Raw genomic sequence first — 43523 nt, 5'->3', positions numbered from 1 at the left:
ATGGCCAGACCCGCGAGAACACTCTTGAACTTGGGCATTGAGATTCCCCCCTAAAGGTTCGATTGCCCTGATGCCACACCCCGCCACCACCCGCCCGCCCGACAAAGAGAACAACGCCGGGACCACGGATCCGATGAAGGATGCCACGGACCCTCCGGAAAACAACTCCGGCATCCGCACTCCTGCATATAACCGGGCGAAACACCCACAAACCGGCATTGTCTTCTTTTGCCCTATACCAGGAGAAGTCACAAGCATCCCCACCCCCGCCACAACCCCCGCACAACACGATGAGGGCCCCCTGGCCAGATGCCAGTGGAGCCCTCAATAAAGGTTGCCGTGAAGACGAGAGAAAGGCGCCCGTGGAGAACGGGCATTCATCCCCCCGCAACCATCACGAGATCACGTCAGCTCGTGGTCTGACGCTGGTCCCTGTGGTGGTGGTTACGGTTGTAGTTGTAGTTGTGGACCTTGACCTTGAGACGCAGCTTGGGGTGGTGGTGACGGCGCCAGCCGCAGCGGTTCCAGCGGTTGTAGCGGTAGCAGCTGCTCCCGGTCACAACGGACGTCCCCGCACTGATCTGCGTGGCAGCACTGGCGCCGGCGGCGGTGGTGGCGGCACCCGCGACCAATGCACCACCGGTCAACGCCGTACTGATGGCGAGGCCCGCGATAACACTCTTGAGCTTGGGCATTGCGTTTTCCCCCTAAAGGTTTCGATTGCCCCGTACTCGACTTTTCCGGATTTCCCGGAAGGAAGTCCTGGAAGACCATCAAACAAGCCATCCGGTAAATATCATTTCCTGAGCCAGAGACAGACAAACGAAGATCGCCCTACTTTGCTATGGATTAACGGTCCTATTGCTTGGCTTACATAGTTATAAATTGAAATAGCACGAATTGCCCTATATGTCCGATTTGGGAGGGTATCGGCGGGTTGCCGGGCGCAGAGCAGCGTTGATTCTTCGAGAGGCAGGGGGCCTTGCGGGAAATCCCGGGAGAATTCGCCGGAATGGCCCGGCGGTGGTGGCGGCGGCGCGTCGACCGGAGTCGGAATTGTCGCGGCCATGACTGATCGCGTCCTGGCCGACTACGCGGGCCCGGGTCGCGTCGATCGCCCGCACCCGCCATCCGTGGAGGCGGGTGAACGGGCAGGGTCGCGCGTGGCGGCCCCGACCGAGGGGGACGGAGGCAGGCCGCAGCCCCGTCTCAGCGGTCTCGGCGCCTGGGGGCCAGGCTCACATGACGGCCCTTGGGGCCCGTACGCGCCGCGTCAGGCGGACTTGCGGGTCTTCCGCTTGGCGGCGGGCTTCTCTTCGTCCTTGGCGGCGTCCTTGGAGTCCTTCGACTTCGCCGCGGCCGCCTTCTTGGGTTTGGCCGCGCCGCCGCCCTCGCGTTCGCGCTTGGCCGCCTCCACGCTGGCCCGCAGCGCCGCCATGAGGTCCACCGCCGGGCCCGCTTCCTCTTCCTCGCGGGCCGGGATGACCTCCTTGCCCGCCACCTTCGCCTCGATCACCTGCTGCAGCGCCTCGCGGTAGGTGTCGTGGTATTCGCTCGCGTCGAAGTCCGCCTCCATCGTGGTGATGAGGGACTCGGCCATCTTGAGCTCTTGGGCGCGTACTTCGATGTCCTCCTCGAGGAAGCCGAAGTCGGGGGTGCGGATCTCGTCCGGCCAGAGCATCGTCTCCAGGACGAACACGCCGTCCCTGACCCGCAGCGTGGCGAGCGACTCGCGCTGCCGCAGTGCCACCTTGACCACCGCCACCTGCCCCGAGCTCTCCAGGGCGTTGCGCAGCAGCACGTACGACTTCGCCCCCTGGGCGTCGGGCTCCAGATAGTACGACTTGGCGAAGTAGATGGGGTCGATCTGCTCCGCCGGGGTGAACTGCAGGACGTCGATCCTGCGCGACGTCGTCAGCGGCAGATCCTCGAAGTCCTCGTCGGTGAGCACCACGATCTCACCCGTCGCCAGTTCGTAACCCTTGGCGATGTCGGAGTAGGGGACCTCTTCGCCGTCCAGCGTGCACACGCGCTTGTAGCGGATCCTGCCGCCGTCCTCGCGGTGGACCTGGTGGAACGTGACGTCCTTCTGCTCGGTCGCGGAGTAGAGCTTGACCGGAATCGTGACCAGCCCAAAGGAGATCGCACCCTTCCAGATGCTGCGCATGGCGACTCCTCAGCTCTCAACGGCGCACCAATGGGCACATACCCGTCATGGGGCAACCAATGCCATACCCAATCGAACCAATGCTGGCCGTACCTGGGGAACTACCCTCCGATCGCGACCTGTACGGCCTCGAGGTCAAGTGGGACGGCATCCGCGCCCTCATCCATCTCGGCGCGCATCCGGACGGCGGGCCGAGGGTGACGGGGAGGCACGGGGTCGAGTACACGCGGCGTTATCCGGAAATTTCAGGGTTCGGGGTGAAGAACGCGGTCATCGACGGCGAGGTCGTGGCGCTCGATCCCCACGGCCGGCCCAGCTTCGTACGACTACAGCGCAGGATGCACCTGACCGACCCCGAGCCGGTCATGCTCGAGCTGTACCCGGTCACGTACATACCGTTCGACCTGCTCTACCTCGACGGCCTGCCGCTGTTCGACCTCTCCTACCGCGACCGCCGGGCCCTGCTCGACGAGCTGGACATCGGCGCGCCCCCGTACTTCCCCGGCGAGTCCAACCTGCTCTCCGCCACCCACCAGCAGGGCCTCGAAGGCGTCGTCGCCAAGCGGCTCGACTCCCCCTACCGGGCGGGCACGCGTTCGCCCTGGTGGATCAAGGTGAAGAACCTGACCACGCGGGAGGTCGTCATCGGCGGCTGGAAACCGGGCAAGGGACGCCGGTCCGGCGGAGTCGGATCGCTGATCATGGGGGTGTTCACGGACACGGGGCTGACGTACGTCGGGCACGTCGGCACGGGGTTCACCGACGCCGTGCTCGACGACCTGCTCCAGGCGCTGCGGCCGCTGGAGATCCCGCGCAGCCCGTTCAGCAACGACGTCCCCTGGCGGAATCGGTGGGTTAGGCCTGATCTGGTCGGGGAGGTGGCCTACACGATGTGGACCGACGAAGAGCGGCTGCGGCACCCCGTGTGGCGCGGGCTGCGGCCCGACAAGACCCCCGCGGAGGTGACGCGATGAAGGTGCCGGTCAAGGTGGGCGGGCGCGACCTGACGCTCAGCAACCTCGACAAGGTCCTCTATCCGGACTTCGGCTTCACCAAGGCCGAGATCATCGACTACTACAGCCGCGTCGCCCCCGTCCTCCTCCCCCACCTCGCCGGCCGCCCCCTGACCGTCAAGCGCTACCCGAACGGCGTCAACGGCCCCTTCTTCTTCGAGAAGAACGCCCCCGACCACACCCCCGGCTGGGTCAGGCTGGCCACCCTGCCCGCCCCGGGCAGCACCAAGAACCGCGAGACCATCGACTTCGCCATCGTCGAGGACCTGCCCACGCTCGTCTACTACGCCAACCTCGCCGCGCTCGAACTGCACGTGCCCCAGTGGCGGGTGGACGACGACGGCGAGCCGCTGCCGCCCGACACGCTGGTGTTCGACCTCGACCCGGGGCCGCCGGCGACGATCGTCGAGTGCTGCCGGGTGGCGCTCATGCTGCGCGAGGTGCTGGCCGGCGAGGGCCTCACCGCGCGCCCGAAGACGAGCGGCAACAAGGGCATGCAGTTGTACGCCGACTGGGACTGCCGGGAGGAGCCCTCCACGTACGCCAAGAGGCTCGCCCAGCTCCTGGAGAAGGAGCACCGCGACCAGGTCGTCAGCGTGATGGCGAAGAAGGCGCGGCCGGGCAAGGTCTTCATCGACTGGAGCCAGAACAATCCGGCCAAGACCACCGTGGCGCCCTATTCGCTGCGGGCCAGGGAGCGGCCGACCGTGTCGGCGCCGCTGCTCTGGAAGGAGGTCGAGGGCTGCGAACGACCTGATGAGCTGGTGTTCACTGCGCCCGACGTGCTGGCCAGAGTGGAGAAACACGGCGACCTTTTCGGCCGGGCGTAGGCTGGATCCCGTCCACACCGAGAGGGGGACCGAAGATGTCGGAGATGGACACACGCGGGGAAGAGGGCGCTGTGGACGAGGCTGAGCTCTCGGCCGAAACGCCCGAGGCCGACGCCGTCGAGCAGCACGCGGAGGTGCGTCAGCGCGGGGGCGGGCTGCGGCCCGAGCTGCCGCTGGAGGTCGACCCCGGCGACGCGGCCGAGCAGGAGCTGGACGCGCGCGAGGACGGCGACTACGTCCGCCGCGAGCTGCCGCTCGAGGTCGATCCGGCCGACGCGGCCGAGCAGGACCGCGTGGTCGAGCTGGACGACGACGACTATCGCTGAGGCGGTGCTGCCCGCACGTAGGATGTCCGCACTGCCCGCTGAGAGACCTATGGAGACCCGCGTGACAGCAACCCCGGATGCCAAACCCCGGGGCACCAGGCTGCCCCGACTCGCCCGCCGCCGTCAGCTACTGAGCGCCGCGCAGGAAGTGTTCGTGGAGAACGGCTATCACGCGGCCGCCATGGACGAGATCGCGGACCGGGCCGGGGTCAGCAAGCCGGTGCTCTACCAGCACTTCCCGGGCAAGCTCGAGCTCTACCTCGCGCTGCTCGACCTGCACGTCGACGACATGGTCAACCGGTGCAGAGAGGCGCTGGCCTCCACCCACGAGAACAAACTGCGCGTGCAGGCGACCTTCAGCGCGTTCTTCGACTTCGTCTCCTCGCAGGGCGAGGCGTTCCGGCTGGTGTTCGAGTCCGACCTGCGCAACGTGGCGCCCGTGCGGCAGCGGGTGGAGCGCTCGCTCCAGGTGTGCGCGGAAATGGTCAGCGAGCTCATCCAGGAGGACACCGGCTGCACCAGTGACGAGGCGCACCTGCTCGGCGTCGGCCTGGTGGGCATGGCCGAGGTCAGCGCCCGCTACTGGGTCACCACGCACGGCTCGATCCCGAAGGACGCGGCCGAGCAGCTCATGGCGCGACTGGCCTGGCGCGGCATCAGCGGTTTTCCGCGTACGGCATAACCCGTTCGCTGGGCGCGATCATTCGCGTTTTCCCGGGTCCGAGCGGCCACGATGGTATGGAGCCAGCCCGTCGACTAGGGAGCCACCATGGAAGTCAAGATCGGCGTACGCTCCGTACACCGCGAACTCGTTGTCGAGACCGACCTGACGGCCGAGCAGGTCGAAGAAGAGATCAGAAACGCCCTGTCGGTGGATCGCGGCGGCGTTTTCGCCATCACCGATGTCAAGGGCAGGCGGATCGTGGTGCCGGTGGCCTCGCTCGGCTTCGTCGAGATCGGCGAGGATGAGTCCAGGCCGGTCGGATTCGGCGGCACACTCTAAGGATTCGAAGCGGGAGGGTACGGCTCGGGCGCCGTACCCTTCACGAACGCACGCTTCGCCGGGGAGTTCGCCGCGTGAACGACCCGGGACCGCGCAGGTCCCTCGGGGTGAGCGGCATGGTTGGGGAACAGGCGAGCGGCGGGCAGGTCGCAACGGTCTCCACCCTTGCCCCACCAGCCCGGAGCCGCCGGGCCCGCGCCTCGGTCGCTTGGGCCGGCCATCCACGACGTCCCCTGCCAGGTCGTCCACTCCGCCTCACCGGCCGTCCACGACATCGGTCAGGTCAGTCGTCGACGGCGTCCGCCGGGCCGGTCGTCGACGGCGTCCGTCAGGCCGGTCATCCACCAGACCGGCCGAACCGGTCGTCGACGGCGTCCGTCGGACTTGTCGTCCGCTACGGCCGCAGGGCGGGGCGTTCAGGGCGGCGGGGAGGGCGGTATGGCGGCGGCACGAAGAGGCGCGCTTATCTCGTCGGTGTGTGTGTGGCGTCAGCGCGACGCCGGGGCCGCCCTTGGCAGCGGCGGCCGACCGGCGTGGCTCAGGACGGCGGCGTGACTCGTGATGTCGCCGTGGCGTGCGGTGTCGCCGTGGCGTGCGGTGTCGCCGTGGTTTCTGTTGTCGCCGTGGCTTGTTGGTGTCGCCATGGCTTTTGTGGTCGCCATGACGCGTGTCGTCGCCGTGGCTTGTGTTGTGGGTGTGGCTGGTGTTGTCGGGGTGGGTGGTCCGCTGAATCCGGCGCAGGACTTTGCGTGCCCGCCCTCATGCCGCGCGGACACCGGTGGGACGTCGTCGGGGTTCAGCCCAGGGTAGGTGGCTTGCCGATCTGACAACCGCGGGGCCGCCGGTGCCGAGGGGCGCATTCCCGCCCCGGCTCGGCGGTCGGACAGTCCGCGCTCTCCCTCCGCAACACTGCGCGTGGAGTCCAGCGATTCGGCCTACATCTCGTCAAGGAACTGCCGTAGCGGCGCGAGGCCCTCATGTCCGAACGGTACAACCCTTTCGTGCCCGCGCGCCCCCCGATGTACGGACCCACCCGCATCACCGCAGGTCAAAGACGGTCAGATGCCCATCGCGGCCATGCGCTTGTTGTGCGCCTCGGTCAGCTTCGCGAAGAGCCGGGAAATGTCGGTCTGGCCCTCCCCTACCGACTCCACCAGCAGCAGCGCCAGCTCCGGCCGCGCCGAGGCCACCTGCTGCCCCTGGCTGAGCGCCTCCCCGACCAGTCGCCGCGCCCACAGCGCCAGCCGCCCGCCCGCCGCCGGATCCGCCTCGATGCCGGCCCTGACGCGCTCCACCGCGAACTGCGAACGTCCTTCGTCCACCAGGACCTCGTCGACCAGCTCGGTGATCGACGGATCGAGGTGCCTGGTCGCCTCCCGGTAGAAGTCGAGCGCGATGCCGTCTCCCACATAGGTCTTGATCAGCGCCTGCAGCCAGTCGGCCGGCCTGGTCTGCGCGTGCCAGGCGTCCAGCGCGGCCACGAACGGCGACATGGCCTCGTCGGGATCGGCCCCCAGCTCGCCCAGGCGGTCGCGCAGGAGACGGAAGTGGGCGTACTCCGTCACGGCCAGCTCGCTCAGCGCCGCCCGATCGGCCAAGGAGGGCGCCAGCGTGGTGGCGTCCTCGGTCATCCGTGCGTACGCGCTAAGCTCGGCATAGGCCAGCACACCGAGCAGGTCGACGACTCCAGGAGACTGCTTCATGGAAGGCAGCGTACTTCGGAGAATCTTCGGGAACATACGCAAGCTCGGTCAGCGTTGTGGTATCGAGTACACTGCTCTGTGAAAGTGCGACCGCACTGTGTTAATTCGGGGGAATCCCCCGATTACCCCCCGATTCCCCGGGTGCGCGGTCGCTGATGACGCGAGAGGGCTGGCTCTACCGCGAGGACCCACAAACGAGGGCGTTTTCCCGCCCGTCGGTCCCGGCAGGCCCGCCTTCATTTGAGACTGAGGCAGGCCACGCTGACGACTTTCCGAGACCTCGGAGTCACACCAGAGATCGCCGATGCCCTCGAGACCGAGGGCATCGTGACACCGTTCCCCATCCAAGAGATGGCGCTCCCGCTCGCCCTGAGCGGCCAGGACCTGATCGGCCAGGCGCGCACGGGCACGGGCAAGACCTACGCGTTCGGCATCGCCATGCTGCAGAGCATCGGCAAGCCGCGCAAAAACCGCAAGAAGCCCCGCGGGCTGGTCGTCGTACCGACCCGTGAGCTGGCCACGCAGGTCAGCGAAGACCTCGTGACCGCCGCCGGCAAGCTCGGATCCCGAGTCTTGACCGTCTACGGCGGCCGGGCCTACGAGCCTCAGATCGAGGCGCTCAAGGCCGGGGTCGACGTCATCGTCGGCACCCCCGGCCGTCTGCTCGACCTGGTCAAGCAGAAGCATCTCGACCTGAGCCAGGTCACCAGCCTCGTGCTCGACGAGGCGGACCGGATGCTCGACCTGGGCTTCCTGCCCGACATCGAGCGGATCTTCAAGCTGATCCCCGAAGAGCGGCAGACCATGCTGTTCTCGGCGACCATGCCTGGCGAGATCGTCGCGCTGTCGCGCAAATACCTCAACCGTCCGACGCACGTACGCGCCGAGCACGAGAACGGCGAGGGTGAGACCACCCCGCAGGTGCGTCAGCTCGTGTGGCGTGCCCACCGGATGGACAAGATCGAGATCGTCGCCCGGCTGCTGCAGGCCGACGGCCGCGGGCTCACCATGGTCTTCTGTGAGACCAAGCGGGCCTGTGACATGGTCTCCGAACAGCTCGACACGCGTGGATTCGCGGTCGCGGCCGTCCACGGCGACCTCGGCCAGGGCCAGCGCGAGCAGGCGCTGCGCGCGTTCCGCAACGGCAAGATCGACGTGCTGGTCGCCACCGACGTGGCGGCTCGCGGCATCGACATCGACGACGTCACCCACGTGGTCAACTACGACTGCCCCACCGACGACAAGACCTACGTGCACCGCATCGGCCGTACCGGCCGAGCCGGGCGCACGGGAATCGCGGTCACGTTCGTGGAGTGGGAGGAGCTGACCCGCTGGAAGATGATCAACCAAATGCTCGGGCTCGACTTCGCCGAGCCCGAGGAGACCTACTCCACTTCGCCGCACGTCTACTCCGAGCTCAACATCCCCGAGGGCACCAAGGGCGTCCTGCCGCACACGAACCGCTCGCGTGCGGGGCTGTCCGCAGAGCGTATCGAGGATCTCGGAGAGACCGGCAGGGTTCGCGGGCGCGGCGTACGCCGCCGTGAGGAGCGCGAGGAGCGCCCTGCCCGCGCGCCGCGCCAGCGCCGCCGCACCCGCGGCGGGAGGGAGCTGGCGGAGACCGGACCCGTTGAGACGCCGGAGGTCGAGCTCGTGGATGCCAAGGCAGAGGAGACTCCCGCGATCTTCACGCCTGACGAGATCGCGGCGGCCGCCGAGCCGAAGCGCACCCGTACGCGTAGGGGGGCGGCTTCGTCTGCCATCGAGCAGGCGCTCGCCGGTGCTCCTGAGGCGCCGGTGAAGAGCACCGACTCCGGTGGCGCCGCCATCGAGGAGGAACCGGCGAAGAGCATCCGCTCCCGCCGGGCCGCCGTGGACGAGGTCGAGGAGGCGCCGGTCAAGCGCGCGCGTACGCGTCGCGTCACCGCCGCCACCACCGCCGCCACCACGGCCGCTCCCATTGAGGCCGCTCCCACCACCGTCGCCGAGCAGGAGGTCGCCGTGCCCGCGTCCGTCATGCAGTCCGAGCCCGTTTTCGAGCCCGAGCCGAGTTTCCTGGCGACGCCGCCCGCGCCGGTGCGCAAGGAGCCGGAGCGGATCATTCCGCCGAGCCCGTTCGCGGTGATCTTCCAGTCGCCGGACCTGGCGACGGACGACGACGACATCGCGCCGTCGGCCGCGACCGAGCGCAAGCAGCAGCGCCGCCAGCCCCGTGGCGGCGGCAGCGGCGGCGGCAACCGCCGCCGCACCGGCTGAGCAACACACGAAAGGCGCGCACCCAAGCCGGGTGCGCGCCTTTCGCGCGTCCGGGGCACCGGGCGTCCGAACAAACCGTGCCGGGCCCGAGGCGCGCCCGGCGCGAAACGCGGGCGGGGTGGAGTGCGGGCGGGGTGGAGTGTGTACGAGTGTGGAGTGGGTGGGGTGTCAGGGGAGGATGCGGCGCATGGTGGGGCGGGTGGGTGTGCGGCGGGCCGTCTCTTCGAAACCCGCCTCCTCGAACAGCGACCGCCACCCGCGGAACAGCTCGGCGGCGGGCAACGGCTCGTCCGTGTCCTTCGGGTAGCCCTCGACGACCCTGGCCCCCTGCCCCGCCGCGTACGACACCGCGCCGGCCAGCAGTGCCGCGGGGACGCCCCGCCCCCGTCCGGCGCGCGTCACGTAGAAGCACGTCACCGACCACACCCCGGCCTCCCCGGGATCGGCGGGTTTGGTGACGGGCGAGCGGACGAGCCGTGGCTGCTCCTCACGCGGCGCCACGGCGCACCACCCCACCGCGGCCCCCTCCAGGTACGCCAGCACGCCAGGCGCCCGCTCAGGGCTCTCCACGAGGGTCTGGAGGCCGTCCTCGCGCCCCGCGGCGCCCATCGCGCCGAATTCCGCCCCCGTGACCCGGAACCACATGCACCAGCATCCCGAATAGGCCCCGTTGGGCCCGAAGACCGTCCGGACGTCATTCCACGACGTCGCGGGCCGGATCTCGAGATCGCGCATACGTCACAACTCCTCAGAACTCGCACCAGCGTAATGGCCATGCCGGTGTCGAGCCGCTGACCTCTGGGTATTGTTGCCCCACGTGAGTACGCCGCGTTTCCTCGACCTGCCTCCTGGCGTCGCACCACAGAAGATCGAAACGTCACAGGGCACGTTCGCGGCCCTGGAGGCGCTGCCGGTCAGCGGTGTGGTTGAGCGCTGGCCCGCGCTCCTGGTCCCCGGCCTGACCGGGAGCAAGGAGGACTTCATCGCTGTGCTGATGACCCTGGCCCAGTCGGGCCGCCGGGTCGTGGCCATCGACCTGCGCGGCCAGTACGAGACGCCGGGCCCCGACGACCCCGACGCCTACACCTGCGCCGCCCTCGGCGCCGACGTCGATCTGCTCGCCCAGGCCATCGGCGGCGCGGGCGACCCCGTCCACCTGGTCGGCCACTCGTTCGGCGGGCTGGTGTCCAGGGAGGCGGCCATCGACGGGCGCACGAGGTTCGCCTCGTTCACGCTGATGAGCTCGGGCCCGGGGGCCATCGAGGGCAGGCGCGCCCGCAACGGCAGGAAGATCATGGACGAGATCCCCGCGCTGGGGCTCGAGCACGTGTGGCACAGCAGGTTCGAGCCTGACGCGCTGGCGGCCGACGTGTCCGACGAGATCCTCGAGTTCCTGCACAAGCGTCTGCTCAGCAACTCGCCGACCGGCCTGTCCCGCATGGCCGAGCAGGTGCTGACCATGCACGACCGCACCGACGAGCTGCGCCAGATCGAGGTGCCGACGCTGGTGCTGTACGGCGAGCACGACGACGGCTGGCCGCCCGAGGCCCAGTCGGAGATGGCGGCCAGGCTCGGCGCCGAGTGCGTGGTCGTGCCGGGCGCCGTGCACTCCCCCGCCGTCGAGGCCCCGGAGACGACGGCGGCCGCCCTCGTACGGTTCTGGAACGCGGCGGAAAAACATTACTTGGACACCCGGTCCAATACCATGTAATTCTGTACTTACTATGACGGGCATCGAAGACATCGTCGTCCAGCCCCCGCAGAGCGCGACCTGGCAGGTGCACCTCGACCGGTCGATGTGGGTGGGCGGCGTACGCGGTCTCATGCTGCAGGCGCTGCACCCCCTGGCCATGCGCGGCGTCTGGCAGAACTCCAACTTCCAGGAGGACCCGTTCGGGCGGCTGCGCCGGACGGCGGACTTCGTGGGCCGGGTGACGTTCGGCAGCCCCGAGGAGGCCGACGAGATCGGCAGGCGGGTCAGGGGCATCCACAAGGCGCTGCGCGTCCACGATCCCGACACCGGCCGCACCCATCGGGTGGACGACCCCGAGCTGCTGCTGTGGGTGCACTGCGCGGAGGTGTCGTCGTACCTGGAGGTGGCCAGGCGCGGCGGGCTCGGGCTCACCGAGCGCCAGGCCGACCGCTACCTCCGCGAGCAGCGCAAGAGCGCCACCTACGTCGGCCTGCACCTCGACGACGTGCCGGGGTCGTGCGCGGAGATGGACGCCTACTTCAAGCGCGCGCGGCCCGGCCTGCGTGTGACGCCCGAGGCGGCCTCGACCGTGCGATTCCTGCTGTGGCCGCGGCTGCCCCGGGAGTTGCGGATGCTGTCCCCCGGCAAGCCCGCCTATTTCCCCTTCGGCGCGCTGTGCTACTACACGCTGCCGGGCTGGGCCAGGCGCATGTACGGCGCGCTGCCCGAAGTCCCCGGAGCGGTGGTGACCGCGGCGCTGAAGGCGGCCAGGCTGGCCCTGAACTCGCTGCCCGAACCGGTGCACGACCACGCGTTCATGCCGGCCACGAGGCGGATGCTGCACGCGTCCAGAGATCGGCTGGGCGCGCTGGGCTACGACGTGCGCAAGGGGCTCAAGGGCCTGACCGATCCCCGCCGCTGGCCGGCCCTCTGACGGGCAGCAGCAGGGCCCCCACCAGCACCACCGCCGACACCCCGGCCATCGTCCAGCCGCCGCCGGACAGGCCGGCCCGGTCGAACAGCGCTCCGAGCAGGGCGGAGGCGGTGGCGGCGCCGACGTACCTGGACGCCTGGAAGATCCCGACGGCCGCCCCCGTGTCGCGCCGGTCGGCGTGGACGAAGACCAGCGAGTTCAGCGCGAACTGGCCGAGCGCCGCGGCCACCCCCAGCAGCGCCGAGGCCACCAGCACCGGCGCCACGGAAGCCGCCGTCAACATCACGCAGGAACCCCCGAACAGCAGTGCCGCGCCCGACACCAGGACCGTGCGCATCCCCATGCGGGCGGCCAGCGCGACCGCGACGGGCGTCATGACGATGCCCAGCCCCGCCAGCGGCAGCACGAGCAGCCCCGCGACGTGCGCGGGCATGCCGACCGTGCTCTGCGCCCACAGCGGCACCGCGAAGAAGGCGAGGTAGAAGGCGACGTTGGTGAGCGCGAACTGGCCGCAGGTGGCCAGCAGCCCGGGGCTGAGCCGGGGCAGCCGCGCCCCGCGGGCCCCGTCCACGCGCACCTTGGGCAGCCACCGCAGCGCCACGGCGAGCGCGACCGCCGCGAGCGGCACGTTGACCAGGAAGATCGCCCGCCATCCCCACACCGAGATCAGGAACCCGCCCAGCACGGGACCGGCGGCGGCGCTGCCGGTGAGCACCATCGAGATCGTCGCGATCACGCGGGGCGGCGGCCGGCCGTCGCCGCCGGGCATGACGGCCTGGATGATCGCCATCCCGGCCGGCATCGTCGCGCAACTCCCGAACGCCTGCAACAGCCGCACGACCACCAGCGCCGGATACGTCGGCGCCAGCGCGGCCAGCACGCCGGTGACCGCCATCGTCACCAGCCCGCCGCAGAACACCAGCCGGGGCCCGAACCTGTCGGCCAGCGTGCCCATCAGCGGCGGCGCCACGATCCCGGTCAGGTAGAACCCGGCGGCCAGCCAGGTGACCGCCGCGATCCCGACGTCGAACTCGGCCTCGATGTGGGCCAGCGCGACGGCGATCATGGACGAGTTCAGTGGGTTGAACAGCGAACCCAGCGCCACCGCCGCCGGTAATCGGCCCACGCGTGTCACATATCGTCCATAACCATTACTCGGCCAAACCGTCCCAAGGCTGACGCTCGGGCCCCGCCGCCTGGCCCTGCGGGCAGTGGCGGCGGAAGTCGCACCACGAGCAGATCGGCCCGACGGTGGGCGCGAACAGCTCGTCGATCTCGGCGGGCACGTCGGCGGGCCGGTCGCCGGTGCCCCGGCGGGTGCCGCGCGGCGCGGCCACGAGCTCCTTGTAGCGCTCGTCGGCCTCCCCCGCCTCCGTGGCGACCTCCTCGGCGCGGCGCAGGTGCCGGGCGAGGGACTCGTCGGTGTGCCGCCACTCGACGATCTCGCCGGTGGGCAGGTGGTGCAGCTCGACCGTACGGCAGGGCGTGCGCATCATCGTGGAGGCGGCGATGGCGTACACGGCCAGGGCGAGCGAGGAGCGGGCGTCGTCCTGGGTGAGCGGGCGGCGGCCGGTCTTGTAGTCGACCACGACCAGCTCGTCACCGCGCCGGTCGAGCCGGTCGATGCGGCCGGACAGGGCGACGACCTTGGTGCGGGTGGCGACCGTGCGCTCGACGCCGACCGGATCGTCCGACGGATCTAAAGTCGCGACATATCCGGAAACGAGGTCGCGGGCGCGACCCAGCCAGCGCGTCGACTGCTCGGCGTCCTTGAACCCCTCGGTGATCCACCCGTTCGTGACCAGGATGGAGGCCGTCAGCGGAGTCCTGCGTTCGTACGGCTCCCGCCACCAGCCGGCCAGCGCGTTGTGCACGCTCGCCCCGACGCTGTTGTGCGCCCACGCGGGGCCCTTGGCAGGCTGCGGCCGGTCGAGGTAGGAGAACCGGTAGCGGCGACGGCAGTCGAGCCAGGCGTTCAACCGCGACGGCGTGCACGAATAGAGCCGCCGCGGCATCCCCTCCAGCGGAAGCTGGTCCGCGTTCACCGGTTTAGTCGTCGCCCGGGTTGAGCTTGATCCCCGAGATCCGCGTGCCGTCGGTCAGCGGGCCCTCGTCGGCGTCGCCGCCTTCGGTGTCGATCCGGGTGAGCGAACCGGACACCCAGTCGTCGAAGTGCGGCTCCAGGTCGCCGACCGTGACCTCGTCACCGTGGGCGGCCAGCACCCGCGTGTCGCCGGGCAGCGTGAACAGCCGCCCGCCGATCGAGGTGAGCTGGTCGGCCAGGGCGGGGTATTCGCCGCCCAGCTTGCCGGGGCCGTCGGCCTGCAGGGCCTTACCGGTGAACACGGCCCCGAGCGCCTCGCAATAGAGCGACACACCGCCGGGCGAGACACCGGGCGTCTCCATGACATCGAGCTGGACGTCGGCGACACCGAAGATGCCGTCGTCCTCCATGTCGATGTCGGGCCAGGTCTCGCGCCAGGTCTCGCGCCACAGGGGCTTGTCCTTGGGATGCAGGGCGACCACGGCCTCGTCTCGGCTGGCCACCTCGATGGCGGCCCCGACGTGGTCGGGCAGGCCCGCCGTGCAGATGACGGCCAGCACCTCCCGCTCGCCGACCTGCTCCAGGATCTTCTCGGCGTCACGCGCCGGGTCGATGACGATCACTTCGTCGTCGTCACCGACGATCCAGGTGTTGTTCTCGACCTTGTGCTCGGTGCCGTCGATGTCGACGACGCCCTCGGTCACCACTCGCTCGATACGCGCTGTCACGCCTCCGAACTCTAGCCCGTCTGCATGACAGCGCGAATCGCGTTCGCGCGTCCTAATCCTCGAGTCTGGGAGAGAACGCCCCGAAAGGCACATCCAGCTCGTGATCACGGACGTCGAGCAGCGACAGCTCGGCCAGCGCGATCATGCAGCCGGCGTCGGCCGGCCAGGCGATGGCCCACAGCCAGTTGCCCATCGCCTCGCCCGCATAAACGGCCCGGTCGTCCTCGCCGTCGACGCACCACAGCGCGGTGGGATGGCCGAGCACGGAGATCTTGGCGTTGGGCGGGCCCGAGTCGAACCCCTCGCCGGGATCGGGGCCGTCGAGCCCCGAGAACGCCGCGCCGAGCCCGATGCCCGGCTCCTCCGCGATGACCAGCAGGTCGGCCGGCCCTTCCATCAGCGACGGGCCGGTCAGCGCGACCACGCTCGCGCGGGCGCCGGTGCGCTGGTCGCCCACCTCGGCGAAGCCGGTCACCAGCCAGCCGACCGGCAACGGCCAGGGCAGCCACACGGGCACGACGGAACTCTTGCGCATCGCCTCGAGCGCGGTGCTGGTCGGCGGCCACGGAGGCTGGTACGGCAGGACATCTCCGTGCGTGCCGCATCGATACGCACTCGACCAGGCGCTCGGCCCGTGAAGCGGGCCGAAACACCGAGGGCAGGTTGGAGCCGCTCTCACAACTACCCACGGTGCTTTCTCCGGCACGGCCACGTCAAGACCGCTCCTCGTTATCCGGTCGTAATCTTGGTCATGTGCGCGTAAATTGTGTCGGCGCGATCATTTTCGACGCCTCTGACCGACTTCTGCTCATCAAACGCGGCCGCCCGCCCGGCGTGGGTCTGTGGTCCATCCCCGGTGGCCGGCTGGAGCCCGGGGAGACGGACGCCGACGGGGTGCGCCGCGAGGTGCTGGAGGAGACGGGGCTGCGGGTGGAGGTGGGCGCTCTGGCCGGCACGGTGGACCGCCCGGGGCCCGGCGGGAGCACGTACGTGATCCGCGACTACCTGGCCACCGCGTCCGAGGGCACGCCGGTGGCCGGTGACGACGCCGCCGACGTGCGCTGGTGCCCCATCGACGACCTGGTACGCCTCCCGCTGACGGAGGGCCTGCTGGAGTCCCTGACGGAGTGGGGCGTGCTGCCCGCGCGCTGACCGCCTCCCTCCCTACCTGCCTCCCTACCTGCCTCCCTACCTGTTCGACGTCAGGCTGGAGGTCCACAGGATCAGGTGGTCGGCGCTGTACGTCGTGGACCGCCCGAGCGCCACGACCTCCGACCCCTCCACGGCCACCGCCGACAGCCACTGCGTCCCCTGCCCGGCCAGGCGGTCCTTGGTCAGCGCCATGCGGTTCCACGCCAGCCCGTCCTGCGAGGTCCAGGCCGCGCTGTCGCCCTCGCCGGGCACGCCGTGCCAGCCGACGGCCACCAGCCCCTCCTTCGCCGCCGCCAGGTCGTACACCGCCGCCGCCTCGTCCGCCGGCAGCCAGGCCGTCTGCCAGGTCTGGCCGTCGTCGTCGGAGACCGCCGCGAACGCGTGCCGGGCGCCGCCGGTCAAGGCCGTGCCCATGGCGACCAGCTTGTCCTGATAAATCGTTATCCGTCGTAGGCCGGCCGACGTGGCGTCCGGCGGGACCACCCGCTTGCGCGCACTCCAGTTCACGCCGTCCTCCGAGAACCACACCACGCTGCTCTCCTGGTCGGCGCCGCCCGAGCCGCCCACCGCCACGTACCCGTCCGGCACGGCCACCGCGTCGTGGATCCGCACCCCGGAGCCGCCCTGCGGCAGCTTCTCCGACCGGGTGAACTTCCGCATGTCGGGCGTGAACCACATGGCGGCGCCGACCGAGCCCGCCGGGTCCCTGGACTCGCCCGCCACCACGTACCCCTCCTTGCCCGCCGTCACCACGTGCGTCTCCAGCGAGGGGTCGTCGGCGTCGCGGGCCAGGTCGCCGGTGATGTTCACCCGCTTCCAGCTCTCGCCGTCGTCGGAGGTGACGAGGAGGGGGTCGGTGACGCCGACGCCCGTCTCGGTGACGCCGACGGCCAGCCAGCCGCGGGAGCCGTGGGCCACGTCCTCGAGCGACTGCCTTCCGGCGCCGCCCAGGCTCATGGACTTCCAGCTCTGCCAGTTCTTGATCGTCCAGAGGCCGGCGTCGCCCGAGGCCGAGCCGACGGCGACGTACCGGCCGCCGAAGCTGCTCAGCGCGTTCGTCTCGCGGGCGATCCTGCTCAGGCCCTCGACCCGGCCGAGCTGCACGCGCGATGCGGCGCCGCGCGGGGGCGCGGACATGAGCACGAGCTGGTTGTCGACGTCGGAGGCCGCCTGGTCGCCGCCGGCGAACAGGGTGCCGCCGTCGGAGATCGTGAACCCGCGCAGCGTCGCCCCCGGCAGGTCGCCGAGGTCGGCCCGCTTGTTCCAGCCCTCCCCGTCGGTGGTGGTCAGCACCGAGTAGCGGCCGAGGCCGGCCTGGGTGATCGCCGCCACCCCCGTCGGGTACGAGATCAGCGACTCCACGCCGACGCTGGCACCGCTGAGCCCGCCGATCGAGCCGCACTGCGCCCACTGCGCCCCCGTCGGGGAGCAGTAGACGCGTACGTCGCCCTCGATCGTGCGCTTGCGCGTGGGCACCAGCACGAACCGCTTGGGCAGCACGGCCAGCGTGCCCGCCCGCGGGTCGGCCTCGGGGAGCTGGAAGCCGGTCGCCTGCCAGTTTCGGCCGCCGTCGGCCGAACGGAGCACCCGCGATCCCTCGCCGTCCGCGGGGACCCCGATGGCCACGACCGTGTCGCCCTTGGCGACCACGGCCCTGAACTCCCGTACTTCCAGCCCCCTGGTCTCGACGCGCTCCCAGCTCCTGCCGTCGCCGGAGCGCCAGGCCGCCGGTCCGGAACCGCCGTCCTCCCCTGCCGTACGGCCGACGGCGACGAATCCGGAGGCCGTCCGCGCGATGTCCTGAATGGTGTCGCCGGCCCTGAACGCGGCCAGTCCCGACTCCTCGACGGCCGTCCAGGTGAACCCGTCGGTGCTGGTCCACAGGCCGCGCTCGGAGCCCCCGTCGCCGCCGCTGGCCAGCCAGCGGCCCTTGCCGCCGACCACGCGCCGCACCGTGGGCGTGGAGGCGCCGTTCACCTGGCCGAGCTGCCACTTCTTGCCTCCGTCAGGGGAGAACAGGAAGAGCGGGCGAGGGGTCGGGCTCGTGGTGTCGCTGCCGACCGCCACGACGGAGCGGCCCACCGAGGTCATGTCGTTGAGCTTCTGGTTGGTGCCGTCGCCCGCGGCGGGGACGGTGAACAGGTCGTCGCCCGAACGGCCGGTGCCGGCCGCGAGGCGCAGGCCCGTGGCCTCGTTGTCGTTCCACTGCCACACCAGCACGCCGGTGGCCACCAGCACGGCGGCGGCCACGGTCAGGACGACGGGGACGGCCCTGCTGCCCCGGTGCACGGGGCTGGACCTGCGGACGGCGGCGGGCGCCGGGCCCCTGTGGTGCCGGCCGCTCGCGCCCTGGGGGCGGGCCGTGCCGGTGGCGACCAGGAGATCGGGCCTGGTGGGCCGCCCGGCCGGGGGCCGCCCGACGCGCCGCTCCTCGCCCTCGTCCTGCGTGCCGGGCTCCTCCGGACTCGGGGGAGGCGGCTCCTCGTCCCGCGCCGCGGCGCGTTCCTCGACGGGGTAGACCAGGCGGTACGGGGGCGTGCGGGTGTCCCGCGCGGGCGCGCTCTCCTCGGGCGCCGGCTCGCGCTCGGACTCCCGCTCCCGCTCCCGCTCGGGCTCCAGCTCCCGCTCGAACTCCCGCTCCCGCTCGGACTCCGGCTCGCGCTCCCTTTCGGCTTCGGTCACGACGGTGTCGGCGTCAGCGCCGATGTCGGCGTCCGTGTGAGCGGCCGGCGCGGCCTCCGTCCCAGGCCGGAACTCGGGACTTCCTGGGGCCTCGGTCTCGGGCCGGGCTCCTGGGGTTTGCGTCTCGGAGGAAGGCTCGGGCCTCTGTGCGCCGGGGTGGAGGACACCGCCGGCGACCAGCTTGTCGGGGCGGTTGACGATGCGGCGGGGCCGGCGGCGAGGCTCGATCTCGGGCTCGGCCGTGGGCGAGCTGTACGGCCTGCGCCCCTTGGGCAGCTCCTGCGGCTCGTCGTCCGCGAGCGGAGCGGCGAACGGCGGCATGCCCCAGGGAGAGGTCAGAGGTAGCCCTCGTGCCCGGTCGTCGGTGGGACCGGGCGGTGAATGGCTGATCCTGGGCTCTGCGGAAGATTGTGGTTCCGACGTGCCCTCAGGATGCGGGTCGTCGTCACCCGGCGGTCGCCGTAGCGGTTCGCTGGGGCCGGAGGCCACGCGCCGTACCTCCTAGTCGAACTAGACGTACAGGTGGATCTCGGTCACAGTGACGGACCGTTCCAGAAAGGTGGTCCACGTTTATGTGCTTGTTTCGGGCTCCATACGCTTTCCGGGTGAAGTATCACACGCGCCTCGTACCCGCCGGACGGAAATGATCACCTCCGGGAAACCCTCGCCATCCCCACAGCATCCAGACCAGCATGCTTGGGCCGGAATAGCGAGACCTCTCTAGCGAGATTCCCGGCACCTCGTGCCGGTTTTATGCAGAAATGTTGCTGATTGACCGCTTTTTAGCTAGATACATCACACCAAACGCATACACACCGAGCTGCACCACGGTTCCCGCCAACGCCTGCCACGGCACCGCCACCTTGGCCTGGTCGAGCGAATCCTCCAGGGTCCCGGCGGCGGCGCTGACCCCGAAGGCCACCAGGTTGTTCATGACGTGCAGCCCGATCGCCGCCTCCAGCCCGCCCGTACGCACCGTCAGCCACGCCATGACGGCCCCGAACGTGAACACGTCCACCAGCCCCGCCCACGAGTAGCCGTGCAATGACGCGAACAGCGCGGAGCCGATGAGGATGCTCCAGATCGGATTGCGCACGTGCGCGCCGACGGCCTGAACGAACCAGCCGCGGAAGACGTACTCCTCGGCCGCCGCCTGGAACGGCACCAGCAGCACGATCACGATGAGCAGCGGCAGGAAGGTCCCCCACCCGATCCAGCCGAACATGTCGGCGTCCAGGCCCGACACGGTCAGGGCCGCCCACTGCGTGCCCTGCCCGAGCACCAGCGCGAGCACGGCCACCCCGGTGCAGCCCGCCATCCACGACCAGCGCAGCCGCCCGGCGACCGACGAGAGCGTCCCCGGCCGGCGCCGCTGGACGAGCGCCGTCGTGCCGTACACGAGCAGGAGCACGGGCGCGATGGACAGCAGCGTCATGGCCAGCCCCAGAGGGGTGCCCTCGGGCAGGAACGTCACGGGATCCAGCGGCGGATCGATGCCCAGGATCCACGCCAGCGCCATGAAGGCGAAGACGACCACGATGCCGATGGCGAAGAACCCGCCGGCGATGACGAGCGTCCCGACGATCGCCCGCCACGGCCGGGCGACGGCGTTTCTCGCGAGATGGTCGTAACGGGCGCCCTGAGGCGCCGGCAGGAACCAGGGCGGCCGCTGCGGCGGGTACGGATACCCGGCAGCCTGCGTGCCGTACGGATATGGTGTCCCTGGATTCTCCTGCATGGCTCCATTCTGTCCGCTTGATGAGCATTAGTTCACAGACGGTCCACCCATTTAGGCGGATGCTCTGTGGCGTAGGCATTTCGACCCTGGGAGCAGTCCATGTCAAGGCTGGGACCTGTCATCACCCTCGCGGCGGGTGCAGTGCTCGCCGTGGGGCTGGGTGTCGCCAGCATCACCGCGGCACCCGCGGCCGAGAACACGGCCGCCAACACCGCCGCCGAAGCCCCTTCCGTCGAGGAGACGAGCGCCGCCCCGGCGCCCTCGCCAACGAAGACGGAGCCGAAGAAGACCGCCAAGGCCGACTACGGCGGCCGGGTCAAGGGCAACGGCGCGCTCATCGCCATCTCGATCAGGAACGGCAAGGCCGTCGGCTACTTCTGTGACGGGCGTAGCGAGGCCTGGTTCAAGGGCAACGAATCAGACGGCACGCTCAACCTCAAGGGAGTGGCCAACGCCGCGTCCAAGGTCACGGCCGACCTGGGCGGCGGCCAGGCCGAGGGCTGGGTCTCGGTCGGCGGCAAGCGCTGGAACTTCGTCGCGCCCACGGTGGTCAAGCCGTCGGGCCTCTACCGTGCCACGGCGATCGTCAGAGGCGCCAAGTTCCGGGCCGGCTGGATCGTGATCAAGAACCCGAACGGCGGTTACCAGCAGGTCGGCACCGCCTTCGCCGGAGAGGAGCAGCTCAACATCCCGCAGCTCGACAGCGAGCAGCCCACCGCCCCGCTGAGTGTCGACGACACCACCATCTACCCGAAGGACGTCGACGGCTTCATCGAGGAGATGCAATGACCGCCATCCACCAGCGGCCCTCCCGAAGCCTGACCCCGTTACTGGTCCCGCTGCTGATCGGCGGCCTCGTGGTGCTCGCGCTCGGGGTCTACGGGCGGCTGCACACGCCGACCGGGTTCGCGGTCGGCGTGGCCGGCTTCTCGGCGGCGCTGCCGATGAAGGTGTGGCTGACGACGGGCTCGTTCGTGCTGGCGATCGTGCAGGTGGTCTCGGCCCTGTCGATGTGGGGCAGGCTCGGGATCACCATCCCGCCCGCCGTGCACCGGTGGTCGGGACGGCTGGCGTTCCTGCTCACGATCCCGGTCGCCTTCCACTGCCTGTACGCCCTGGGCCTGCAGTACGACGTGCCCCGGGTGCTGGCCCACTCGCTGCTCGGCTGCTTCTTCTACGGTGTGTTCACCATGAAGCTGCTCGCGCTGCCCAAACAGAACACCCCCGGCTGGACGCTGCCGGTGCTCGGCGGGCTGACCTTCACGGCGCTCATCGGCCTCTGGCTGACGTCGTCGTTCTGGTTCTTCACCGCCATCGGATTCAAGGTGTGAAGCTCTTCGTCCGTGTCAGCCCGGCCGCCCGCCCCTTGGCGGCCACGACGAGCGCCATCTTCCTGGAGGCCTCGTCGATCATCTCGTCACCGAGCATGACCGCGCCGCGCTTCTCGACCGAGGTGTAGTACTCGTACGCCTCCAAGATCAGCTCGGCGTGGTCATAATCCTCCTGGGCCGGCGAGAACACCTCGTTGGCCGCGTCCACCTGGGAGGGATGCAGCACCCACTTGCCGTCGTACCCGAGCGCCGCCGCCCGTCGCGCCACCCGCCTGAACCCCTCGACGTCCTTGATCTGCAGGTAGGGACCGTCGATGACCTGGAGGTCGTGCATCCTGGCCGCCATGAGCAGCCGCATGAGGATGTAGTGGTAAGCGTCGCCCTCGACGTAGCCGGGCGGCTGCTCTCCGACGACGAGCGTGCGCATGTTGATCGAGGCCATGAAGTCCGCCGGGCCGAACACGAGCGTCTCCAGGCGCGGGGACGACCCGGCGATGGCGTCGGCGTTCACCAGGCCCCTGGCGTTCTCGATCTGGGCCTCGATGCCGATGCGGCCGACCTCGTACCCCATGGTCTTCTCGATCTGGGTGAGCAGGGTGTCGAGCCAGACGACCTCGGTGGAATCCTGCACCTTGGGCAGCATCACGCAGTCGAGGAACTCCCCCGCCCCCTCGACGACCTCGATCACGTCCCGGTACGTCCACTGCGTGGTCAGATCGTTGACCCGGACCACCCGCGTCTTGCCCGACCAGTCGCCCGCGCGCAGCGCGGTGACGATGTTCGCCCGCGCGTCCTGTTTGGCCAGCGGCGCGACGGAGTCCTCCAGGTCGAGGAAGACCTCGTCGACGGGCAGGCTCTGGGCCTTCTCCAGGAACCGGGGGTTGCTGCCGGGCACGGCGAGCACAGAACGACGTGAGCGCATGCGGACACTTTAGATATTCCGGTCGGACGCCGCTCGCCTCGATGCGGGCGATGAGGCCGGCGGCGCCGCACGACCCCGGCGGCGGGGCGGGCAGGAGGACCGGCATGTCCGCACAACGGGATCGGCCCGGCGTACAGTCTGATCTGTGACCGACAGAACCGCGGCCATCCAGGAGGGCGCCAAGAAGTCGGGCGTCCTCTGGCTCACCCTCGACCGCCCCCGCCTGGCCTGGCACGCCTGGCACGACGGCGCGATCTACCTCGTCACCGGTGGCGAGGAGCAGCGCCTTCCCGGCCTCGACGCGCTCGATCGCGTCCGCGTGACGCTGCGCAGCAAGGACAACGGCGCCAAGCTGGTGGACTTCGACGCGGCGGTCTCGGTGGTCGACCAGGCCGCGTCGGCGGACGCCGTGGCGGCGCTGGCGAAGGAGCGGCTCAACGCCCGCGACAGCGAGCACCTCACCGAGCGCTGGGCCCGCGAGTCCACCGTCCTGCGTCTCACCCCCGAGCCGTGACCGCCTCCGCGTCGGCCTCCGGCTCAGGCCTCCGCCCCGGCGCAGGCTCCGGCACGGGGTCCAGCAGGGGGTCAGGCTTCGGCACGGCCTCCGGCTGAGCGCCGCCGGTGGCCGTCTGGGCGAGCAGCGCGCCGGAGAGCACGAGCAGGCCGCCGACGATCTGGAACACGCCGAGCGTCTCACCGACCAGGGCCCAGGCCACCACCGCGCCGCCGATGACCTCCAGCGACGCCACCGTGGCGCCCACCGCGGCCGACAGCCGCCGCACGGCGTTGACGCCCAGGATGTACGCGATCACGGTGGCGACCAGCACCATCCACAGGTACGCGGCCAGCACCGGCAACGTCTGCCCGCCCTCGGGCGTGGCGGAGAGCGTGAAGGCGGCCCAGGGGATGTCCCACGGCCGGGCGAACGGGATCAGCACGACGGCCGCCCCCGTCATGCCCCAGGCGATCAGGCCGAGCGGGTCCACGTCGTCGCCGAAGCTATCGTTCATCAGGAAATATCCGGCGCAGCATGCTCCGGCCAGCAGCCCGAGCAGCAGCCCCAGCGCGTCCAGCCGCAGCCCCTGCCACGCCTCGACGACGATCGCGAGGCCCGCGACGGCGACGACCGCGCCGATGTAGGCGGCCCGCGCGAGCCGTACCTTGCGGACGAACCGCACCCAGGCCACCACCATCACCGGCGCCATGAACTCCAGCAGCAACGCGATCCCCACCGGCAGCCGCGTGATCGCCACGAAGTAGAGCGCCTGCACCCCGGCCACCGCCATGACGGCGTACAGCCCGAAGAAGGGCAGCCTGGACCTGGGGATCCGCAGCGCCCGCGGCTTCAGCACGGCCAGCACGGCGACGAGCAGCAGCCCGGCGCCCGCCATGCGCGTCCAGACCGCCTCGATCGGCGCCAGCCCGGCCGCGATGAGGTATTTGGCCATCGGCCCCGAGAACGCGAAACACCACGAGGACACGAACGCGAGCACGAGTCCCGCATACCTCACCGCACACCACCTGCCGAGTAATTACCGTTAAGCGCGGTTGATACTGACATGTCGGGCGTCTCGGGCGCAATGGGGTGACACTGTTAGCCTGACCACGTGAAGATCTTCGTGGCCCGGCTACCGGGGACCCCGGTCTTCGACCCCGCGGGCGACCAGATCGGCCGTGTCAGGGACGTCGTGGTCGGGCTGCGCCTCAACCGGCCGCCCGTCGTCCATGGCCTGGTGGTGGAGATCCAGCCGCGCCGCCGGGTGTTCCTGCCCATCACCCGCGTACGCGGCATCGAGGCCGGCTCCGTGGTCTTCACCGGGCGGCTCAACATGCGCAGGTTCGAGCAGCGCGCCACCGAGACCCTGGTCATCGGCGAGATCCTCGACCTGTCCGTACGCCTCGGCGACCAGCCCATGACCGTCTACGACGTGGGCATGGAGGAGACCAGGCCGTCCACCTGGGAGATCACCAAGGTCGCCGTCTACAAGGGCAGGCGGCGCGAGCCCCGCACCGTCGACTGGGGCGAGGTCTCCGGGTTCGACACGCTGCAGAAGGACCAGGGCGCCGCCGGGCTGATCGCCGCGTTCGAGTCGATGCGGGCCGCCGACATGGCCAGCGCGCTGCACGAGCTGCCGAGCAAGCGGCGCATCGAGATCGCCCGCGCCCTCAACGACGACCGGCTGGCCGACGTGCTGGAGGAGCTGCCGCCCGACGACCAGATCGGCATCCTGGGCACGCTGGAGCCGGAGCGGGCCGCCGACGTCCTGGAGGAGATGGGCCCCGACGACGCCGCCGACCTGCTGCACGACCTGCCGGAGGAGCAGGCGGCCACGCTGCTGGCGCTGATGGAGCCCGGGGAGGCGGCGCCGGTGCGGCGGCTGCTGACCTACCCGGAAGACAGCGCGGGCGGCGTGATGACCAGCGAGCCGGTGATCCTGCCGCCCAGCGCCACGGTCGCCGAGGCGCTGGCCCACATCAGGCAACACGACCTGACGCCCGCCTTGGCCGCCCAGGTCTACGTGTCCAGGCCGCCGACCGAGACGCCGACGGGCACGTACCTGGGGGTGGCGCACTTCCAGCGGCTGCTGCGGGAGCCGCCCTCGACACTGCTCGGCGGCGTGATAGACCCCTCGATCGACGCGATCAGGCCGGAGTTCACGCTGCGCGAGGTCACCTACTACCTGGCCCACTACAACCTGCTCGCCGCCCCGGTCACGGACGAGCTCGGCCGGCTCGTCGGCGCGGTGACGGTGGACGACGTGCTCGACCACCTGCTGCCCGAGGACTGGCGGGAGAGAGCGGACGACCGTGACCACTGAACGACTCGACCAGCCGCGCGCCCTGCGCCGATCGCTGCGCCCGCACTACGACCCGGAGGCGTTCGGCCGCCTCTCCGAGCAGATCGCCCGGTTCCTCGGCACCGCCCGGTTCATCGTCTACATGAGCGTGTTCGTGGCGGTCTGGGTGATCTGGAACGTGGTGGCGCCCGAGCATCTCAAGTTCGACCCCTACCCGTTCATCTTCCTCACGCTGATGCTGTCGCTGCAGGCCAGCTACGCCGCGCCGCTGATCCTGCTGGCCCAGAACCGGCAGGACGACCGCGACCGCGTCCAGTACGAGCAGGACCGCGAGAGCGCCGAGCGCAACCAGGCCGAGATCGAATATCTGACCCGCGAGATCGCCGGGCTCCGCCTGGCGCTGAACGACGTGGCCACCCGCGACTACCTGCGCTCCGAGCTGGGCAAACTGCTCGACGAGCTCAAGGATCGCCGGTGAGGTCGAGCTTGGCGAGCATCGCCCGGATCTGACCGATCTCGCCGGCGCCCAGCAGGTCGAGGAACTGCGCCCTGATGCCGCGCAGATAGGTCGGCGTGGCCTCGGCCAGCCTCGCCGCGCCGGGCTCCGTCAGCACCGCGAACAGCCCGCGGGCGTCGTCGGCGCACGCCTCCCGCGCGACCAGCCCGTCACGCTGCAGCCGGTCGATGAGCCTGGTCAGGCCGCTGCGGGAGAGCAGGACCCGGTCCGCCAGGTCGTTCATCCGCAGCCGCCGCCCGGGACTCTCCGCCAGTTGCATGAGCACCTCGTACGAGGCCAGCGCCAGATCATGTGTGACGAGCAGCTCCGCCTCCAGGTGGCGGGTGATGCGCACCTGGGCACGCTGCAACATACGCCAGACCGTCAGCTCCTCGGCGGTCAGGCCCTCGTCGCGCAGGAGAGTCACGGAGTAACCTTAGGACGTTGTTGCACAGACATCTAACAGCACGGATTAACTCAGCGAGGCCTTCGGTTCATACGATGGAGGGGCATCCTCACTGGCGTCCAGCGCCTGTCACACATATACCGACAAAGGAGGGACGGCACTCCCTCGTGCCGAGACTTCGATGACTGCACCCACCCAGGAACAGGTGACGGCGGCTCTGTCCACCGTCATCGACCCCGAGATCCGTCGGCCCATCACCGATCTCGACATGGTCAAGAGCATCGAGATCGCTCCCGACGGGGCGGTGCGCGTAGGCGTCTTCCTCACCGTGGCCGGATGTCCGATGAAGGACACCATCACCCGCGACGTGAAGAACGCCGTCTCCAAGATCGAGGGTGTGACGGACGTCGGCATCGAACTCGACGTGATGAGCACCGAGCAGCGCAAGGTCCTGCAGACCAAGCTGCGGGGCAATCGCGGCCCCGAGAAGGAGATCCCGTTCAACCAGCCGGGCTCGCTGACCCGCGTGTTCGCGGTGGCCAGCGGCAAGGGCGGCGTCGGCAAGTCCTCGGTGACGGTCAACCTGGCCGCCGCGATGGCCGCCAGCGGCCTCAAGGTCGGCATCGTCGACGCCGACATCTACGGCCACAGCATTCCGCGCATGCTGGGCGCCGCCGAGCGGCCCACCAAGGTCGAAGACATGATCATGCCGCCGGTGGCCCACGACATCAAGGTCATCTCGGTCGGGATGTTCAAGCCCGAAGGCAACACGCCGGTGGTCTGGCGCGGCCCGATGCTCGACCGGGCGCTCCACCAGTTCCTGGCCGACGTCTACTGGGGCGACCTCGACGTCCTCCTGCTCGACCTGCCGCCCGGCACCGGCGACATCGCGATCTCGGTGGCGCAGCGCCTGCCGTCGGCGGAGCTCCTCGTCGTGACGACCCCGCAGATGGCGGCGGCGGAGGTGGCCGAACGAGCCGGCTCGATCGCGGCCCAGACGCACCAGCAGATCGCGGGGGTCATCGAGAACATGGCGTGGCTGCCGTGCCCGCACTGCGACGAGCGCATCCCGGTCTTCGGCGAGGGCGGCGGCCAGACGGTCGCCGACGCCCTGACCCGTACGCTGGGGGCCCGGGTGCCGCTGCTCGGGCAGGTGCCGATCGACATGCGACTGCGCGAGGGCGGCGACGAGGGCAAACCCCTGGTCCTGACCGAGCCGGACGCCCCGGCGGCGGCCGAACTCCGCAACATCGCGGCAGGCCTGAGCCGCCGCTCCTCCAGCCTGAAGGGCCTCCAACTCGGCCTCGCCCCCCGCCGCTAACCGGCTCCCTTACGGTCTCTTCAACCAGCCCATCTTCACGGCTCCACGCCGATGGGCGCCTCTTCAACCAACCCATCCCTTACGGCTCCGCGTCGGTGGGCGCCACCCACCGACGCGGCTGTCCGCCCTTCCAGGGAAACGCTCCCCCGCCTCCCCGGCGAACCACCGTTACGACCGGGCCGGGCCGTCTGGGTGGTGAATCGTGGGCCGAAGCCGCCCCCATGCATGGTCGTCGAGCGCCAAGGCAGGGACCTGGTCGTGTCCCGAGCACCCGGTGACGGTTACCCAGCCGGGCCCCGGCGATGGAACTGGCAAGACCGGCGACACGGCCAGCCCGCCCAGAGAAGCCCGGCGGCACGCGGCCCGCTTGGGAAGCGCCGACGCACGACCTGTCCGAGCAACGACGCTCAGCAACCCACCCCCGTCCGCGCAGGGCAACACGGCAACGCCCGAAGCCGTCCGCGCAAAGTAGCGCGACCGATCCGCACGGAGACGAGCGGGCGGCGATGAATGGCCGGCCTTAGGGGTGGTGTGCCCTTGAGCGTGGTTTGGCCGTTGGCGGGCGTGTGAGGGCTCTCAGGTGGCTTCTGAGTCGTAGGGCGGCAATTCCCCGTAGCTGAGCTCGTCCACCGGCTCAGGCACGTAGGGCGCCGTGGTGGCCGGTTCGAGCTCCCGCGACTTGTTGTTGCTCCAGTCGTCCTCGAGGTCGTCGAGAAGGTGCTTGCGCACGAAGTTGCGCGGGTTGAGGTCGGCGGGGTCGAAGTTGGAGAACTCCGGGCCGAGACCGCTGCGCAGGTCATCACGTGCGCTGTTCGCCATCCGGCGCAGGTTGCGCAGCGTCCTGCCCGCCTGTGAAGCCGCCTGAGGCAGTTTGTCGGGACCGAAGACGAGCAGCGCGATCACGATCAGCGCTCCGATCTCCATCCACCCGAGTCCGAACACCGTGAGCTCCTACCGCAGTCCAACCTCTCCGAGGACAACCCCGGCCTATCCACAGACTAAGGGCTCTCAAGGGTAGGTCGGTCGTCCCCCTCGGTCATATCACCAACGCCCGCAACACCCCACCCCACGCACGGGTCCGAGTCTGGGGTCCGGCATTCCCGGCCGCCGAATCACCACCCGGAGGGCCGAACCCGGTCCTGGCACCCACGCGAAGCTTGCAAGCCCGATCCCCGAACCACGGCCCAGCCGACCGAACCCGGCTTCAACACCCCACCCGGCGGGGGCCGAGCCCGAAGCCTCGTAGCCCCCGGCCCACGAATCGCCACCCAGACGGCCTGACCCGGTCGTAGCGGTGGTTCGCCGGGGAGGCTGGGGAGCGTTTCCCTGGAAGGGCGGTCACCCGCGTCGGTGAGTGGCGCCCACCGACGCGGAGCCGTAAAGGATGGGCTGGTTGAAGGGCGCCCACCGGCGTGGAGCTGCGAAAGCGGCGATCAGGACGGGGACGGGGTGGGCTCGTTGTCGGCGGTCACGGTGAGGGTGGCGGTGCGTTCCTGGCCGTCGCGCTGGTACTTGATGGTGATCTTGGAGCCGGGCGCCTTGCTGCGGATCAGGGCGATCAGCTCGTTCCCGTCCTGCAGCGTCAGCCCGTCGATCTCCATGATCACGTCGCCGGCCTTCAGGCCCGCCTTCCCCGCCGGCCCGTTCGAGTCCACCGGCTGCTGACCACCCGCAGGCTCGGTCGCGATCTTGACGCCCTGCCCCCGGTAGTCCTTGTCCAGGACGATGCCGATCTTGGGGCGCTTGGCCTTGCCGGTGGTGATCAGCTCTTCGGCCACGCGCCGCGTCTGGTTGACCGGGATCGCGAAGCCCAGGCCGATGCTCCCGCTCTGGCTGCTCATCGAGCGGCCCAGCGTGGCGATCGCCGAGTTCACCCCCACGACCTCGCCCCGGCCGTTCACCAGCGGCCCACCCGAGTTGCCCGGGTTGATGGCGGCGTCCGTCTGGATCGCGCTGATGTAGGCCGGCTCCTCCGCGCTCGTGCCGGTGTCGTCGCCCGCGATGACCGGGCGGTTGAGCGAGCTGACGATGCCGGTCGTCACCGTGCCGGTCAGACCCAGCGGCGAGCCGATCGCGATGACCGGGTCGCCGACCACGACCTGGTCGGAGTTGCCCAGGGTGATCTCCGGCGTGCCGAACGTCTCTTCCGGCTTGACCACGGCCAGGTCGGAGCCCGGGTCGCGGCCCACGATGCGGGCCGAGGTGGTCTTGCGGTTGTTGAACATGATCCGGATCTCGCCGCCCTTGGCGGCCAGGGCGACGACGTGGTTGTTGGTCACCACGTAGCCGTTCTTGATCAGGAAGCCGGACCCCGACGCGCCTTCGGTGTTGCTGCCGTTGCCGACCTCCAGCGAGACCACGCTGGGCAGCACCCGCGAGGCCACGCCCGCCACCGAGTCGGGCGCGCGGTTGGTGGCGCCGGACGGGAGCGGGCCGAGGCTGTAGGACGGGTCGTTGGTGCTGGAGCTGGGCTTGGTGAGCAGGTAGGTGCCGACGCTGCCGAGCAGGGAGGCCACCAGGGCGACGACCACCGCCAGCGCGACCAGGAAGCCGGTGCTGGGACCGCGCCGCGCCGCGGCCTGCGCGCCCGGTGGCGGCGGCGCCCAGCCCGCGCCCATGCCGAGCGCCTGACGTGGCGGTGGCGGTGGCTGGGTTCCGCCTCCGTAGGAGGGCTGCCCGCCGAACGAGGGCCCGTCGTACGCCCGCGCGCCCCCGTCAGGGGAACCGAAGAACGGGCTGTCGTAAGCGCGCGTGCCCCCGCTGTCGGGCGAGCCGAACGAGGGGCTGTCGTAGGAGCGGCCGGCCGAGTCCGGCGCACCGAACGAGGGCTCCCCGTACGAACGGGTGCCCCCGTCGGGAGTACCGAACGAGGGCCCGTCGAAAGAGCGCGTGCCCCCGTCGGGGGCCCCGAACGAAGGCGGGTCATAGGAGCGTCCGGCCGAGTCGGGGGCCCCGAACGAGGGGGCGTCGTAGGTACGCGTGCCCCCGTCGGGGGCGCCGAACGAGGGGGCGCCGTATTGGGGGCCCGTCTGGGAAGGGTTGTCCTGGCGGGGCGGGCCGTCGTACGAGCGGCTCTCGTACGGTGGCGCGCCGAAGATCTCCGGGCGGCCCGACGGGTCGCCCCAAGAGGTGCCGAACGAGGCGGGCGGCTCGGGCCGCCTGCCGTGCTGCTCTGACAAGTCATCCGCGGGCAGGAAGTCCGGCCGCCCCTGTGGCTCGGGGGAGTCCGACGTCGTGCGTCCTTCGGTGGGGCGCGTCTCGTCGGTCATCTAAGTCTCACCACTCCTTGGCTCGGCCACCGCAATCCTCGCTCTTGCGGCATACGAGGGTCATAAAGCTTTTGTCAGGACTTGCTTGTGACAAATCCCGAACCCAGATCGTATGCCCAGCGCAACGTCAACTACGCCAACCCGAGGCCACCGGCATATCCGGAGTCAAGGTGTGGAGGTCGAAGGTGCGTTCGTAGGCGAGTTACGAGCCTGCTGCTGGAACAGTTCAACCGGCGGCGCGGGATTGCTCTGCCCGACGCCCGTGGCGGCGAAGAAGGTGCCGATCGCGACGGCCGCGGAGACCATGCCGACCGCGACGTAGGCCGAGCGCCGCCTACCACCCCGCCCAGGGCCCGAGGCCCCACCGGTGGCGTCCCTGCGCGGGCGGTTGTCCAGAGGGGCGATGGTGTGTGGCCCAGGTATGGGCACTCCCCCGAACGTGCGGGAGGGAAAAGGGCGCTCCCTCGGCGGGAGTGGCCCGCCCGGCTCCGCCATCCGGAGCAGGGACATCGTCAGGTCGGCCGGCATCGCCGGCGTGTCGAGCGAGCGCAGGCGCGACTTCAGCGCCCGCATCGACTCGACCTCTCGCCTGCAGTCAGCACAGAAGGTCAGATGCGCGAGCGCGCGCTCACGCTCGGTGTGGTTGAGCTCTCCGTCGACAAGCGCCGAAACGCGTTCTCCCAGATGAGCCATATCAGATTTCCTCCCCACGGATCACGGTCGGGGGGAGTTGAGAATTACGGGGGGCCCGATGGTCGAGCGCCTCCCGCAACTGCGCCCGGCCTCGGTGAATACGGCTTCGGACCGTACCCAGCTTGACGCCGAGCGTGGCCGCGATCTCCTCGTAAGAAAGGCCCTCGATGTCACACAGCACGATCGCGGCCCGGAACTCGGGGGCGAGTGCGTCGAGGGCGGCCTGGATGTCGGGCTCCAGATGAGCGTCGTCGAACGCCTGCGCCGGAGACGGCTCACGGCCGCGCAGCCGCTCCGCGGCGTCGTCGGCCAGCCCCTCGAACCTGATGCGCTGCTTGCGCCGCGCCATGTCGAGGAACAGGTTGGTCGTGATCCGGTGCAGCCACCCCTCGAACGTGCCGGGGGTGTAGCTCGACAACGACCTGAACACCCGGACGAAGACCTCCTGTGTCAGGTCTTCGGCGTCGTGAACGTTGCCGGTCAGCCGGTAAGCCAGCCGATATACGCGTGCGGAGTGTGTCCGCACCACTTCCTCCCATGTGGGAGGAGTCCAGTCAGACGACACGGGAGTATCCGTCTGGTGGTCGCTTTCGTCCACCAGAACTCCTCTCTTTGGGACCACCGCTACCGCCATAGTGCCTGGTTTCGTCCCTTCGTGCGCACTGCCTGCCTTCCGGACCGGCAAAGCCCGTTTAAACCTGCAACGCCTTGGGACCCGCCTGAGTTCCCGTCCCGGCGTGTCTCCCCTAGGCTGCGATCGTTGCCAATCGCGCGTATACCTTGTGCGACCGGTTGCCACCATTGCGAACCAATCGCACGAAAGTGGGAGGAGGAGGCCGATGACCAGTCCGGTGGAGGCCACTCTGGCCTATGCGGAGCAGTTCCATCACGAGGACGAGCTCCTGCACACGGCGCGGCAGCGCGGGCTCGAAATGGGAGCCACGCCCATCCTTCCCGGCGGTGGGGCGGCGCTGTGCTTCCTCGCCACCGCCGTCAACGCCAAGTCCGTCGTCGAGATCGGCACGGGCTGCGGGGTCTCGGGCCTGTGGCTGCTGCGCGGCATGCGTACGGACGGCACTCTGACGAGCGTCGACGTCGAGCCCGAGCACCAGCGGCTGGCCCGGCAGGCGTTCGCGGAGGCGGGCTTCTCCGGCGGGCGGGTGCGGTTGATCTCGGGCCGGGCGCTCGACGTGCTGCCGCGGCTGTCCGACGGCGGCTACGACATGGTGTTCGCCGACGGCGCCAAGCAGGAATACGCCGACTACCTGGCCGAGGCCGTCCGCCTGCTGCGTGTGGGCGGCATCGTGGCCTTCGACAACATGCTGTGGCACAACCGCGTGGCCGACCCCGCGCAGCGCGACAACGACACGGTGGCGCTGCGCGAGGTGGGCAAGCTGGTGCAGTCGGACGAGCGCCTGCGCTCGGTGCTCATGCCCCTCGGCGACGGCCTGCTGGCCGCCGTCAAGATCGCCGACTAGCTCCCGAGCCCGCCGGCCGCTCCAGCCGGTCAAGCCCGGAGCAGCCGGCCGAGCCCGGGTGGACCCGGCTAAACCCGGGTCAGCCACTCCAGGAGCACGCGTACACCGAACCCGGTGGCGCCCTTGCTGAGCGTGCCGTCGTCCACGGTGCTGCGCCCGACACCGGCGATGTCGAGGTGCGCCCACGGCCGCTTCCCCGCGAACTCGCGCAGGAACAGCGCCGCGGTGATCGACCCCGCGCCGAACCGCGACCCGCTCTCCACGTTGGCCAGGTCGGCGATCGGCGACTCCAGCGCCGGCGTGTAGTCCTCGATCAGCGGCATTCGCCACAGCCGGTCGTCGCTGGCCTGCCCCGCCTCCACGAGCTGCTCGGCCAGCAGGTCGTCGGAGGCGAACACGGCGCCGACGTTGCGTCCGAGCGCCACGGTGATCGCCCCGGTCAGGGTGGCGATGTCGACCACGGCGTCGGGGCCGAGCTCGGCGTCGGCGTAGGCGAGCGCGTCGGCCAGCACGAGACGGCCCTCGGCGTCGGTGTTGAGCACCTCGACCGTGCGGCCGCCGTAGTGCTTGATGACGTCGCTGGGCCGCTGGGCGGTGCCCGACGGCATGTTCTCGGCGGCGGCGACCAGCCCGGTGACGCGTACGGGTGCGCGCAGCTCGGCCAGCGCGGCCAGGACGGCGATGACCACCGCGCCGCCCGCCATGTCGGTCTTCTGGGTCTTCATGTTCTCGGTCGGCTTGAGCGACAGCCCGCCCGAGTCGAACGTGATGCCCTTGCCCACCAGCACCACGTGCCGCTCGGCGGGCTCGTCGGGCGTGTAGGAGAGCTGGATGAGCCGGGGCGGGCTGACCGAGCCGCGTCCGACGGCGAGGATGCCGCCGAACCCGTCGGCCTGCAGCCGCTCCTCGTCCCACACCTTGACGGGCAGGCCGGTCTCGGCGGCCCGCTCGGCGAGCCAGGCGGGGTTCTTGACGGAGGAGGGCGTGTTGGCCAGGTCGCGGGCGAGCGCCACCGCCTGCGCCACGGTGCGGGCGCGGCGCAGCTCCTCCTCGCCGGCGCCGGTGAACGCCAGCGTCCGGACCGCCTTCTTGCCGGCGTTGCCGATCTTGAACGAGTAGGCCGCCAGCAGCGCCGCCTCCACGAACGCGGCCGCGTCGCCGTCGGGCACGACCACGGTCAGCGTGTCCTTGCCCTTGACCTTCCTGGTGAGCGCCGCGGCGGCCTTGCGCAGGGCACGGGGAGAGCCGTCGCCCACCCCGTACAGCAGCACGCGGCCCACGCCGCCGGCCCGTGCCACGGGGACCTCGACGATCTCCCCGGCCTCCCCTTTGGCCTCGTAGTGCGCCAGCAGGTCGGACACCGGCAGGTGGAGTTCGACCGCGTGCGCCGGGCGCAGGTCGGAGGCATAGGGTACGGCCAGCAGCTCAGGGTCGTCGGGAACCTCGGCGACCACCGTCGCAGTGGTCTCAATGGGCACGGATTGCCTCCTAGAACGTCAGCGACCCTGGCGCCGGACCACGCCAGGGTCGTGAATCAAAGTTGTCTCTCGGGAGCGCTCAGCCGACGACGTTCTTCAACGCCTCACCGAGCGCCTTTGCCTCGTCGGCGGAGATCTCCACGACGAGCCGGCCGCCACCCTCCAGGGGGACCCGCATGACAATGCCGCGCCCTTCCTTGGTGACCTCGAGCGGACCATCGCCGGTCCGCGGCTTCATCGCCGCCATGCGTGCATCCCTTCCTGCCTTGGGCTCCCGCGGCCCGCGATTTCCGACCGCCCGTGAGGGGTGGTCGGCGCATTCACGTCTTCTGTGATGTCCTATTCTCCCGCATCGAGAGCCCTCATGGGTAACGATCTCCTCCCAGAATGCGTTGTCGAGGCGTGCGATGACGTCCAAACTGGACTTCGTGCACGCTCGCGCCGCTCTGTTCGATCTCTATGGAGACCACCTGCGCTCGCGCGGCGGGCAGGCGTCCGTCGCCTCGCTCGTCAGGCTGATGAAACCCCTGGAAATAGCCGCTCCCGCCGTGCGCACGGCGGTTTCGCGCATGGTCAGGCAGGGATGGCTGCGCCCGCTGCGGCTCCCCCAGGGGGCGGGCTACGGGCTGACGCCGAAGTGTGTCAGGCGCCTGGATGAGGCCGCGCTGAGAATTTACCGAGCCGGAACGCTGACCTGGCACGGCCGCTGGCATCTGATCGTTTTCGAGCCGGTCAAGGAGCGGCCACGCAGGGAGCGGCTGCGTGCCGACCTGACGTTCCTGGGCTACGCGTCGCTGTCGGAGACCACCTGGATCGGCCCGCGTTCCTCGATCGAGCTGGACAACCTGCTCGAGAGCGAAGGGGTGCGCGCCGACAGGTTCGACGCGGCGCTGGAGGGCGACCCGCGTGAGCTGGTCGCCAGGGCCTGGGATCTGGCCGCGATCGGCGAGGCGTATGAGCTCTGGCACGCCGAGGCTGTCACGCTGATCAGCACGCTGCCCGAAGGGGCGCCGGCCGACCAGGTGTTCGCCACGCGGAGCAGGCTGGTGCACGGCTGGCGCAACTTCCTGTTCCGCGACCCCGGCCTGCCGCCCGAGCTGCTGCCCGCGGGCTGGCCGGGCGAGAAGGCCAGGGCCTACTTCGAGCAGGAGGCCACCCGGCTGCTGCCCGCAGCCGCCGCGTTCGTCGACAGGGAGTTGCTTTGATCCGCTATGACGTGGCCGACGCCGTCGCCACCATCACGCTCGACCGTCCCGACGCGATGAACTCGCTGACCGCCGAGACCAAGCAGGCCCTCCTCGCCGCGCTGCGCCGCGCGTCGGGCGACCCGGCGGTCAGGGCCGTCCTGCTCACCGGCTCGGGCCGGGCCTTCTGCGCGGGCCAGGACCTGCGTGAGCACGCCGCCAACCTGGAGGCGGGCCGCGGCCTGGCGGGCACCGTGCGCGAGCACTACAACCCGATCGTGGAGCTCATCACCACCATGGACAAGCCGGTGGTGGCCGCGGTCAACGGCGTGGCGGCGGGCGCGGGCGCCTCGCTGGCCTTCGCCTGCGACCTGCGGGTGGCCTCGGAGAAGGCCAAGTTCGCGCTGGCGTTCTCCGGCATCGGCCTGGCGCCCGACTCGGGCGCGTCGTGGACGTTGCAGCGCCTGGTGGGCCAGGGCAGGGCCGCCGAGCTGATGCTGCTCGGCGAGCCGATCGACGCCGCCCGCGCGCTGGAGCTGGGCGTGGTGACGCGTGTGGTGCCTCCGGACGACGTGCTGAAGACCGCGCGGGAGCTGGCGGTGCGCCTCGCGCAGGGCCCGACCCTGGCCTACGCCGCCACCAAGCGGGCGCTGACCTATGCCGCGACGCACTCGCTGCCCGACTCGCTGGCCATGGAGGCCGACATTCAGGACGTATGCGTCGCTACCCGCGACCATCAGAACGCGACCCGAGCCTTCCTCGCGAAAGAACGCCCAACATTCAACGCAGAGTAACTGATCCATCACGCGCCTATGAGTAAAGCTAGCGCCATGCGCCACTCCGACGCTTCGCGCTCGCCCTCTCCGCACGACTTCGACGCCCTCCGCGTGACGGCCGTGCACCTGCTCACCGGCGGCGATTTCGACGCCTCCGACCCCGTGTACGCCAGGCCGCTGGCCACGCTGAGCGAGACGGCCGCGGACTGGCTGGCCCAGATGGTCCCCGGCGTGATCTGGCCCGACCTGCCGCTCGAAGGCCGGGCGGGCAACGTGACCGGCAGCTACGGCCGCCTGCGCCTGATCGCGACGGCCTGGGCCACACCGGGCACGGCCCAGCACGGTGACGACTCCGTGCCCGCGAAGGTGGTGCGGGCGCTCGACCTGCTCTACGAGGGGCACTACAACGAGGGGCTGCCCGAGACCGGCAACTGGTGGTTCTGGGAGATCGGCACGCCCGCCGAGCTGGCCCGGGTGTGCGTGCTGCTCGGCGACCGGCTCGACGCGGGGCGGATGGAGGCCTACCTGAGGGCGATCGACCGGTTCTGCCCGGACGCCGATCGGCGGGCGGGGCGGCCCGAGGCCAGCGAGAGCGGCGCCAACCGGGCCGACAAGGCGTCCATCGTGGCCTTTCGCGGCGTGGCCGGGCGCAGCGCCGAGAAGCTGGCCCTGGCCAGGGACGGGCTGTCCGACGTGCGTGACGGCGGGCGGCACAGCGTGTTCCGCTACGCCGAATCGGGTGACGGGTTCTACCGCGACGGGTCGTTCATCCAGCACGGCGACGTGGCGTACACCGGGTCGTACGGGCTGTCGCTGCTCACCGCGGTCGCCGAGGTCCTCGCGCTGCTGCACGGGTCGCCGTGGGAGGTGAGCGATCCGGGGCGGCGGGTGGTGCTGGACGCGGTGGAGCGCTCCTTCGCGCCGTTCATCCACGACGGGCTGCTGATGGACACCGTCAGAGGGCGGGCCGCCACCCGGCAGGCGTTCTCCGACAGCGTGGCGGGGCACCAGGCGATCGGGGCCGTGCTGCTGCTCGCGCGGACCGCGCCCGAGCCGTGCCGCAGCCGGTTCAGGGAGCTGGTCAAGGGGTGGATCGAGCGCGGCAAGGTCCGGCCCTACCTGGAGCACTCGGACGTGCCGGAGACCCGGCGGGCGGTCTCGGTGCTGGACGACAAGACGGCCGAGGCGGCCCCGGGGCCCGTCGGGCACTTCGTGTTCTCCTCGATGGACCGGGTGGTGTACCGGCGTCCGGGCTGGTCCCTGGCCATCAGCATGTCGTCGCGCCGGATCGCCGCCTACGAGGCGATCAACGGGGAGAACCCGCACGGGTGGTACACCGGCGACGGCATGACCTACCTCTACACCGGTGACCTGGGCCAGTTCGGGCAGGACTTCTGGCCGACGGTGGACCCGTACCGGCTGCCGGGGACGACGGTCGACACGCGGGAGCGGGCGGACCTCGACTTCCGCGCGTACCGGCCGGCGAACGCGTGGGCGGGCGGCGTGGCGCTCGAAGGGCTGTACGGCGCCGCCTCCATGGAGCTGATCAGCGACGGGGCCAGCCTGCAGGCGCGCAAGTCGTGGTTCTGCCTGGACACGGTCGTGGTGGCGCTCGGCAGCGGCATCACCAGCTTCGACGGCCGGACGATCGAGACCGTGGTGGAGAACCGGGCCACGGAGGAGAGCCCGTACGTGGGGGACGGCTGGGCGCATCTGGCGGGGGTGGGCGGCTACGTGTTCGACGGGGCCCTGAGCCTCGTGGAGACGCGTACGGGCAGGTGGCGCGACATCAACACGGGCGACGACACCAAGGGCGCCCTCGACCCCGTCACGCGCCGCTACGTCACGTTCTGGTTCGACCACGGCGAGAACCCCTATGAGGCCGGCTACGCCTACATCCTGCTGCCGAACGCCACCCGTGAGCGCACCCGCAAGTTCCGCGGGCTGCGCCCGGTGCGGGTGCTGGCGAACACCGCCGAAGTGCAGGCCGTCCAGGCGCGGGCGCTGTTCGGGGCCACGTTCTGGGCAGCGGGGACCGCCGGGATCGTCGAGGTGGACGCGCCGTGCATGGTGATGCTGCGGCGGGCCAGCGAGCGGCTCCACCTGTCGGTGTCCGACCCGAGCAGGACGGTGGACGTCGTCAGGATCACGCTCGACCGGCCGGCGCGCGGGGTGGTGCGGGCCGACGACACCGTCTCGGTCGAGCCCGGCAAGCGGCCCGTCATCACCGTCCGGCTCGGCGGCTCACTCGGGCGCAGCCACAGCGTCGAGCTCAGCGCGTACGTGCCACGCAACCCTCAATGTGATCGTTGACCAGCCCGATCGCCTGCATCAGCGCGTAGGCCGTGGTCGGGCCGACGAACTTGAAGCCGTGCTTCTTCAGCTCCTTGGCCAGCGCCTTCGAGCCGGGGGTGATGGCGGGCACGTCGGCCATCGTCCTCGGCACCGGCGAGTCGGGGTCGGCGTGCCGCCACACCAGCTCCGACAGGCCCTCGGGCAGGTCGAGCGCGGCCCTGGCGTTGCCGATCGCGGCCTCGATCTTGGCGCGGTTGCGGATGATGCCCGCGTCGCCGAGCAGGCGCTCCACGTCGTGCTCGGTGTACGCGGCCACCTTCGGGATCGAGAAGCCGTCGAAGGCGGCGCGGAAGTTCTCCCGCTTGCGCAGGATCGTCAGCCACGACAGGCCCGACTGGAACGCCTCCAGCGCCACCCGCTCGAAGACCTCGTCATCGCCCTTCAGCGGGCGGCCCCACTCCTCGTCGTGGTAGGCGATGTACATCGGATCCGCCATGCCCGTCCAGGCGCAGCGGATGATCGGCTCACTCAAGCCCGTTCGTCCCCGTCCTTGCCCGACGCGGCCCGCACGGGCTTCTCGTCGTCATGCACTTCACCGTTGCGCGTCTCCTCGGCCCCCGCCGGCTCCTCGGAGTCGCCGGGCTCGTCTCGCGCGGGCTCGTCCGGCGCCTTCGCGGCGGCGGGATCACCGTCGTCCTTGGCGGCGGGCTCACCGTCGTCGGGCTTCGCGGCGGCGGGCTCGTCGTCGTCCGGCTTCATCTCGGGGACCCGCCACTCCGGCTCCTCCGGCGGGTGGCGCAGCTCGGCGCCGCCGTCCCACGCCACCGTGGCGCCGCTGGCCGACACCGGGTCGCCCGACTCGGGCAGCTCCCGCTCGGTGGCCGGGGCCTCGGGCTCGTGCTCGGTACGCGGCCCGGCGCCCGGCGAGGCATAGACCTCCTGCCGCGCGTACAGCCGGCTGGACAGCAGCTCGGAGACCCGCTGCTCCAGCACCGCGATCCGCGTGTCACGCGCGCTGATCGCGGTGGCGGCGCGGCGCAGGGTCTCGTCGACGCTCTGCGTGTGATAGCCGACCAGGTTGACCGGGAGGTGGAGCGCCATGAAGTCGACCGCCGTGAGCTGCCCGGCCTCGGGCAGGTCGAGCGGCGGCACGTCCGGCGGGAACTCGGTCAGCTCACCGCCCCGGCCGAGGGAGACCAAGACCACGCAGGCCAGGATGGCGATGGCGGCGATGGCGAGTATGACCAGCACATTGGCATCGTACTCACACCATCGGGGCACGAGGTCCCGCACTTGCCGCGGCCGGTGCGTTCCCGGGCTTGGCGGGCGCGGCGATTGCGCAGGTCAGGCGGCCGGTCAGGCGGCCGGTCAGCCGGTGGCCTCGCCGAGTTCGGCGACGCTGGGCCTGACCGGCTGCGGGCGCGCCTCAAGGCGGGCGAACGCCTCCTCGACGGTGGAGGTCCAGGAGATCGCGTCGAAGACGTTGGGGCGGGTGAAGCCCTCGTCGTACATGGTGCCGACGAGCTTCTTGAGCGGCTCGTACAGGCCCCAGGGGTCGAGGACCACGAGGGGGCGGTCGTGGATGCCGAGCACCCGCGCGGTCCAGATCTCGAACAGCTCCTCCAGCGTGCCGATGCCGCCGGGCAGCACGAGGAACGCGTCGGAGCGGGCGTCCATGAGGCCCTTGCGGTCGCGCATGCCCTCGGTGACGATCAGCTCGTCGGACTCCCTGTCCGCGATCTCGATGTCGACCAGCACCTGCGGGATCACACCGATCGTGCGGCCGCCCGCGGCGCGGGTGGCCGCGGTGACGGCGCCCATGCAGGAGACGGTGGCGCCGCCGCTCACGAGGGTGTGGCCGCGCTTGCCGAGCTCGGTGCCCACCTGGGTGGCGAGACCGAGGTATTTGTCGTCGATGTTGAGGCTCGAGGCGCAGAAGACGCAGATGTTCACAGAAGGCAAGCCTATTGGGGCTCCGCGACCTGGGCGCCGGTGGCCTCGAGTTCCTCCTCGCGCTGCCTGGAGCGGGCCCGGTCGGCGTCCACGATGAACTCCACGGCCTCGTCCACGTCGTCGGTGACGGTGATCAGGTCGAGGTCCTGGGGCGCGATCTTCCCGGTGCCGAGCAGCGTGCCCTTGATCCACTCGAGCAGCCCGCCCCAGAACTCCGAGCCCATCAGCACGACGGGGAAGGAGGTCACCTTGCGCGTCTGGACCAGGGTGAGCGCCTCGAACAGCTCGTCGAGCGTGCCGAAGCCGCCGGGCAGGGTGATGAAGCCGCACGAGTACTTCACGAACATCGTCTTGCGCACGAAGAAGTAGCGGAACTCGATGCCGAGGTCCACGTAGTCGTTCATGCGCTGCTCGAACGGCAGCTCGATGCCGAGCCCGACCGACACCGCGCCGTCCACCTTGCTGGCGCCCCGGTTGGCGGCCTCCATGACGCCGGGCCCGCCGCCCGTGATCACGGCGTAGCCGGTCTCGGCCAGCCGCCGGCCCAGCGCCTGGCCCATCTCGTATTCGGCCGAGCCGTGCGGGGTGCGGGCCGAACCGAAGACCGTGACCGCCGGCGGCAGCTCGGCGAGCTGGCCGAACCCCTCGACGAACTCGGCCTGGATGCGCAGCACCCGCCACGGGTCCATGTGCACCCAGTCGGCCGACCCCTGGCGGGCCAGCAGCCGCTGGTCGTGCGTGGAGCTGGGGACGAGGTTGCCGCGGACGACGGCCTGACCCTGGCGGCGTTCCCGACGGTTCTGTTCCATGTGGATCACGCTAGTCCCTCTCGAACGCGGCCGTTTGCCCTACCCGTACGGAAGCCTAGGCTGCCCCCTCAGGGCGAAACCCCAGGTAACCGGGGCAAAACAGTCGCCTAAAAAATCTTGAAAAAACCAGGGAACCGAATTTCGACTCCCCCGCGTCTAACTGCCGAGGGTGCTGCTCGGGACTGAAAGTGGTCTTCCCCGCCAAATGGCCGGCGAGGAAGGCCACTTTCATATTGTGAGCCAGTCGAGCATCGCCCGCTCGCTCTCGACGATCTTCGACAGCGACACGTACTCGCCCTGCTGGTGCGCCAGATTCGGATCACCGGGACCGTAGTTCACGGCCGGGACCCCCAGCGCGGAGAAGCGGGCCACGTCGGTCCAGCCCAGTTTGGCGCGCGGTGTGCCGCCGACGGCCCCGGCGAAGGCCGCCGCCACCGGATGCGTCAGCCCCGGCCTGGCCCCGGGCGCGGCGTCCACGAAGCCCACCTCGAACCCCTCGAACACCTCCCGGACGTGCGCCTGCGCCGCCTCGATCGACAGGTCGGGCGCGAACCGGTAGTTCACGCTCACCACGCACAGGTCGGGGATGACGTTGCCCGCGACCCCGCCCCGCACGCCGACCGCGTTCAGCCCCTCGTGGTATTCGAGCCCGTCCACCACCGGCCGCCGCGCCTCGTACGCGTTCAGCCTGGCCAGCACCGGCTCGATCCCGTGAATGGCGTTGACCCCGAACCACGACCTGGCGCTGTGGGCCCGCTTGCCGGCCACCGTGACCTCGGCCCGCAGCGTGCCCTGGCAGCCGCCCTCGATCACGCCGTCGGTCGGCTCCATCAGCACCGCGAAGTCGGCGGCCAGCCAGTCGGCGTGGTCTCTGGCGATCCGGGTGAGGGCGTTGCGCTCGGCCTCGACCTCCTCGCAGTCGTAGAAGACGTAGGTGACGTCCTTGTTCGGGGCGGGGACGGTGGCGGCCAGCTTGAGGGCGACCGCCACGCCGGCCTTCATGTCGGAGGTGCCGCAGCCGTACAGCAGGTCGCCCTCCACCCGGCTGGGCAGGTTGGCCGCGACCGGCACGGTGTCGAGGTGCCCGGCGATCAGCACCCGCTCGGCGCGCCCCAGCTCGGTGCGGGCGACCACCGTCTCCCCCGAGCGGTCCACCTTCAGGTGCGGCAGCGCGGACAGTGCCCGCTCGACCTCGTCGGCCAGCGCCCGCTCGTTCCCGCTCACCGACTCGATGTCCACGATCGCGGCGGTCAGCTCGCGTACGTCCTGGGTCAGGTCAAGCATCAGGTGTTCACCCCATGTTCCCGCAGCACCTCGTTGAGCGCCGCCTTGTCATGCCGTTGCCCCGGCTCCAGGTGCTTGAGCACCAGCACGCACGGCAGGCCGAACGTGCCGCCGGGGAACTCCTTCTGCCGCGTGCCGCTCACGGCCACGCACCAGGCGGGGATCCGGCCGCGCGCCAGCTCCTCGCCCGTCTGGACGTCGATCACCGGAATCGAGGCCGAAAGGATCGTTCCAGCGCCGACGACCGCGCCCTCGCCGACCCGGGCGCCCTCGACGATCATCGCCCGGCTGCCGATCAGCGCGCCGTCCTCGACGACCACCGGCACGGCGTTGGGCGGCTCCAGCACGCCGCCGATGCCCACGCCGCCGGACAAGTGCACGTTCTTGCCGATCTGGGCGCAGGATCCGACCGTCGCCCACGTGTCGACCATCGTGCCGGAGTCGACGTGGGCGCCGATGTTCGTGAACGAGGGCATCAGCACCACCCCGGGCGCCAGGTAGGAGCCCCAGCGGGCGATCGCGCCCGGCACCACGCGTACGCCGTCCAGGGAGCTCTTCAGCGGGTGCCGGTCATGGTGGTGGAAGTCGCCCACCTGGGAGCGGAGCATGCCGAGCACCTTGAAGCTGAGCAGGATCGCCCGTTTGGCCCTTTCGTCCACGACCACCTCGCCGCCCACCACGCGGGCTGCCCTGGCCTCGCCCCGGTCGAGCAGGTCCACCGCGCCGACCACCAGGTGGCGCGCCTCGACGTCGGCCGGCGA

Annotated in this window: 44 protein-coding genes (1 of these 44 only partly in view); 19 read left to right on the top strand and 25 right to left on the bottom strand. The window is 70.5% G+C overall.

What is annotated here, in order from left to right; all coding sequences use genetic code 11:
• Window positions 1-407: 407 nt before the first annotated feature.
• Together AB0I15_RS47500 and AB0I15_RS47495 are read right to left on the bottom strand one after the other, a co-directional pair.
• Window positions 408-695, bottom strand: a complete 288-nt coding sequence (locus tag AB0I15_RS47500) for a hypothetical protein (RefSeq protein WP_358112259.1) — start codon at window positions 693-695, stop codon at window positions 408-410.
• Between the two features lie 578 nt (window positions 696-1273).
• Entirely contained in the window at window positions 1274-2167 is an 894-nt protein-coding gene (locus tag AB0I15_RS47495) for a Ku protein (protein WP_358112256.1), read from the bottom strand.
• A gap of 80 nt (window positions 2168-2247) precedes the next feature.
• Between AB0I15_RS47495 and ligD (AB0I15_RS47490) the strand changes: the two genes are divergently transcribed.
• From ligD (AB0I15_RS47490) to AB0I15_RS47470, 5 genes are all read left to right on the top strand, one after another.
• The gene (gene ligD / locus AB0I15_RS47490) at window positions 2248-3141 is read left to right on the top strand and encodes a non-homologous end-joining DNA ligase (RefSeq protein WP_358112253.1); all 894 of its coding nucleotides are present in this window, start codon (window positions 2248-2250) and stop codon (window positions 3139-3141) included.
• Entirely contained in the window at window positions 3138-4010 is an 873-nt protein-coding gene (gene ligD / locus AB0I15_RS47485; protein WP_358112250.1) for a non-homologous end-joining DNA ligase, read from the top strand. The genes ligD (AB0I15_RS47490) and ligD (AB0I15_RS47485) overlap by 4 nt, the downstream gene beginning before the upstream one ends.
• A 44-nt stretch (window positions 4011-4054) precedes the next feature.
• Window positions 4055-4336, top strand: coding sequence for a hypothetical protein (locus tag AB0I15_RS47480; protein WP_358112247.1), 282 nt, complete (start codon window positions 4055-4057; stop codon window positions 4334-4336).
• Window positions 4337-4397: 61 nt separating this feature from the next.
• Complete coding sequence (locus tag AB0I15_RS47475) at window positions 4398-5018, top strand: TetR/AcrR family transcriptional regulator (RefSeq protein ID WP_358112244.1); 621 nt, start codon at window positions 4398-4400, stop codon at window positions 5016-5018.
• A gap of 87 nt (window positions 5019-5105) precedes the next feature.
• Window positions 5106-5339: a DUF3107 domain-containing protein gene (locus AB0I15_RS47470; RefSeq protein ID WP_358112241.1), complete on the top strand. Its 234-nt coding sequence runs from the start codon at window positions 5106-5108 to the stop codon at window positions 5337-5339.
• Between the two features lie 1058 nt (window positions 5340-6397).
• Here AB0I15_RS47470 and AB0I15_RS47465 read toward each other — a convergent pair.
• Window positions 6398-7042, bottom strand: coding sequence for a ferritin-like fold-containing protein (locus AB0I15_RS47465; protein ID WP_358112238.1), 645 nt, complete (start codon window positions 7040-7042; stop codon window positions 6398-6400).
• Between the two features lie 351 nt (window positions 7043-7393).
• Between AB0I15_RS47465 and AB0I15_RS47460 the strand changes: the two genes are divergently transcribed.
• On the top strand, window positions 7394-9298 hold the full coding sequence (locus tag AB0I15_RS47460) for a DEAD/DEAH box helicase (protein WP_358112235.1): 1905 nt from the start codon (window positions 7394-7396) through the stop codon (window positions 9296-9298).
• Between the two features lie 168 nt (window positions 9299-9466).
• Here AB0I15_RS47460 and AB0I15_RS47455 read toward each other — a convergent pair whose 3' ends face one another.
• On the bottom strand, window positions 9467-10033 hold the full coding sequence (locus AB0I15_RS47455) for a GNAT family N-acetyltransferase (protein ID WP_358112233.1): 567 nt from the start codon (window positions 10031-10033) through the stop codon (window positions 9467-9469).
• An 82-nt stretch (window positions 10034-10115) separates the two neighbouring features.
• On the opposite strand from AB0I15_RS47455, the gene AB0I15_RS47450 reads away from it, so the two are divergent.
• Window positions 10116-11009 carry an alpha/beta hydrolase gene (locus AB0I15_RS47450; RefSeq protein ID WP_358112230.1) on the top strand — a complete coding sequence of 298 codons (894 nt, stop codon included), beginning with the start codon at window positions 10116-10118 and terminating at the stop codon, window positions 11007-11009.
• A 13-nt stretch (window positions 11010-11022) separates the two neighbouring features.
• On the top strand, window positions 11023-11925 hold the full coding sequence (locus AB0I15_RS47445) for an oxygenase MpaB family protein (protein WP_358112227.1): 903 nt from the start codon (window positions 11023-11025) through the stop codon (window positions 11923-11925).
• On the opposite strand, the gene AB0I15_RS47440 is transcribed toward AB0I15_RS47445, so the two are convergent.
• Genes AB0I15_RS47440 through AB0I15_RS47425 form a run of 4 tightly spaced genes read right to left on the bottom strand, consistent with a single transcriptional unit; the run spans window position 11885 to window position 15376 of the window.
• Window positions 11885-13051: an MFS transporter gene (locus tag AB0I15_RS47440; protein ID WP_358112224.1), complete on the bottom strand. Its 1167-nt coding sequence runs from the start codon at window positions 13049-13051 to the stop codon at window positions 11885-11887. The two genes, AB0I15_RS47445 and AB0I15_RS47440, sit on opposite strands and share 41 nt — an antisense overlap.
• Before the next feature lie 25 nt (window positions 13052-13076).
• Window positions 13077-13970 (bottom strand): PD-(D/E)XK nuclease family protein, encoded by an 894-nt coding sequence (locus AB0I15_RS47435; RefSeq protein WP_358112221.1) that lies wholly within the window; start codon window positions 13968-13970, stop codon window positions 13077-13079.
• A gap of 4 nt (window positions 13971-13974) precedes the next feature.
• Entirely contained in the window at window positions 13975-14697 is a 723-nt protein-coding gene (locus AB0I15_RS47430; protein ID WP_358112218.1) for an MBL fold metallo-hydrolase, read from the bottom strand.
• A gap of 52 nt (window positions 14698-14749) precedes the next feature.
• Window positions 14750-15376 (bottom strand): DUF6758 family protein, encoded by a 627-nt coding sequence (locus AB0I15_RS47425; RefSeq protein ID WP_358112215.1) that lies wholly within the window; start codon window positions 15374-15376, stop codon window positions 14750-14752.
• 74 nt (window positions 15377-15450) lie between these two features.
• On the opposite strand from AB0I15_RS47425, the gene AB0I15_RS47420 reads away from it, so the two are divergent.
• Complete coding sequence (locus AB0I15_RS47420) at window positions 15451-15849, top strand: NUDIX hydrolase (RefSeq protein ID WP_358112212.1); 399 nt, start codon at window positions 15451-15453, stop codon at window positions 15847-15849.
• A gap of 36 nt (window positions 15850-15885) precedes the next feature.
• Here the strand turns inward: AB0I15_RS47420 and AB0I15_RS47415 are convergent, their stop codons facing one another.
• Together AB0I15_RS47415 and AB0I15_RS47410 are read right to left on the bottom strand one after the other, a co-directional pair.
• Window positions 15886-18852: a hypothetical protein gene (locus AB0I15_RS47415; protein ID WP_358112209.1), complete on the bottom strand. Its 2967-nt coding sequence runs from the start codon at window positions 18850-18852 to the stop codon at window positions 15886-15888.
• Window positions 18853-19282: 430 nt separating this feature from the next.
• Window positions 19283-20269, bottom strand: a complete 987-nt coding sequence (locus AB0I15_RS47410) for a type II CAAX endopeptidase family protein (protein ID WP_358112206.1) — start codon at window positions 20267-20269, stop codon at window positions 19283-19285.
• A gap of 99 nt (window positions 20270-20368) precedes the next feature.
• Between AB0I15_RS47410 and AB0I15_RS47405 the strand changes: the two genes are divergently transcribed.
• Both AB0I15_RS47405 and AB0I15_RS47400 read left to right on the top strand, forming a co-directional pair.
• Complete coding sequence (locus AB0I15_RS47405) at window positions 20369-21058, top strand: hypothetical protein (RefSeq protein WP_358112203.1); 690 nt, start codon at window positions 20369-20371, stop codon at window positions 21056-21058.
• Window positions 21055-21600 carry a DUF6529 family protein gene (locus AB0I15_RS47400; RefSeq protein WP_358112200.1) on the top strand — a complete coding sequence of 182 codons (546 nt, stop codon included), beginning with the start codon at window positions 21055-21057 and terminating at the stop codon, window positions 21598-21600. Before AB0I15_RS47405 ends, AB0I15_RS47400 begins: the two co-directional genes overlap by 4 nt.
• On the opposite strand, the gene AB0I15_RS47395 is transcribed toward AB0I15_RS47400, so the two are convergent.
• Window positions 21590-22522 carry a CoA ester lyase gene (locus AB0I15_RS47395; protein ID WP_358112197.1) on the bottom strand — a complete coding sequence of 311 codons (933 nt, stop codon included), beginning with the start codon at window positions 22520-22522 and terminating at the stop codon, window positions 21590-21592. The genes AB0I15_RS47400 and AB0I15_RS47395 overlap by 11 nt on opposite strands.
• 145 nt (window positions 22523-22667) lie before the next feature.
• Here AB0I15_RS47395 and AB0I15_RS47390 point away from each other — a divergent pair, with 145 nt between their 5' ends.
• Entirely contained in the window at window positions 22668-23036 is a 369-nt protein-coding gene (locus AB0I15_RS47390) for a hypothetical protein (protein WP_358112194.1), read from the top strand.
• On the opposite strand, the gene AB0I15_RS47385 is transcribed toward AB0I15_RS47390, so the two are convergent.
• A complete protein-coding gene (locus AB0I15_RS47385; RefSeq protein ID WP_358112191.1) occupies window positions 23020-24033 on the bottom strand; it encodes an EamA family transporter in 1014 nt (337 codons plus the stop codon). The two genes, AB0I15_RS47390 and AB0I15_RS47385, sit on opposite strands and share 17 nt — an antisense overlap.
• Window positions 24034-24129: 96 nt before the next feature.
• Between AB0I15_RS47385 and AB0I15_RS47380 the strand changes: the two genes are divergently transcribed.
• Entirely contained in the window at window positions 24130-25341 is a 1212-nt protein-coding gene (locus AB0I15_RS47380) for a CBS domain-containing protein (RefSeq protein WP_358112188.1), read from the top strand.
• Window positions 25331-25798 carry a DUF1003 domain-containing protein gene (locus tag AB0I15_RS47375; protein WP_358112184.1) on the top strand — a complete coding sequence of 156 codons (468 nt, stop codon included), beginning with the start codon at window positions 25331-25333 and terminating at the stop codon, window positions 25796-25798. The genes AB0I15_RS47380 and AB0I15_RS47375 overlap by 11 nt, the downstream gene beginning before the upstream one ends.
• Here the strand turns inward: AB0I15_RS47375 and AB0I15_RS47370 are convergent.
• Entirely contained in the window at window positions 25782-26243 is a 462-nt protein-coding gene (locus AB0I15_RS47370) for a MarR family transcriptional regulator (protein WP_358112180.1), read from the bottom strand. The genes AB0I15_RS47375 and AB0I15_RS47370 overlap by 17 nt on opposite strands.
• Window positions 26244-26403: 160 nt before the next feature.
• Between AB0I15_RS47370 and AB0I15_RS47365 the strand changes: the two genes are divergently transcribed.
• Complete coding sequence (locus AB0I15_RS47365; protein WP_358112177.1) at window positions 26404-27543, top strand: Mrp/NBP35 family ATP-binding protein; 1140 nt, start codon at window positions 26404-26406, stop codon at window positions 27541-27543.
• A gap of 576 nt (window positions 27544-28119) precedes the next feature.
• On the opposite strand, the gene AB0I15_RS47360 is transcribed toward AB0I15_RS47365, so the two are convergent.
• From AB0I15_RS47360 to sigE, 4 genes are all read right to left on the bottom strand, one after another.
• On the bottom strand, window positions 28120-28485 hold the full coding sequence (locus tag AB0I15_RS47360; RefSeq protein WP_358112174.1) for a sec-independent translocase: 366 nt from the start codon (window positions 28483-28485) through the stop codon (window positions 28120-28122).
• Between the two features lie 491 nt (window positions 28486-28976).
• A complete protein-coding gene (locus AB0I15_RS47355) occupies window positions 28977-30812 on the bottom strand; it encodes a trypsin-like peptidase domain-containing protein (RefSeq protein ID WP_358112171.1) in 1836 nt (611 codons plus the stop codon).
• A gap of 165 nt (window positions 30813-30977) precedes the next feature.
• Entirely contained in the window at window positions 30978-31505 is a 528-nt protein-coding gene (locus AB0I15_RS47350; RefSeq protein ID WP_358112168.1) for a zf-HC2 domain-containing protein, read from the bottom strand.
• 1 nt (window position 31506) lies between these two features.
• The gene (gene sigE / locus AB0I15_RS47345) at window positions 31507-32139 is read right to left on the bottom strand and encodes an RNA polymerase sigma factor SigE (protein WP_358112165.1); all 633 of its coding nucleotides are present in this window, start codon (window positions 32137-32139) and stop codon (window positions 31507-31509) included.
• Window positions 32140-32344: 205 nt separating this feature from the next.
• On the opposite strand from sigE, the gene AB0I15_RS47340 reads away from it, so the two are divergent.
• The gene (locus tag AB0I15_RS47340) at window positions 32345-32983 is read left to right on the top strand and encodes an O-methyltransferase (RefSeq protein ID WP_358112162.1); all 639 of its coding nucleotides are present in this window, start codon (window positions 32345-32347) and stop codon (window positions 32981-32983) included.
• A 68-nt stretch (window positions 32984-33051) separates the two neighbouring features.
• On the opposite strand, the gene AB0I15_RS47335 is transcribed toward AB0I15_RS47340, so the two are convergent.
• Window positions 33052-34461 (bottom strand): leucyl aminopeptidase, encoded by a 1410-nt coding sequence (locus AB0I15_RS47335; RefSeq protein WP_358112159.1) that lies wholly within the window; start codon window positions 34459-34461, stop codon window positions 33052-33054.
• Window positions 34462-34540: 79 nt separating this feature from the next.
• Window positions 34541-34708 (bottom strand): DUF3117 domain-containing protein, encoded by a 168-nt coding sequence (locus AB0I15_RS47330; RefSeq protein WP_020545024.1) that lies wholly within the window; start codon window positions 34706-34708, stop codon window positions 34541-34543.
• Between the two features lie 160 nt (window positions 34709-34868).
• Between AB0I15_RS47330 and AB0I15_RS47325 the strand changes: the two genes are divergently transcribed.
• The 3 genes from AB0I15_RS47325 to AB0I15_RS47315 are packed head-to-tail and all read left to right on the top strand — an operon-like array spanning window position 34869 to window position 38734.
• On the top strand, window positions 34869-35666 hold the full coding sequence (locus AB0I15_RS47325; RefSeq protein ID WP_358112156.1) for a PaaX family transcriptional regulator C-terminal domain-containing protein: 798 nt from the start codon (window positions 34869-34871) through the stop codon (window positions 35664-35666).
• Window positions 35663-36439, top strand: a complete 777-nt coding sequence (locus AB0I15_RS47320) for an enoyl-CoA hydratase-related protein (RefSeq protein WP_358112153.1) — start codon at window positions 35663-35665, stop codon at window positions 36437-36439. Before AB0I15_RS47325 ends, AB0I15_RS47320 begins: the two co-directional genes overlap by 4 nt.
• A gap of 36 nt (window positions 36440-36475) precedes the next feature.
• Complete coding sequence (locus AB0I15_RS47315) at window positions 36476-38734, top strand: polysaccharide lyase 8 family protein (RefSeq protein WP_358112150.1); 2259 nt, start codon at window positions 36476-36478, stop codon at window positions 38732-38734.
• Here the strand turns inward: AB0I15_RS47315 and AB0I15_RS47310 are convergent.
• From AB0I15_RS47310 to AB0I15_RS47285, 6 genes are all read right to left on the bottom strand, one after another.
• On the bottom strand, window positions 38694-39212 hold the full coding sequence (locus tag AB0I15_RS47310) for a DNA-3-methyladenine glycosylase I (protein WP_358112265.1): 519 nt from the start codon (window positions 39210-39212) through the stop codon (window positions 38694-38696). The genes AB0I15_RS47315 and AB0I15_RS47310 overlap by 41 nt on opposite strands.
• A 32-nt stretch (window positions 39213-39244) precedes the next feature.
• Window positions 39245-39967, bottom strand: a complete 723-nt coding sequence (locus AB0I15_RS47305) for a hypothetical protein (protein WP_358112147.1) — start codon at window positions 39965-39967, stop codon at window positions 39245-39247.
• Window positions 39968-40084: 117 nt separating this feature from the next.
• Window positions 40085-40669, bottom strand: a complete 585-nt coding sequence (locus AB0I15_RS47300; RefSeq protein WP_358112144.1) for a TIGR00730 family Rossman fold protein — start codon at window positions 40667-40669, stop codon at window positions 40085-40087.
• An 11-nt stretch (window positions 40670-40680) separates the two neighbouring features.
• On the bottom strand, window positions 40681-41478 hold the full coding sequence (locus AB0I15_RS47295) for a TIGR00730 family Rossman fold protein (protein WP_358112141.1): 798 nt from the start codon (window positions 41476-41478) through the stop codon (window positions 40681-40683).
• A gap of 228 nt (window positions 41479-41706) precedes the next feature.
• Window positions 41707-42762, bottom strand: coding sequence for a succinyl-diaminopimelate desuccinylase (gene dapE / locus AB0I15_RS47290; protein ID WP_358112138.1), 1056 nt, complete (start codon window positions 42760-42762; stop codon window positions 41707-41709).
• On the bottom strand, window positions 42762-43523 hold the 3' portion of the coding sequence (locus AB0I15_RS47285; RefSeq protein ID WP_358112135.1) for a 2,3,4,5-tetrahydropyridine-2,6-dicarboxylate N-succinyltransferase. 72 nt of this gene lie beyond the right edge of the window; 762 of the gene's 834 nt are visible here — the last part of the coding sequence; its start codon lies beyond the right edge, outside the window — the gene reads right to left on this strand; its stop codon occupies window positions 42762-42764. Before AB0I15_RS47285 ends, dapE begins: the two co-directional genes overlap by 1 nt.

The organism is Nonomuraea sp. NPDC050643, assembly GCF_040654715.1.
Taxonomy (GTDB): Bacteria; Actinomycetota; Actinomycetes; order Streptosporangiales; family Streptosporangiaceae; genus Nonomuraea.
This window is presented reverse-complemented; position numbering and strand designations above follow the sequence as displayed.

Bases quoted from the DNA above. Each gene is read 5' to 3' on its own strand.
- AB0I15_RS47500 (WP_358112259.1), bottom strand. From the start codon at position 695: ATGCCCAAGCTCAAGAGTGTTATCGCGGGCCTCGCCATCAGTACGGCG.
- AB0I15_RS47395 (WP_358112197.1), bottom strand. From the start codon at position 22,522: ATGCGCTCACGTCGTTCTGTGCTCGCCGTGCCCGGCAGCAACCCCCGG.
- AB0I15_RS47310 (WP_358112265.1), bottom strand. From the start codon at position 39,212: ATGGCGGATCCGATGTACATCGCCTACCACGACGAGGAGTGGGGCCGC.
- dapE (WP_358112138.1), bottom strand. From the start codon at position 42,762: ATGCTTGACCTGACCCAGGACGTACGCGAGCTGACCGCCGCGATCGTG.
- sigE (WP_358112165.1), bottom strand. From the start codon at position 32,139: ATGGCGGTAGCGGTGGTCCCAAAGAGAGGAGTTCTGGTGGACGAAAGC.
- AB0I15_RS47470 (WP_358112241.1), top strand. From the start codon at position 5,106: ATGGAAGTCAAGATCGGCGTACGCTCCGTACACCGCGAACTCGTTGTC.
- AB0I15_RS47465 (WP_358112238.1), bottom strand. From the start codon at position 7,042: ATGAAGCAGTCTCCTGGAGTCGTCGACCTGCTCGGTGTGCTGGCCTAT.
- AB0I15_RS47480 (WP_358112247.1), top strand. From the start codon at position 4,055: ATGGACACACGCGGGGAAGAGGGCGCTGTGGACGAGGCTGAGCTCTCG.
- AB0I15_RS47355 (WP_358112171.1), bottom strand. From the start codon at position 30,812: ATGACCGACGAGACGCGCCCCACCGAAGGACGCACGACGTCGGACTCC.
- AB0I15_RS47365 (WP_358112177.1), top strand. From the start codon at position 26,404: ATGACTGCACCCACCCAGGAACAGGTGACGGCGGCTCTGTCCACCGTC.
- AB0I15_RS47445 (WP_358112227.1), top strand. From the start codon at position 11,023: ATGACGGGCATCGAAGACATCGTCGTCCAGCCCCCGCAGAGCGCGACC.
- AB0I15_RS47400 (WP_358112200.1), top strand. From the start codon at position 21,055: ATGACCGCCATCCACCAGCGGCCCTCCCGAAGCCTGACCCCGTTACTG.
- AB0I15_RS47330 (WP_020545024.1), bottom strand. From the start codon at position 34,708: ATGGCGGCGATGAAGCCGCGGACCGGCGATGGTCCGCTCGAGGTCACC.
- AB0I15_RS47295 (WP_358112141.1), bottom strand. From the start codon at position 41,478: ATGGAACAGAACCGTCGGGAACGCCGCCAGGGTCAGGCCGTCGTCCGC.
- AB0I15_RS47325 (WP_358112156.1), top strand. From the start codon at position 34,869: ATGACGTCCAAACTGGACTTCGTGCACGCTCGCGCCGCTCTGTTCGAT.
- ligD (WP_358112253.1), top strand. From the start codon at position 2,248: ATGCTGGCCGTACCTGGGGAACTACCCTCCGATCGCGACCTGTACGGC.
- AB0I15_RS47415 (WP_358112209.1), bottom strand. From the start codon at position 18,852: ATGCCGCCGTTCGCCGCTCCGCTCGCGGACGACGAGCCGCAGGAGCTG.
- AB0I15_RS47495 (WP_358112256.1), bottom strand. From the start codon at position 2,167: ATGCGCAGCATCTGGAAGGGTGCGATCTCCTTTGGGCTGGTCACGATT.
- ligD (WP_358112250.1), top strand. From the start codon at position 3,138: ATGAAGGTGCCGGTCAAGGTGGGCGGGCGCGACCTGACGCTCAGCAAC.
- AB0I15_RS47405 (WP_358112203.1), top strand. From the start codon at position 20,369: ATGTCAAGGCTGGGACCTGTCATCACCCTCGCGGCGGGTGCAGTGCTC.
- AB0I15_RS47410 (WP_358112206.1), bottom strand. From the start codon at position 20,269: ATGCAGGAGAATCCAGGGACACCATATCCGTACGGCACGCAGGCTGCC.
- AB0I15_RS47315 (WP_358112150.1), top strand. From the start codon at position 36,476: ATGCGCCACTCCGACGCTTCGCGCTCGCCCTCTCCGCACGACTTCGAC.
- AB0I15_RS47350 (WP_358112168.1), bottom strand. From the start codon at position 31,505: ATGGCTCATCTGGGAGAACGCGTTTCGGCGCTTGTCGACGGAGAGCTC.
- AB0I15_RS47340 (WP_358112162.1), top strand. From the start codon at position 32,345: ATGACCAGTCCGGTGGAGGCCACTCTGGCCTATGCGGAGCAGTTCCAT.
- AB0I15_RS47460 (WP_358112235.1), top strand. From the start codon at position 7,394: ATGGCGCTCCCGCTCGCCCTGAGCGGCCAGGACCTGATCGGCCAGGCG.
- AB0I15_RS47455 (WP_358112233.1), bottom strand. From the start codon at position 10,033: ATGCGCGATCTCGAGATCCGGCCCGCGACGTCGTGGAATGACGTCCGG.